Origin of the sequence: Actinoplanes sp. CA-051413, assembly GCF_050955795.1 — a bacterium.
In the GTDB taxonomy this organism is placed as follows: Bacteria; Actinomycetota; Actinomycetes; order Mycobacteriales; family Micromonosporaceae; genus Actinoplanes.
The window spans coordinates 769,305-823,022 of record NZ_CP192100.1; the positions used below are offsets into that span (position 1 = coordinate 769,305).

A 53,718-nucleotide genomic window follows, 5' to 3' on the forward strand; every position below is an offset into this window, starting at 1 on the left:
GCCGGCTTCGCTCTTGGGCTTTTTGTGGCGGATGTTTCCGCCGCCGTATGTGGTGATCTGGTTGATGATGCCGATCTCGGCTTTGCGGAGGCGTACTTCGGCGTCGAGCAGACCGCAGGTTTCGCCACGGCGGGTGCCGCGGTAGGCCATGAGGTGCAGCATCGGGTGGATGTCGGGCGCTTCGGCGGCGGCGTAGTCGAGGAAGTCGGCGAGTAGTTCGTCGGTCCAGACCATGACGGGGCTGGGGACTTCGCCGGTGGCTTGCCAGCGTTCGACGCGTTCGGGTTCCCAGACGATGGGCCTGGACCGTTTGTTGCGGGTCTTTACCAGGGCGGCGGGGTTGGCTACGCCGGCGATGATGCCTTCCCGGAGAGCGTCGTTGAACGCCTTGCGCAAGGTGGCGCGGATGCGGGAGCGGGTCGCCTCCCCGGTGGGCCGTTTACCGGCGACGCTTCTGCGTACGGCGGGGTCGGGGTCGTTTCGCTTGGCGAGGATTTCCTCGTTTCGCTCTTTGATCTTGCGGATGAGGGTGTGGATGTGGTGGGGGCGGAGTTGGTCGAGGGCGACGTCACCGAGGTGCGGGATCAGGTGGGTGGTGATGTGGTTGGCGTAGCTGCGGCGGGTGTTCTCGTCGATCTCGATGTCGTTGACCCAGCCGGTCAGGTATTGGGCGAGGGTAGGGATGCCGCCGAGGGCACTGTTCGTTTTCAGGCGAAACCGGACGGTGTCGAGGTCCGGCAGGTCGCCGGTGGCGCAGCGGGAGGCTTGAATGAGGTCGGCGACCTCGGTCAGCCGTTTCGGGTCTTTACCGGCGAGGTCGAGGAGTCGGCGGGCCTGGTCGATTTCGTCTTGTGCGGCGTCGCGGTTCTCGAAGCCGGTGCTGGGCCGTAGTTGGCGTCGTTTCCCGTCGGCGGTCGGCGGGAGTTCTAGTTGGTATGCCCACTGGCCGTGGGTGAGGCTCCAGGATCGGTTGGCGCGGCGTAGTTTCGGGCATTTGTTGCGTAGTGGTTGGCCGGTGTCAGGGTCCTTGCAGCGGCAGACTTTGAACGGGGTGTCGGTGGCCACGAGGTGGACGCTCCCAGCGTGTGAGGGTTGGTGTGCAACGGTTTTCGGTGATCGCTGGTCATTCACGCTCTGCTCCTAACGTTGATCAAGTCGTCTTGGTGGGTGGTTACGGCGCTTCGCCGCTTGGCGCGGCTGATCCGCTCGATTGCGGGTCGAGAGCGACAATCAGGGCTGCGGTGGGGACGCGGTACTGAGCGCCGACTCGGATGAGCGGTATCGGGAACTCTCCGCGGCGGGCCAGCCGGTAGGCGGTGTTGCGGGAGATGCCGAGGAACTTGCCTGCGGTGACCACGTCGGTGATGGCGCCGAGTGCTTTCAGCTCCTCGATGTCAGACGGTGAATCGGTCGGCGGTTCAGGACCGGCGGGTGTGCGGGTGCGGCGACGATCGGTCAGGATGACTCCCAGTCGTGATGGCGGGTTGGCGCACTTAATGACGTCAACGCTTTGGGGTTGATGCATTACCGTCCTGCTCATGCAGGATCGGGTCGGCGGTCGCGATGTTGGTGACGTGGATTCCTGGCCGGACACCCGTACCCTCCCGGTTCTTGGCCGTCCGGAGCGGCTGCCCGATGGGATCGACGTCGGTGGTGGTTCTCGTGCGGTGATCAGGGTGCGGGTGCTCGGTAAGCCGGGGATTTTGGATGTTCCCGCGGATCTGCATATCCGGAAGAACGCCCTGGAGTTCTTGACGTATCTGATCGCGCGCGGCGGCAGCGTGCACCAGGACTTCATCCTCGAGGACCTGATGCCTGAGCCGTCCCGGCGCAAGGCCGTGGAGCGGATGCACACCTACACGTACAACCTGCGGCAGGTCTTCATCCGGCTCGGCGGCGACGGCAGCTACTTGAAGGTGCAGCAGCACCAGTACGTGTTGGACCGGGCCGGGTTCGACGTCGACTTGTGGACGATGCTCGACGCTGTCGCGGACGCCGCGGCCGCACCCGAGCAGCAGTCGCAGGTCGCGGCGTTGCGCCGGGTGGTGGACGCCTATACCGGGCCGTTCGCCGACGGCGCCGGGTACTTGTGGCTGTCCGGCTATAGGTACCTCATACGCCGGGAGTACGTCGACGCGGTGGTCACTCTCGCCGACAACCTGGGTGGCCCCGCGCGGGCGGTGCTGGAAGAGGGCCGACGGCACCATCCGTACGACGAGCGACTTGCCGCCGTACTGAAGGGTTTCACGGTCACGCGGTGAGCGGTGGTTGCCCTCGGCCGGGACGGGGCCGTCCTGCCTGTGGCAGCGGGACAGCCCCGTTCGGCGGTTGAGGTGTGGATGGGTTACTTGGCGGTGGAGTCCGCCGACCCGGCGATGCCGGCGGTGTTGTCGTCTTCGCGGGCGAAGACGTTGAGCACCTGGACAGCCTGCCGCAGGCTGGCATAGGCGACGGTCGGCTTCTCCACGATCAGAACGTCTAGCAGCTGTTCGACGAGGGAGATCACCGGTTCGGTGCGGATGGCCTCGGCGGGGCTGGCGAGCAGCCACGCCTTGGCGAACCGCGTCGATTCCCCCGGCCGCGAGATGGCCTCGCGACCGAGGAGCCGGTTCCTTTCGGCTTTGTCCTCGAAGGCGGCACTGCCACTGTCGACCACCTGTCGGTTGACGTTGTGGTCGCCGTCGGTGAGCACGGTGAGCAGACTGACCGCGCGCCGCAGGGCAGAAAGAGCCTGCGGTGCCGGGATCTGATCGTCGCGCAGCGTTGCCGCCAGTTCGCGGACCACCGCGATCACCGGCACGGTGCGCGCGATGCGGCGGCGGGACCCGTGCAGCCACATCCGGGCGAACTGTTCGGCGTCGCGATCTACGACCGGACGTTCCGGCGGGAAGATCTCCGGGAACTTTTCTGAGAGCGTTGTCATGATGTATCACCTCCTTCCGGTCGGGGATTCACGTCAGCGTCGTGATCACGTTGCTGACGTGGGCTTTGGGGCGGCAGGCCCGGGCCGCTGTCGCGGTACTGGCGGGTCGGCGGCGGCTCCCGTTCGGACCTGAGCGTCTTGAGCAGCGCGGAGGCTTTGGAGTTGGAGACGCTGTTGCCACTGGCTCGCAGGTGGCGAGCGAGCGCGCCACGGGTTAGGGGTTCGCCGCTGGCTGCCAGGTGGTCTCTGACCGCCCGGGCGGCGGGTAGCACGGTCCGCAGGTCTTCCACCTCTGCGGACGGTCCGCGGGACCGGCGCCGGACCGGCGCGGACCGCTGATCCGGGTCTGCTGCGCCGTGGACCGCGGGTGCGTCGGCGGGCTCTGCCCGGACCGCGGGATCGTCAATTGTCGCGGCGGACGGTCCGCCGGTGTGGCTGAGCGCGACCTTGACCATGACCAGGAAACCCAGTGCCGGGATGGCGGCGGCCGTCCAGCCGATCGGCGACGGTTCTGCTTCGACGACCTGTGCCGCCAGTGACAGTACGACCGCGCAGCCCAGCACCACGGCGGGGAACCTGGGTGAGGTGTGTTCGCGTCGCCGGCGGCGTAGTTCCAGGCCGGAGGCGATCGACATCAATTCGAGGACGATGGCGTCGGCCCAGGCGAGCCAGCCCGGCTGCCCGTGGCTCGCGGCGACGTTGTGGACGTGGGTGAAGCTCGCGGCTCCGGCGGCTGTGCCGATCGCGAGCATGATCAGGATTTGGGCCAGTCCTTCGGCGCGGTTGCCGCGGACGGTCCGGTCCGGCGAACGACTCGCTCCTACGGGACCACCTCCCGCGGACCGGCCCGTGCGGCACGCGCCGGAGGGCGTTCACGACGACGGTTCTCGTCGGGGACGTGGCGGGACGCGAAGACAGGAGTGTGCAAGTTCTGGCGGGACTTCATGGTGTGGGTCCTCCGGTCGTGTGGATGAAAGCCGAGCCCGGACGGGCGCAGCCAGTTGGCGTGCCGGTAACGGTGTGACGGGGGCGCGACGATAGCGTCCACATCTGTCACCACCGCGGCCGTACGCGTGGTGACAGAAGGCGCCGTCTGTCACCCGGCGCGAAAGATCTCGGCGGTGGCTGTCACTCGGCAAAGACCGGCCGGGCGTTTACCTCACAACGGCTATCAGGTTCTGGCCGCCCAGTTCCGCCAGGCGCAGGCGCCGTCCCGGCCGGCGGTGCAGCCACCACACCGCATCGGCGGGGTTGCCCGCGCCGTGCGTCGCGGTGACGACGGGATAGCGCACACCGGCATCGGTCAGTTCCTCGTGCAGGTGGCGCTCCCGGACCGGGCCGGGCAGCCAGAACAGCACCGGCCACACCCGCCCGGCGACGCGGGCGAAATCCTCGTATCCGTCGATCTTGTCGACCAGGCGGGAGATCGGCCGTTCGGTGCCAGTGTCGTACTCCAGCAGGAACGGAATCTGGGAGTCGTCTTCGATCCAGATGCCGTGTCCGTCGGGCCGCGACTTCGGGATGTAGGTACGTTCGGCGACGTCGGCGTCCTCGCCGGCGAAGGCGCCCATCTGCTGGCACTGCCGGGCCGACCACCACCGCGCCAGTTCGCAGCCGGGCCGGATGCGGGCGTGACCGGCCAGGGCGGTGAAGAAGCCGTTGACACCGACCAGGTGCGCCAGGTTCGCGCGGTTGGTCAACTGCCAGCGTCGCCGCCGGGCCCGGTCGCGGTAGCCGCGCTCAAGGTGCTCGCCGCGCTGCGCCGCGATGACTTCCAAACCTAACTGGGCGAGGACGTAGTGGTACGGGAACGAGCCGCCGCCGACCCGGCTCGGCCGGAACCGTTCCAGCACTCGAAGGCCGACCAGGCTGCGCAGCCGTTCCTGCGCGTAGTCCAGCGACGGGAACAACGCCTGCGCGATCTGCACCGAGGTCAACACGCCGTGCTCGGCGAGCCAGTCGAGCAGGACGCAGTCCCGGTCGGTGATCTGGGACTGCACGCGCAGGACGGGATCGACGTACCGCAGCGACCTAGCCATGACGTTGTCCCCGGGGGAGAGACCCAGACTGGAGGGTCTGTCGCAGGACGGTTGCGGCAGGTGAAAGGCGCGCTGTGCTGCGCTGTAAGGCCGGTTCACGGGTCCGTTTCCCAACGGAGGTCAACAGGGAGGACAAGCACCGGATCCGCCCGGACGGCAAGCCAGGATCGTCGGTCAGGGGTGAACGGGGTGAAACGCTCGATGTGGATGTAGGTGTGGACACGATGGCTCCAGAGGGGTTCGATGGGTGCCGTGAGGGCAGGTCGCCGATCGGAGCGGCTTCGCCTGGCGCTCGCTAACGAGTGGCGTGAGCGTGGATTGGCCGCGGTAATGGCGCGCGGGCCGCGTCGCCTATAGCTGGCCGGTACGGGACGCCTCCGATCCCGACCACTTGCTTCCCCGACACCCCCAAACCAACTTTTGTCAGCTCCTACGAACAACCCCCTGCGACAATCAGCCGAACGGCCGATGCCGAAACGTTGTTCAGTACGCATTTCCGGCACTGCGCCATCATTAGGCCGGAAGCGGTTTGTCAGAGGTTCCAGGTCTGAAGGCAGTCACCCGCCTGGGCGTCTGCACGAAGCATGGAGGCGTGCTCAGTATGCTGGGGTGGGGGCGAGTTCTCCGAGGGAGTCGACACTTGGCGGGACAAGCCGATGTCCCGACCGCCGGCGGGCTACCTTCCCGTACGGAGATCGGAAGCCGTATGTCCTGGCGGACACGCTCACCGCGCTGAACGGGCCGATCCGCGGCGTGATCACGTTGCCGCGCCACCTCGACTGGTCCGGCCATGCCGAATATGACCTGAGTCGGCCCGCACGCCTGTTCAGCATGTACAAGGCGGTGCTGACTGAGGCTGGCAGTGTTGACGACTTATGCACCTGGCTCAACGGTGAATTGCTTCTCCGGCTCTGGCCCGGGCTCTGGCTGCCACAACAGCTCCGGCGGCCCTGGCAAGAACGCTTCCCGGAACTCGCCGCCACCCGCACAAACGCCGCGGCTCGGAAATTCGTCTGCACCCTGGCTGAACTGCCATCAGCTCGAAAGGCGGGTCAGGACCTCGGTGTCACGAAATAACCACCTGGGCAATCACCCGTTCCAGCGTGCGCTCAGGGCAGTCCAAACGGCTCGACTCGCGACTTCGGACGCCAGTGCTGGGTCCGCGAAGGCGATGACGTCGTCGACGGTGGCGCGGCGGGCGTCCCAGGCGGCCAGCAGCATTCCGCCCTTGAGGACGAACCGGTCCGCGTACCCACTGACCTCGAGGCGGGCGAGGAGCCGCTCGAGTATGTAGATGACCGTCAGCGTCTGGGTCGGACGGCCTTGCCTGCGGGCCAGATTCTGCCGGTCCAGATATGCACGGCCACCTGCGTCGGCGCGGGTAGGTCGGTCACAGCATCCCCTTCATGACGCGGCCAGGAAGTCAACCACGGCCCGGACCGGCCCGAGCACATCCAGTGCCTTCGCGTACGCGAAGAGGTCAGCGACCCGAGCGTCATGTCGGGCCAGATAACGGCGCAGGGCGACGTGCGCAACCGGCTCTCCGAGCTTGTTCCGCATCCGCATCAGGTCAACGGCGGTCCGGCCTGGCGAGTAAATCCTCGCCCGCTCTCCCGGCGCAACTTCGGTGGAGTCCAACCCCAGCTCGAAGCTCGCCGGGTCCCAGACGAACACCTCAACCGGCGGGTGGTCGAGCTTCGGCGGTCACGTCCCACGCGGTACGGCGATCTGCACCGCCATCGGAATCTCGTCGGTCAGGTCGTGCACCGCCGCCGCCGACAGCAGACACACCACCGCCCGCGGAGCCCGCAGCGAGACTGCCAGCAGATCCGGGTACTCCGCCGCCGGCGCATCCGCACGACGAAACACCCCCCGCGACAACTCGACGAGCTCGCCACCGTCTCGAGCCGCGTACAGATCGCGTGGGTGCACACCCGCGGCCCGCGCCTGCCCCGTTGTGAAGGTCGACGGGAGCCCTGACGGCTCTCCCATGGAGAATCCTAGATTTACCACTATTGAATGACAAGTTATCTATCCAAGGATTGTTCCGCTCGACTGCGAGCGTCCTGCTCTGTGGGGTGCAAAGCTAGCTGTCTCAATGTTGGGGCCAATGGCCACTTCCGCTGCCGACGAAACGGGCGGGTCAGCCGTACGCCACCTTGTTTTTTGACGGATTGGTTCACCTCATGCTCGTCCGCTGTAGCCAGCGGCGCAGTGAATCTCGACAGGAAGCATTCGTACCATTAGTGCGACGAACGCTCCAGTCTTCGCCGAGGTCAGCACGCCGTCGTGGCGGAAAGCCACGCGCCGGGCACCTCCGGGCTCGCGCCGGGGCGAGGCACCCGCGTGCCGGGTGGAGAGCAACCATTCACCGCGACATGCGACCGGCAGTTGCGCAGGATCGAGGCGACCACCTGGCTGAACAAGCGCCTGTCGACCTCAGCCGAGCTTCCCTGCGAGTTCCCCGTGGCCGGGTCGTAGAGAAGGCCCGATCGGCCGACCGCTGTTGTCAGCCGGACGGAATCGGCCGGTCTGCTGGTCGGCCTCGCGGCCATCATCTATCGACGACGGAGGCTATCAGCGACTGTAATGGTTTATGCCGCCGTGAATCCGAGTGTCCGGTATCCGGGCATGCGGCGTAGCAATGAGGCGGCAAGGACGGGGGTGGCAACGTCGTGGTAGTCGTGGACCTCGGCGATGTCCTTGCCTGGTGCGGCTCGGATGACGCGGCCGGCGCATTGGACGAGCAGGCCGTCGTAGGAGATCGGCCCGGCGAGGAAGAGGGTATCTAGGGCTGGGGCGTCGAAGCCTTCGCCGATGAACGGCGTGGTGCCGATGACCAGCAGAGCGTCACCGGCTTTGGCTGTGTCCAGTCGTTCGACAACCGCCCGGCGGTCGGTGGTGCTCATCGCTCCTTGGAGCACGAGCGGCTGATGTCCTCGTGTGGCGAGCATCGCGGCAAGAGCTTCGACGTGGGCGACCCGTCGGGTGAGGACCAGACAGTTGCGGCCACGCGTCAGGGCCGCGGCAATGTCATCGGCGATCAGAGTGTTGCGTGGCTCGTCGAGGGCCAATCTCCGGTGCACCTCGGCCAGCGCGCCCGGCGCGTCCAGGTCGACGTCGCCGGCCTTGAACTCGGTGTCGTGCTGGAACAGCACGCGCCGCGGTCCGGTGTCGGCGTTCATGGCGGCGGCGAGAGTGCCCTGTTCTTCGTCGGTCATGGTGTGCCGCACGGGGCCGAGTTGCCAGGTGACGAGTTGACCGAGGCCGTCACGCCGGGTGGGCGTGGCGGTGAGGCCGAGCCAGAACTGCGCGGCGATCGCTTTGACGGAGTGCTCGTACGCAGCCGCGCCGAGATGATGGCACTCGTCGACAACCACGTGCCCGTACTCGTGGGTGAGAGTGGCGATGTCGTCGCGTCTGGCCAGCGACGGCAGCAGCGCGATGTCCACGGTGCCGGTGAGCTTGCGCCGGCCGCCGCGGAGTTGGCCGGGTTTGATGCCGAGGAACTGCTCGACGCGCATGCGCCACTGGTCGGCGAGGGCTTTGCGGTCGACGAGGATCAGGGTGGAGGTGCCACGCTCGGCGATCACGGCGCAGGCCATCACGGTCTTGCCGGATCCGGGCGGGGCGATGAGCAGCCCGTCGTCGTGGGCGAGAAGGGCGCCGACCGCGGTCCCCTGCTTGGCGGTGAGTTCGCCGGTGAACGCGACGTTGATCTCCTGGCCGGGGTTTCGCGCGTCGGTGACGGAGAGCCGTGAACCTGCCTGTTCGACGATGGAGTTGATGGAGTGGCGCAGCCCGCGGGGCAGGACCAGGTGGTCGTCGAGGGTGAGGTCGTAGCCGCGGATGAATCGCGGGGTGTCCCAGGTTGATTTCCGCAGGCGTTGCAGGTCGTAGAACTTTGGATTGGCCATGGCAGCCGCGTGTTTGAACGTCGCGAGCGCGGCCGGGGTGAGTTGACTGGTGTCAAGGTTCAACCCGGCACCGAGTTCCGCATGGACCACCGCAGGCAGCGCGGGATGGACCCGTGTTGCGGCGGACCTGCTGATCGTGGCGACGTCGGTTCCGGTGGTGGAGCGTTTCGCGTTTCGGGCGAGGCGTTCCGCATCACCGGGGCTGAGTCGGTCCAGCGTGGAGATGAACGCCCACTGGTCCTCGTACGGTTCGAGCGTGCCGAGGTCGAGGAACGTGGTGAGGCCCTCCTTACGGCGGCGGCCGTACAGCGGCGCGGCGATGAGGTTCCCGAACCCGCCGTCGGGCAAGACGTCTTGATTGGGAAACAGCCGGTCGTACGACCGTAGGTCCATCGACCCGCGCAGCACCATCGCCTCGTGCAACAACGCGGTACCGACGGCTCGCGCCGTCGCCGCAGGAAGCACCTCAGTGAAGAAGATCCATACATGGGCCCCACGGCCCGACTGGGAAATCTCCAGCGCGGCCGGCACAGCACTGGCCCTCGCCGCCTTGACGTAGGCGAGCGCGTCGAGCATCGCCGTCGCACCGTCGAAGTCGGCGACGACGAACTGACATGTGTTCTTGGGTAACAGCGGGTAGAGGCCCATGAACACGTCGCCGAGGAGATGAGCGGCGACCACTTGCGGCGTACGGGGAAGATGGGCTGCGCTGCGCCGATCCATGCCCTTGCGCCAGCCGCCGGCGACGGCCGGCGACCAACCGGATGCACCCGTACGAGTGTTTTCCCAGCGGACGGCGTACACGTCAGTACGGGCCCGGAACCGGTCGGTGAACAAGGCCAGCTTGTCCGCCACCGGCGAGGCCATGGTGACCATCCCCGGCGCGGCGACCGGGGCGGATAGCTGCTCCGGGGACGGAGCAGTGTCCTGACCACGCAGTTCCAGCAGCCGCGACAGCCTGGCGTTCTCGGCCTGTAAGCGCTGTACCTCCCGGCGCAGGTCGGTGTGCTCAGCCGTCACATCCACCGGATCATTCTGGCGTATCGGGCTTCGAACCTACGACGACAGGCCGCTATCCTCCGTCGATGCCACCGAAGCGGAACGCGGCGCTCGAGGCGATGATCGAAGAAGCCACAGTCGACGCGTACAACGACGACGAACAGCTCACCGGCCTGTTCACCATGATCGAAGAACACCTGTTCGTGCCGTTCGCCACCACCGTGCTCGGCGTGGAGGTCACCGTGACGAAGGTGGACCTCATCGGCGACAGCATCGTCGCCATCTGCGCCAGAGACCGCGACCGGCAGCGGATCGACCTCTCGACCTGCCGCTGCCGACCCCGCCACCGGACGGCACGGACTGGATCGCCGCCTACCGGCACTGGGCAGGACGGTAGACGACGGTGAGTGAGTACCAGTATTACGAGTTCATCGCGGTCGACCGGCCCCTCGCCATCCGCGAACAGAGCGAGCTGCGATCGCTGTCGACCCGTGCCGATATCACCGCCACCAGCTTCGTCAACACCTATGAATGGGGGAACTTCAAAGGCGATCCCCGCAAGCTGATGGAGCGCTTCTTCGACGCGCACCTCTACCTGACCAATTGGGGCACCCGCGACCTCATGCTGCGTCTGCCCAAGCGCGTGCTCGACCCCACAGTCGTCGCCGATTACTGCGTAGGTGACAGTGCGTCCGCCTGGACCAGCGGCAAACACCTCATCATCGGCCTCAACCGTGAGGACGAGGACGGCACGGACGAGTGGGACATCGGCGGCGAGGGCCTGCTCTCCTCGATCATCGGAGTCCGGGCCAGCCTCGCCGCCGGAGACCTGCGCCTGCTCTACCTCGGCTGGCTGCGTTGCGTGCAATCGCTGGAAGTCTCCGATGACGCACCCGAGCCTCCCGTCCCGGCCGGGTTGGCCACGCTCGACGCGCCCCTCACCGCAGTCGCCGAGTTCCTGTGTATCGACCGTGACCTGATCACCGCCGCAGCGGCCGGCTCGGCCTCGGCCTCGGCCGCCCAACCCACCGCCGCGCAACTGCGCACCTGGGTCACTCGGTTGCCGGCCCGGGAGAAGGACACCATCCTGAGCGACCTGATCACCGGCGACGACACCCACCTCCGCGCCCGACTCCTGCGCCGCTACCGCGACGCTCATGCCACCGAGGCATCCACCACGACGGCCCGACGCACCGCCGGTGAACTGCTGGCCATCGCCGGCGAACTGCGCGCAGAACGGGAAGGTCGCGACGCGCAGCAACGCGAACAAGACCGGGTCCGCCAGGAGCGCTCCGCAGCCGTCGCCCGGCAACGACACCTGGACACCCTCGCGGTCGATCAGCCTGCTGTGTGGCAGCGGATCGACGAACTCATCGCCACTAAGAAGCCGCGCGAATACGACTCAGCTGTCCAACTACTCGTCGACCTGCGCGACCTCACCGAACGCGATGGCGGCGCCGCCGCGTTCGAGCATCGTCTGACTGTGCTGCGGGTGGCCCACGCGCGCAAGCCCAGCCTGCTGCAGCGCCTCGACCTGGTCGGCCTCGATGTCTGAACACGTCCGGGCGACTGCCGCACAGGCCCAGACCAACCTGCGCGCCGCTGAGCCACCGCGGACTCGTCCTCGCCGTCGGAGAGCAGATCATCAATGATCGCCGGTACGGTGTGTGCCGGAAGCCCTCCCCAGATCTCCCAGCTGCCCGGGGCGATCTGTGACCGGACGCGCAGCTTGATGTCGTTGCGTCGTGGCCGCAGCCGGGTGGTGGCGTAGAACTCGTGTTCGTACGGAATTAGATCACCTAGTCCGCGCAGGTGCGCAGCAGTGCGGTGGCTGACGACGAGGTTCGGGGCGGTGATGCGTTCGTGCCACGACTGGGCGCCGCCGAGTTGCAGCCAGGCCGCACGGAGCGGGTCGAGGTCAGGGACTTCGGGCACGCCCGTGAGCCGATATACCCGCGTGGCCTGATCGGCGATGGCCAGCGTGCGGTCATCAACAAGGCGGTTCAGGTCCTGGCGGGATACCCCGAGCCGGCGGGCTTGTCCCGCGGTGACCATGCCCCACTGCTCGCTGGCCACCGGGCTGATCGCGGCCAGCGCAGTACGTCTCGACATGGAGCGATAGTGCCAATAGTGCGACGAACGCTCCGGAAAGCACCGGCCAGGCTGACGAATCCGTACCCAGACGAGTCGGAGGTGTGAGGCCGAGTGAGAGCTCGGCGGCCGAGCCTCGCCCGCTTCCCGCAGTCGACGATTGACCAATTGTCGGTCGGGGACCATTTGAGCGACGCCGCACGGTCGCCAGCGCCGGTGGCGACTGGGAGGTGGCACGCAGGGCGGCGAGTATGTTCGGACACCGCATTCGCGGCGGCGGAGTGCAGGCCGAACAACACCGGACGGAGCCTGGCCGCGCACTCTCGCTGAGACGCCGGACTCGAGGTCGACTGCCGATTCGTACCCCTCGACGAAGCCGCACCGCTCCTGCGGACCAACCTGCACCGGCCGGACGATGAGTGACGTCCTCGGTGCTGAAGCCCTTTTGGCCGGGAGTTTCGGCGACCGATGCGATGTCGTTGTCACTGGCTCTGATCCGGTCGTACGCCCGGTTCGCTCAACCGATTCGAAGTCGAAGTCGTCACGCGGGCCTCGGAGTTCGCCGTCGGGCTGAAGCAGTACGACGCGCCGCGAGGGGCACGTCGTGCTGCTTCCGGCCTCATCGCGGGGTCAGGTCACTTCCCGGCCGAGGAAGTGAAGAAACTCCCCCTGCCGATACCCGCTGCTGGATAGAAGTTTGTCCGCCTCGGTGAACAAGACGAACCGGCAGTTGACGACCAGGCCTGTGTCCCACGCGTCGTCGTCGCCGACCATGACGTGCTTCCACTCGTCGCGGGGCTCGTCGGTGACCAGGTGAAAGTAGACGCTGATGCAGGGCTTGCCGTTGGCGTACGTGCTGTCTTGCACTCCGACGACGCCGCGAAGCTCCAGACAGCCGGCGATGCCCGTCTCCTCGACTGCTTCCCGCATTGCGGCGGCGTCGGGGCGCTCATCCGGGTCGACTCCCCCGCCGGGCAGATGCACTGCCGCTTCGGGAACAGCGGGGTACTCGAACACGAGAAGCTCGGGACCGTACGCGGTCGCGCGGGTGATGTAGGACGAAGCTCGTACTCGGGTGGCGATCATGTCGGGATCAACGCTGAGCCGCGTGGTTGGGCATGTGCCAGCTTCGGTCCGAACAGCGATTGAGAGCCTTCGCCGAGCCGATTGCGGCTGGCGTGATTATCCGCGCTGTCGTAGCGTGACGAATTCGGAACCTTGCGTAGCTAGATCTCGCGAAAGGCCCGCTGACCATGGACATCGATCCCCGGTGGTGGGAGACCGCATCGTTCGAGGGCCAACCTGTCTCGAGCCTTCTCGCCGAGCGCGACATCTCCGCAGTTCTGCGGTTCCTGCGCACGCGAGGATTCTCACGAGCGCGGTTGGCGGCGATGACCGGTCTTTCCGAGACCCGCGTGCGGCAAATTGGGCAGGGGCGGCAGCGTGTGACCTCGTACGAGGTTCTGGAGCGCGTTGCGGACGGACTTGCGATCCCACGGCCGCACTTGGGGCTTGGAGCGCAGCCAGGGGGGATCCGCACGGCGAATGATCTGGCCGATCCGGAACTGCCCGATTCGTGGACGGATCTCCTGAGCGTCTTGTCGGCCAGGAGCAACGTCGTGGGTTGCGCTGATCTCCGGGGGCCCGTGCGAGGACAACTTCAGCTTATCGGCGCCGCTCGCGCTGTGGCACGTGGACCTCACCGGTCGCGCCTGATGGCCATCGAGGCGCATTGGATCGAGTTCTTCAGTTGGATCGAGGCGAACGGGCGTCGTCCCGCGCGATCCGATCCGTTGCTGGATCGGGCACACTCGCTCGCTGCCGAAGCCGGCAATCAGCACCTGGCGGCGTACGTCCTCATGAGGCAGAGCCAGCAGGCATTGGACAACGGCGATGCTGTCCGGGCGGCGGGACTGGCTGAGCGGGCCCGCGAGACCCGGCGGCTGCCGCCCCGGGCCTTGGCGCTTTGTCACGTTCGTGAGGCCGAGGCTTACGCGCTCGCCGACGACGCTGCCGCGAGCCGTGAGAGCATCGGCAATGCTCTACGCCTCTTGTCGCGTCCGCTGGACGCCGCCGACCGCCTGGGCGGACACTGCACGGTCGACTACGCGCGGGCGAGTGAAGCGCGCTGTCGTCAGATGCTCGGCGAGAGCCTCTCGGCGACGAGGGTCTACGAGGAGGTTCTTGCGGTCTGGCCCCAAGATGGGCGTCTCGACGAGGGGATGTGGCGAGCCGACCTGGCACAGGCGTACCTGGACGAGGGTGAAGCAGAGCTTGCGGGCACCGAGGTCTTGACTGCGATGCGGATCGCGGACGCGACCTCCTCGATGAGAGCGCTACGGGTGGTCGGTCAAATGCTTCCACGGCTCCGCCGGCATCGGGAGCTGACGGTGCTTCCCGAGCTAACTGACTCCTACCGGGCGGCCCTGGCGGCCTGCGACGATTAACCCATGACCCTGTTGCCCACTGCCACCAGCGACGACGAACGAAGGCGCAGCGCGAAGGTCGCGGTGCTACCGATCGGAAGCTTCGAACAACACGGCACCTATTTGCCGTTGGTGACCGATACCGTCGTCGCCTGCTCGATCGCCGAGCGCGTCGCAGCCACGTACGACTTGTTCCTGCTTCCCCCGGTGACGATCTCCTGCTCCCACGAGCACAGTGCCTGGCCAGGCACTGTGAGCATCAGCCACGCCACGCTTACCGCGATCATCGGCGACGTGATCGGCTCGCTACGGCAGTCTGGGATAGATCGGCTGGCCTTGGTGAACGGGCACGGGGGCAACTACGTGCTCAGCAACGTCGTACAAGAGGCCAACGTTGCGGGACCGACAATGACGTTGTTCCCGGCGCGGGAGGACTGGAACTCTGCCCGCCAGTCGGCCGGTCTCGCAAGCAACGGCCACGACGACATGCACGCCGGGGAGCTTGAAGCTTCAGTGCTGCGCCACGTCGCTCCCGAACTGTTGAGACCAGGGGTCGAGGAAAGCGATCACCACGCCTCAGGACGCAAGCTTCTCCTGGTCCACGGCATGGCTGCGTACACGGAGACCGGGGTGATCGGCACGCCGTCGAATGCGTCCGCGGACAAAGGCCGGATGGTGCTCGACAGCCTTGCGGCCGCCTTCAAGGAGCACCTCGACGCGCTGACAGCGTCCCAGTAGCGCGGTTAGTTGGTCCGGCGTCAGTCGGTACGCTGCGTGCATGGCGTCTTCTCATTCCGGCCTTCGTGTCCGGTTCGCTCCCTCTCCCACGGGGATGTTCCATGTGGGTAACGCGCGCTCGCTGCTCTACAACTGGGTGCTGGCGAAGCAGTCCGGCGGCACCTTGGTGCTGCGGATCGAGGACACCGACGCGGAGCGAAGCAAACCGGAGTGGGTGCGGGGCATCCTCGACGCGATGGCCTGGCTGGGCTGCGGGCCAGAAGAGTACGAAGGGCCGCTGTTCCAGTCGGCGTATGTCCAGCACCATCGCGACGCCATCGACAAGCTTCTCGCCGCGGGCCGGGCCTACTACTGCGACTGCACCCGTGAGCAGGTGATGGTTCGTACTGGCAGCGAGCACAAGGGATACGACGGCTTCTGTCGCGATCGCGGCCTCACTGCCGCGCCGGGCAGGGCAGTACGGTTCCGCACGCCGGATGAGGGACAGACGGTCGTCAAGGATCTGGTGCGCGGCGAGCCGACATTCGACAACGCCACGATCGAAGACTTCGTGATCGCCCGCGGGGATGGCTCGCCGGTGTTCCTGCTGGCCAATGTCGTCGACGACATGGTCATGGGCATCACCCACGTCATCCGGGCCGAGGAACACCTGCCGAACGCCCCGAAGCAGCAGCTCCTGTGGGTGGCGCTCGGTCACGAGCCGCCGGTGTGGGCGCACGCGCCGATCCTCGTGAACGAGAAACGGCAGAAGTTGTCCAAGCGCCGCGACCGAGTAGCGCTCGAGGATTTCCGTGCGGAGGGCTACCTAGCCGAGACGATGCGGAACTACCTGATGCTGCTCGGTTGGGCGCCATCCGGCAACCGCGAAATCCTTCCCTGGGAGGACATCGTCGCGGAGTTCCGGCTCAGCGACGTGAACCCGTCGCCGGCCTTCTTCGACGTGAAGAAGCTTCGCTCGTTCAACGGCGACTACATCCGGGCGATGAGCGTGGAGGAATTCGCCTCCGCCTGCCAGCCGTGGTTGCGCGGAGATTCCACGCCCTGGCAGGCCGACCACTACGACGAAGCCGTGTTCGCCTCCGTCGCACCGTTCGCGCAGACCCGGGTCGCCCTGCTCGGCGAGATCGTCTCGATGGTGGACTTCCTGTTCCTCCCCGAGCCACCGTCAGACGAGGCAGCTTGGAACAAGGCGATGGCCGGCGAGGCCTCGAGCCTGTTGGCCGACGTCCTGGCTGCCTTTCACACCGTGACCTGGAATGCCGAAGCGCTGAAGCAAACGGTCGAGGAGTTGGGAAAGGTGCGAGGGTTGAAGCTCGGCAAAGCGCAGGCGCCGGTGCGAGTGGCGATCACCGGTCGAACTGTCGGCCTTCCGCTCTTCGAGTCGCTCGAGGTCCTAGGCCGCGAGCGGACAACGAGCCGGATTCGGACTGCCCTCGCGAGGCTCGGCGGATGATCGCCACCTAATCGGGTGGCTCCAACTGCCCGAAGCCTGTCCCGAGTAGTCTGTCCGCCGCTCCAAAAACCGCGATGGCGACAGACTGGTAGCTCAAAGTGGCCGGTAGGACGGTACGCCGGAGTCTTGCGGTCAGGATCGTGCCGCGAGATCCGGCACCTACCCGGAGTTCGCCCTGTGAGCGACGATCGGGTGCCGTCACCAGAGTCGTGCCGCTCCAACGGACCGCCACCTGCCCGGTCTCAGTGGCCCTGCCGGACAGTGGCGCGCGGAGTAACAGTTCGTCCACGCCGTGGAAAGCTCGATCAACGTGCTCGCCCAGCGCTTGGGCAGGCAGGTCGGCTAGTCCGGCGCGAGCCAGCACTGCGGACACGTGCACGGCGACCCTTTGCGGTGGCGGCACGTGCTCCAGCGCTGAAGTGACTCGCCCGTTGAAGTCAGTGGGACGGAACCCGCCCGACGTCAGAATGCCGTCAACGGAAAAGCCTCCCCGATACGCGAGCTGCTGACGTAGCCCGCTGCCGAGATGTCGGGTCATCGCGATGAGCTCTGCCCGCTCCGGCTCATCCACAGGGCACGCCCCGAGCGGCAGGTAAGAGCCCGACGAGACCTGATGGACGACCAGCAGTTCCAGCGGAGTGAAGGCCACCGTAGAATCACTGCTAATCAGGCCATGTAGACGACAAGGCATTCCGGCGAGCCGCGGCATGATGCGTACCCGAAAATGCCCTTTCTGGCCAGGCCGAAAGCAGGTCGATACACCGTCTCCACCGGCCGTCGGCGTGGTTCCGCGGCGCTGCCACGACGACACCGTCAATGCCGCCATGGCGGCGTGATCGATCAACGTTCCCGGCTGGTCGAGAACAACCGACTCGGCCCGTTCTACTCCCATGGCGTCCCAGAGGGTGTCAACGACGCTCTTGTGCTCGGCGAGAGCCCAACTTGGGTGTTTGGCGCCAAGCTGGGCTCGTCTTCCAAGCACCTGGGGGTCGAGCGGATCGGTCACTATAAGAACTGCTTGTTCGGCAGGATCGAAGGTGCTGACCAGTCGGGTCAGGGGAGACGCCTTGGCCAGAGTCGCGAGCAGGGCATGCCGCGCGGCAAGCAATTGCGCAGCGCTGCGGCTTGGCATCGACGTAATCATGCCGGCCAGCGGAGCGCCGTCGAACGGCAGCACGAGCGAGTCGGCCGCACCGGATGCACTCAACAACTGCCGCCACTCAGGAACATCCACCTGCTGCGAGCAGAACACTACGGCCTTCTTTCCGGCGACACATTTCCTCAGTACGCCGGAGACAGTGGTGGTGAGGTCCTCAATCATCAGGCCACCTCCGCCGGCTGAGGGCGTCTCGACCACGGAAAATCAAGTTCGCGGGCGTCCGATGCAGCAGTTCGTATCGCTCAACGCCAAGGCATTGGCGAAGTCTGTCGGTGGTTCGGCTCGGGTGTTTGTCGTCGAACTCGACGATCACGATGCAGGGGAGGTGGCGGTTGACGTCGAGCGACGACCACACGTCTATTTCGTCGCCCTCGACGTCGATGCTGAGCAGGTCGATTCGCTCGATCTCCGCCTCGAGGACCAGGTCCTCGAGGGTACGGCAGTGGACGTTCTTCGTGGTGTAGCCGGCGCCGCGCTTGCCGAGTCCGGACCACGACGGCTTCACATCGAACATGCTGAACGTTCGTAGCCCGGGGCGGCTGGCGACCGCGCACGTCTGGACTCGGCATCGGCGTCGGGCGAGGCCAGCCTCATTACGTGGTTCAGGGTCGACGCATAGACCAGTCCAGCCGCGTTCCTCGAAGTACAGGCTGTTGCTGCCACGGATTCCGTCGCCTGCGCCGACATCGACGAAGACGCCGGTCCGCGGGACGCCGAGGTGCTCAGCCAGCCAGCGATCCTCGCCCCACTGGCCGAAGTACGGGGCAGGTTCCGTGTAGGGAAGCATGCAGATCAACCCCTCTCGGCGAGGATCGTCTGCTCGCGTTCCCACGGCAGCCAATCCGAATGCCAGCGACGTGTGCTCCCGTGCCATTGCGCGAGGTCCTCGATCGTCGTGGAAGCCGTACGCGTCACGAGACCAGCACGATTCGCTCGGTCGGTCCCGGTCCGCATGTGCGCGCGGAATGGATGTCCTTCCGGCAGCCACAGCGGCACGTCTCGCCACGGCTGAACGCCCGCACCGAGTACGGTTTCTTCAGGTAGCCAATGCAGACGAGGTTCCCTTCGAGTCGCCGCTACGACCAGGCGAATGAAGTTAGCGAACGAGGTGACCGGGCCCGCGACGTTGACCACGCCCGCCAGCCCGGACCGGAGCGCATCCGCGAGAAAAGCCGCGACGTCACGAACGTCGGCAAGCTGCACCGGCTGTTCCGGCTTGACCGGCACGAGAACGTCACGGCTGCTCAGGCACCGTTCAAACCAATACGCTGTACGTCCGGACGGGTCACCCGGACCTGTGACCACGCCGAGCCGGATGATCAGGCACTCGGCAGACAGCCGGGCAGCGATTCGTTCGCAATCAAGCTTGCCGCCTGCTGAACCGCATTGGTCGACAGGTACATCCTCGTTCGCGATCTCGCCAAGGTCGGTTGCCTGGTAGACGCCGCAGGTGGACAGCAGTACGTATCGGCGTGCGGAGACGGCCCCGGCCATGTCGGCAGCCGAATAGGCGCAGGTGTCGATGACCGCGTCCCACCCGGTCGCCAGAGCAACGCGCGCAGCGGGACTGGGATGTCGGCGATCGCCGACGATAGTTGCCGCATTGGCCGGCGTGGGGTGATGCCCTCGGTTGAACACGGTTACCTCGTGTCCACGCTCAAGACAGGCGGTTGCGATATGGCCGCCGATGAAGCCAGTCCCGCCGATCACCAGAACCCGCATTCCCATCAGTGGCCACCGGCGGTGTACCCCAGTACGAGAAGGCGCCGAGGTTTGGTCGTCTGGTTCGGGCCACTGGCGTGCACCAAGGCTGAATCCCAAGCAAGCACGGTTCCGGCTTCCCCGGTCAGGGTGACCGCCGCGAAGTCCGGAAGTGACTCGTCAGGCACGACAGGCCCCTGCTCGGCTGTGGGCACGTGCTCGATGATGGCGCGGTGGCTTCCCGGCCAGACCCGCAGTGCTCCGGCTTCGGCGGGGCAGTCGTCAAGGCAGAGCGCGACGGTCAGGACCCGGCTGAAGCCGCGTGACTCGAAGTAGGCCGCGTCCGAGTGCTTGCGAACCTCCTCGCCGAGAACCGGGAGGTTTGCCCAGGGTGCCTCGATGTCCAGCGCCGTCTTGTAGGTGACTTTGTCCTCCATCAGGGTCGCTCGGCTGCCGAGAAGCATGGTCGCAAGGTCGACGAGCAGCGGGCTGGACGCCATTTCGACGAACGTTTCCGCCAGATCGGCGACCGGCTTGATTTTGAAGACGTACGGTCGGCCGTCCGGCAATCGCCACCAGGTCAGTCGCGGGTGCGTCGCCCGCTCGGCGATCGTGGTCCCCACGACTCGTTCGAACGCGAATCGCGCCGCCTCCCGTAGGCCTGCCACTGTCGCTGGATCCAGAGCGCCCGGAAGGACGATGTAGCCGCCTTCCTCGAACCTTTCTTGGAGGCTGGTGTCAGTCCGCAAGGTACGCATCAAGAATTTCCCTTCACCGCGATCGGTACGAGGAAGTCGGCCGTGGGCTTGGCCCACGCCGCCGGCAAAGCGTCGGGTGGTAATCGGTGAGGGTGGGCCACCCATCCGGGGAAGTGCTGGTCCAAGGTGCGGGCGCGTGCCTCCGGGAGCCGTGTCCCGCTGTGGAAGAAGCTGAACCGGCCACCGGGGCGCAGCATCGGCGCGGCCACGCGCTCGACGAACCTCGTGAAGTCGGCGTCCGCGTGCCCTTCAGGCGGCCAGGTGTCGTACATGATCGCGTCGACGCTCGACGCGGGCAGTTCCAACGACTGCCACGGCTGCACGAGGACGGCGACCTCGCATCTCAACGCGGATCTGATCCGCGGGGCAACAAGGCGGACCACACCAGCGTGCGGCTCCACCGCCACGTAGGCGCCGGGCTGGTAGGGCGCGAGTTGCTCGGCGAACACGCCCAGTCCAAGGCCGACTTCGAGCACTCGTGCTGAGGCACGATCAGCGATGAGGTGGCGGGCGTGCTCGGCCATGAGGCCGCTCTCGGCGAAGAACATCACGTACGTGTCGCCCAGGCGCAGTCCCTGCGCGTCTATCGCGGCATGACGAGTCCGGAGGTCCTCAAGGTGACGAACGTGTACGTCATCCAGCGGTATGGCCCTCACTTTGGCAGCCGTCCTCGGAAGCGCGAGATGGGGTCGCCGGACAGGAAACGCCGGTGATAGTCGGTTGACGTGCCAACCAGCTCACGGACGATCGCCTCTCCCGCAGCGCCGGCAGGCGCGTCGCTCCGGATCAGGACGTAGGCCGGCTCATCCAGCTTGCCTCCGTTGCGCGCCGCGATGATGACCTCGGCGTAGACACCCAGTTCGGCGAAAAGCCGCCGGGCGAGATCGTCGGCCACTGCCGTGTAGATCTTGCCGACGTGATGCAGCGGGTTCTTGCCGGCGGGTGCCTCGCCGCTCGCCGGACGCAAAGGTTCGATGACGCCGTTGTAGCGGTTCCCGCGGCCCACCGCCCCGCAGTCGCCCTTGCCGAGCGACGTGCCGAAGGGAGTCAGATAGCCCCGACCCGGGGTGTCCTTCGTGTTGAGGTGCACGCGAACCCCGCTGATTTCCACGGGCAACTCTTCGATGAAGGCCTTCAGCTGTGTTCCGAGGTCATCCCGGATTCCGTCCAGTTGCTCCCGGTAGTCCGCCCAGCCGGTGACCCGGCCCGGATGGAACGGCACGGCAGCGGTCACGTCCAGTTCGTCGCCGGCTCGCACCACCATGACCTTCACGTCCGTGCCGGTGTCGTATCGGGCGCGAAACTCGCTGCTGGTCAACAGCGATTCCAACCACACCGCGGCATCCGCCGCTACGCCTGACGGTCCGCTGCCAGCGCACAAGACCGTGTCGTTAGCGACGGACTCGTCAGCCAGGATCCGGTGAACGGCCGCGACCGTACGGGGCCGGTAGAACTGCTCGTCATGGTCGACAGCAACACCGGCAGTGTTGTTGACGTGAACGCCTAAGTAATCGAGAACCGTCTCATCGCCGAGCGTCTCGACCAATACGGTGCGAAGCACCTCGTCGAACAGTTCCGCAATCGGCAGCTCGACGCCGTCGACCTGCGTGGTGATCTTGCCGAACAGGTAGCAGTCGATCGGCTTGCGGATCTGGTAGCCGCCGAACCAGACCTCAGCCGCGGCCCCGACCAGGTTGACCTTGTCGACCCAGTGGTTCGGCACCACGCCGAACCTGTTCTGGCAGAACAGGGCGAAACGCTGCGAGAAGGTGTCAGCGACGAGATCCGCGAGGCTGTCGGGGTGCCCGATTCCCTTGCGTTCCGCCACGTCGAACGCAGTCCGGTCTGGGTGAATCGCCCCGAGGCTCCATACGAGCTTCATGCTTTGGCCTCCTGTCCGGCTGGGGCGCTCGCGTGAGTGGGCGGATCAACTAGATACGCGAGGCACTGCGAGAGCACGAGCACCCGCCGGGCGGGACAGCCGTCGGCCAACTCCGCCGGCTGGAAGGTGCCGTCGTAGAGATTTCCGTAGCCGGTCGGCACCGATGCACAGCGGCGAACGTCGCCGGTCACGGTGACCTTGAACGAGGTCATCCCGGCGGTACAGCTCTCGCCGGGGAAGGCGAGCTTTCCGTCGAGATACGGCCGGTTGAAAACGTAATCACCCGAGTTGGCCAGGATCAGCTCGCGCTCCTCGTCGGTGTACCCCTCCGGATAGCGCCGGCCGTCGTACACGCCCTTGAAGACCTTCGCGCGTAACGGCTCCACGCCGAGCGCGTCCAGCGCGGCGAGGTCCTCGCGCAGCCGAGGGAGCAGCGGCGGGTACAGCACGTAGAGCGCAACCACGTCGAAGCCCGCTGAGCGGAGAATTCGAAACGATTCGGCGTATGTCTCGAGCGGCAGGACAAGCCGCTCTCTCTCCGGCACGTGCAGAGCCGCCACGATCTTCGCCACCCGCGTCGGGTCTGCATTTGCGGCGAACTCGGCCACGAGGTCGGGCGACGCCAGATTCGTGTTGATGCTGATCCAGTTACGGCGAGTCAACCCGGCGCACAGGTCCGCGAACCCGGGGAACAGGAATGGCTCCCCGCCGGACATGTGCACTAGGCACGTCCGGCCGAGCTCTTCGAAGCGCCGCACCACCAACTCGGGCGGCGGCTCGGTCAGGTGCTTCTTGTTCAGGACATACCGGATTTGCGGATGGCAGTACTCGCAGAAAAAGTTGCACCGATTGGTCAGATGCCAGTCGAACTCCCACTCCCACGGTGCGGGATCCGAGGTCATTGCTGATACGCGCACGGCTCCACCTCCAAGAGACGGCCACCGAGTCGATTACTTCGATGACGGCCGATCTTTACCTTCGCCGCTCGACCAGGACGTTGGTCAGCTCATGGCGGGGGTTCACCGTGATCCCTAGCTTCGTGTTCCCTTGCTTCGCGACACCGGGGATCGACTTATGTAAGCGGTCTTGTCACTGGACGGCGTCAGGGGCTTCAATGTCGAGGCGCACCTTCGGTCGCCCGCGATGTCGGGTAGAGCCGGGGCGACCCGGCTTTCACCACCGTCCCCCGGAACGCCACGCGCCGGGCACCTCGTGCGCGAGATGCCCGGCGACGCTGCCGCGGGAGGCGCACCCCGCGGTACCGGTGCACGAACAGTCGCGTGACCTCTCACGGAGGTCAAGTCGACGGCGGAAGACGTTTTCCCAGCTCAAGAGACATCGCGAACGCTCTGGATATGCTCGGCGAGCGGGTAACACCCGAGATCAGCGCTGGGCACCCGAAGTCACCGCTGGGCACGCTGGCCGCATGTGCGCGAAATTTGCTCCGCATGTCCTCCGACCAGCGACGGAGCCGCTGCCGGCGTACCCAGTGGCACCGATTGGCACCCGACGGGACGCCCGGGCACTCGTGGATATCCCCAGGTCGGTACGATATGGGCCGTAGGCCCTCGTAGCTCAGGGGATAGAGCATCGGTTTCCTAAACCGTGTGTCGTAGGTTCGATTCCTACCGGGGGCACCTTCACCACCAGCGGAAACAGTCGCTGAGCAGCACAAACAGAGTTTGATCGATGACCTGCGGCCGGTCACCGTGTGCAACTATGTGCCACTGAAAGCGGCCGTTTGTCGCCAGTCCTGCAAAATACGTGCAATGGATCTTGGCTCTGTTTCCGCAGGTCATGCCATGCAAAGAGGGCCGCAGCGCAACGGCTACGACCCTCATGACCTTACCGGCTGCTTCACCCGTCCAGGGCGTCATCGATCCGGGCGTTCATCCGGCTCCGGTCGCCGTCGAGGCACTTGGCGTAGACCTTGAGCAGGACATCGACCGAGTGGCCGGCACGCTCGGCGACATCGGTCGCGGGGACCCCGGCATTGAGCCAGAGGGACACACCGGCGTGGCGCAGGTCGTAGGGCCGACCAGCAAGGGGCGAGGCGAGCCGATCGGGCGGCAGAGCGATAGCGCGTGCTGCCTCCCAGACCCGCGAGTAGGTCGATGCGCCCACGACATTGCCGCGCGGGCTGCGGAACAGCCGGCCTTGGTCGTCGACGCCGAAGCGGTCGAGATGCTCGCGCAGGATGGCGACCAGCTCGGGAGGGATCGGCACGTCGCGGGCTTCCTGCTGACCGCGATGCTTGAGACCACGATCGTCATGGACGTCGCCGCTGTCGGTGTAGCGCTTGCCCGCCGAAGGGCGGGACCGTTCCACCGTGATGAGCCCCCAGCCCGACTCGGGGAGCTTGCAATTGACTTCGCGCAGATCGACTGCCTCGCCGGGGCGGAGACTGGCGAAGTAGAGGCAGGCGAAGAAGGCCCGCAGCCGCTCACCGCGTCGGCTCTGTTTGCCCCGTGCGCCGACGTAGGTGACGGCCACGAGCAGCTCCCGCGCTTGGCGTGGATTGACCACAACGCGGCGGTCAACCTCTGCGGTGACCTTGTGCCGCACCGACCGTACGCGGAGCTTGTCGACCGGGTTGTAGTCGAGGAGTTCCAGCTCGACCGCGTATTGCAGGACGTTGTAGAAGACCGCACGTTTGCGTCTGGCTGTCGTGGCGGCAGCGGGTCGGCCGTCCAGCTGCGCGGCGAGGGCGTCGAGAGCGGGCCGGATGACGACGGGATCGTTCAGCTCGGACAGCGGAAGCGACGCTGTCTGCAACCAGCGCAGCGCTGCCGCGATGTCGGCCGGTCGTTCGACCTGCTGGGACTCGGGAAGGAGTTCGTGCCGTCGCAACGCTCGGCGCAGCAACGTCGGATCAGGCCGCCCGGCAACGTCGCGGACGAGAACAGGGGTCACGGTGGCGAGTGACTCGGTCAGGCTGTCGCGGGACTTGGCCGCAGCGTGCGGCCACTTCATGTCCAGGTAGCGCCGGACGAACGACAGCCAGCTGACACCCTCAGGGGTTGGCACGAGCGAGTCAGGCAGACCAGTGTCCGTGTCGAACGCCTCGCCGCGGTTGATGGCCTGCATCAGATCCGACCGGAAGTTGTCGGCCAGGGCGCGCGTCGAGAACGTCCGTGAGCGGGGGTCGTTCTCGACGACCCATCGCACCGTGTACGACTTCTTCCGCCGGGCAAGGGTGTTGATCTGGATGGCCCGGACCCGAACGTTGCGGGACTTCATGCTGCCGCCTCGCGGTGACGGTCGATCCATTCCTGCAGATCTCGCCGGTAGACGCGTAGTTCGCCGTTGGGCAGTCGCACGCAGGTCGGGGCGATTCCCAGCTCGCGCCAGCGGTAGAACGTCCGTCGCGAAACGTTGTGCAGGACGTCAAGCACCTCCCGCACCGTCAGTAGGTCGTTGTCCACCGTCAAATACCTTTCTCCGATCTGAGTCATGCGGCGACCGGCTGAGCGCCGGTGATGAAGCTTCCGAGTTCGTGGGCGATCTCTTCGTGTCCGGCCTGTTGTCGGGCGCGGGCCAGTGCGGCGGCGGTGTTGGCGAGCAGGGCGTCACCGTGGTTGTGCCAGCCGACTCCGGCGAAAGTGAGGGTGCCGACGAGCAGCGTCGTCTCCGGCTCAAGGTGCTCGGCGGCGGTGACCGCGTGAGGGTGAGGGTCTGCCAACGCCTGAGGCTCGTGACGGCGGTAGGCGATACGCGCGGCGCGGAGTTCACCGAAGGTGGTGGAGTAGCGGCGAGCCTTGGTGAGGAAGTGGCCGCCGAAGCCGAGCATGTGGGCCCACCGGCGGAGCCGGGCATACGGGTTGGGATTGCTCGTGCTGGCCGGTTCAGTGTCAAGGCTGGCTTGACGTTCCGCGACGCAGACGGGGCAGGCGGCATAGCGGGTGCGGGTGCGGCAGTCCTGACACGTCCAAGGAGTGTCGAAGGGGGTGAGCCGGTCCCCGGGAATGGGGTAGGCGTTGGGCCTGCCGGTCAGTAAAGCCGGTATGTGAGTGGCGCGGCCAAGGTGCCAACAGGCGTCGATGAGGCGGGCGACATGTTCCCCGGCAGGGTCGGCGTACTGGTCGACGTTGTCCGGTGTGATGCGGGTGGAGGTGTGCCCGGTTGCCTCGGTGCTCTTGGTGGCGTACTTGGCAAGGTAGCCCGCGACCATGCCGTCTGTGACGTTGCCGTCTCCTGTGAGAGAGATGGGACGGATGTCTGCGTGCCGGTCTTTGCCTTCGTCTCCCCAGGCGATTGGCCAGCCGTCGGGCCGGTCGGGATGTGGTGGCGTGGTGAAGGCGATGTCGTGGGCGGCCTGGGCAATGGCGTCGACGAGGTCGTCGAGGCCGATCCCGGCCGGTGGCGCGACGATGTCGGCTGGGTCGTGGGGGTTGACGCCGTCAAGACGGATCAGGGCGTGGAAGTGGACCGCTCCTCGGCGTTGCATCTCGGCGACCTTGCCGGGCGAGAGCCTGAGCGGGGCCTTGTAGGTGACCTTTCCGTTGGCCGACACGACGGGATGGAAGGGGATACCCCGCCGTCGGCACAGCTTCCTCAAGGACCGTTCGGCGGCTTGTTTGGTGCGGTGCCACAGCTCAGGGGCGAACAGGTTGAACACGGCCTGGTGGTCGTGGTCGTAGCAGTCGAGACACAGCGGTTGCCCGAGGATCGGATCGCCGTGCTCGTGACGGGCCCAGCAGACCGCCGGCTGTCCGTGCGTGCAGGTGCCGGTGTCACGGCGAGCGTGGCAGGGTTCGGCGCGGCAGTCGCAGCGGCGCCGGTCGGCGCAGGTGTGCCTGCGGACGATGCGATTGTGGACAGTGCCGAACGAGGGCGCGGTGAAGGTGACGAACACGGCCGGATGCGCTGCCACGGTCGCTGGGACGCCTTTGCCGCCGACGAGTCCGGCGCGTAGCAGCTGGTAGGCGTCGCGCTGGTAGGTCTGCGCGCAAGACGGGCAGACAGTGGCGCGACGGTTCCCGCAGGCCTTGTAGACCGCAGCGTCGGGCAGCGCGTCGGTGTGCCGGTCGTTCAGGAGCCGTCCGGTCATGGCCTCGACCGTGGACAGGGACCCGGACAGGCGGATCGGGCGGGTACATCCCGCTGCGGCTTTGACGTGTTCGAGCCAGGCGAAGTAGTCCGGTCGTGCGGCACGGGCAAGGGCTTGCCCGGCGGCGGTGTAGGACGGGTCGGGCTGCGCCCAGGCGGAGGTGATGGTTTCGGTGTTCGATCCCGCACCCCGGGCAGACTGCTCCCGGGATGCGAGGTCCAGCGTCGAACTCATCAGGCAGCAATTCCGGTGGTGGTCGGATGCTGCGGGCCGTGATGGCCGGTGAAGGTCGCGGTGACCGAGTGCTCGATGACGGTGACCCGGCAGGCCGGGCACTGCCGTGCAGCCGGTTCATGACGGCCGCACGCGATGGTCGCGGTGGTATTGCCGGACCGGATGGTGACCGGCTTGCGGCAGGGGCCTCCGTCGACGATGACGACGATGCGGCGCCAGGTGTCGTAGGGGTGCGGTTCCGGGTCGGCGGGACAGGTGTGGGTGCGGTGAAGGACGTCGACGTGGACGAAGGTCATCGGACACCGCCGAGGACGGGCGTGTTCCCGTTGATCGGGGCCTGGTGGCCGGGTTTGACCGTGGCGAGGAGTTGTCCGGCGATGGCCGGGGTGACGCTCATCCGAGCGGCGAGCTCGTCGACGGTGATGGGTTGCCCGGTGGTCTGTTCGTGCTGAACGACAGAGAACCGAGCGACCGAGATGAGATGAGCGGGGGGCTCCGTCCGGGGCGCGGGGTCGAGGGCGACCGGTGCCGCAACGGCCGGCGTTTCGTCGGTGATGACGGCCGTTTCGTCGGTGGTGACGGCGGGAGACGCCGGGGGGTGGGCAGGGGCCAGGACGAGTTTGACCAGGGCCATGAATGCCAGAGCGGGCACGGCAGAGAGCAGCCATCCGGACGGGCCGGGTTTGGCGACCGCGAGTTGCGCGGACAGGGAGAGGCCTGCGGCGGCGATGAGCAGGGCGAGGGGATAGCCGATCGGGCCGTTATTGCGACGGCGTCGCCGGATGGTGAGCAGAGCGGCGACGGGCACGAGTTCGGAGATGACGGCGTTGGCCCAGCCGAACCAGCCGGGTGTGCCGTCAGGGGTGTTGTCCATCGTCCAGTCGTGAACGTGGGTGAACGATGCGGCACCGGCCGCGACGGCGACCAGAAGCAGGATGGCGACGAGGACCAGGCCCTCGACCTTCTCCGTCCGGGCCTTGATGGTGCTCATCGGATGCCTCCGTTGTTGGTCAGCGGGATGACGCTGGTGATGCCGAGGCAGTTCGGGCACCAGACGGCGGCCAAGCCGAGCGAGAGCATCGCGTTGATGCGCTCGTCGAGGGGCATGAAGTCGGCCGGGAACAGGCCGTAGTCACCGCAGACGTCGCACCAGTCATCGGTGGGGCACATGCGGAAGACAGGTCCCAGGTCGGGGTGAACACCCATCGGGGTGAAGCCGTCGATGCACCAGGGGCAGGCGGCGGCGGTTTCCTGGTCGTGAGGCACAGGTGTGGTCATCGGGTTCCGCCTCCGGGTTCGCAGATCAGGCATGCGCCGGTCGAACGAGGGATGTAGTAGGGCCGGGTGATGCCGCAGTGGTGGCAGGTGCGCCGGGCGAGCAGCATCTTGGCGATCACGGCGCGCTGCGCCGGGGTGGCGACACGTTTGGGTGCGGCGAGGTCGCGGCGGTAGAGGTAGGCGACGCGGCGCTGTTGGCGATGCCGCCAAAGGATTTGTGCGACGACGGGTTGCCCGCCGGGTCGTAGACCGGCGGCGCGGAGCTGGCGTCGGGTGGCCAGGTTGTCGGGGGCGTAGTGGTAGGGGAAGGTCGGGAAGCCGTAGCGGGTCCCGAGCGGGTCGTAGAAATCAACCCGGATGCCGGTGCGTTGTCCGAGCGATTCCAAGGCGGGAGTACGCAGCTCAGTCATGGCCGGTCTCCCCAGCGCTGCTGGGCGGCCTGGCGGGAGATACCGAGCCGGTCGCCGATCTCGGCCCAGGAGTAGCCATGAGCACGCAGGCCGATGACCGCCTCGCCGATGGCGCCGTCAAGCAGAGCGGACAGCGCAACCATGTCGGTGAGGGCTTCGACGTCGCCGGTGGCGACACGTCGGGCGTAGGCGCGGATGATGCGACGGGCGAACGCGGCATATTCGTCGTTCTCGACGACGTCGCGGCGGCGGGGCCGCGGAGGCCGGCTGTTGCCGGACGGCTGGATTGTCAAGGTGTGATTGACGTCGGTCAGGCTCACCGGGCACCACCGGTGGGGTGGGCGGTGTCCCAGTCGTCGGCGGCTTCGGTGAGCGCCTGGACGACCTCGTCGACGGTCCGGTCCTTCTCGTCGTTCCAGCCGCCGATGACGTCGATGGCGCTGGTCTGGAACGGGTCGTAGTCAGGCTCGATGGACGCGGCGAAGACCCTCAGGGCGGTCAGGACGCCCCAGGCGTCGGACTCGTCGGTGTCGTCGTCGGCGGTGAGCACGCAACGGCCGTAGGCGGCGGCGTTGAGAGCGCCGATGGCGCAGGCGGGCGGGAACGCCGCTGCGGTGAGGTAGTCGAAGAGTTCGCCCTGGGTCCAGCCGTAGTGCTGCAGGTAGAGGGCGGCACCGCGTAGCAGGTCGGCCGGGGTGATCTGCGGGTCGATGACGGTGGTGGTGGACTGGTTGTGGGTAGCCTTCATGGCAGCCACGTCCTCTCGTTGAGGGGCTGTTGGTGGTGGCCGGCAGAACCCGCTGTGCTTGGCGGCTGGTGGGGTTCTGTCGGCTCTCTTGTCAGTGGTGCTGGTCAGGCGGCCATCTGCCAGTCGGCGCTGCGGCCGGTGGCCGGGACGGTGATGCCAGAGGGTCGGCGCATCCAGTCGGCGTAGTCGGCGATGCTGTAGATGTCGTCGTCGGACAGGTACGCGGCTTTGATGCGCTTGGGCGTGCCGCCTTCGGCGAGCAGGTAGGCGGCGCCCCGGTTTTCGGGGTTGATATCGGAAGCGGTGTAGCCGAGCTCGGCCCAGCCGGAGCCGAGGATGACGTCGGAGCTGCCGGTGGTGGTACAGCGGAACGCGCACCGATAGCCGAACAGGTCGCGCAGCGAGGCGGGGATGATGTCCCAGCTGGTCCGCTGTGACGCGGCGATGACGGGCATGGCGCAGGCCCGGCCGAGGGAGACGAGACCGCGGAGCAGGGTGGAGAACTCCTTCTGCTGGGCTTCGGTGCCAAGCACGGTGGAGAACATCGCGAGTTCGTCGATGATGGTGAGGATGGTCGACAGGCCGTCGTAGCGGCTGACCTTGCGGCGGCGGTGGGCCAGCAGCCACTGGTAACGGTTGATGGCGACGGTCAGCAGACGCCGCAGCACGACGATGGCCTCATCGAGGTCAGGGCCGATGAACGCATCGGAGATGTCACGCCAGGGGCCGAGTTCGACGAGTTTGGCGTCGAAGCACACCAGGCGGGTGTTGTCGCTCAGAGCACCGGTGGCGGCGGCGACGTTGACGAGGCCGGACTTGCCTCCGCCGGGTTCTCCGGCGACAAGCAGGTTGTGGTAGACGACGTCGAGGGTGACGTGTTCGCCGAATTCGTCGATCCCGATGAACATGGGGTCGAACATCGACATGCCAGGCCCGACAGGCACCCGGTCTGTGCCGAGCGGGTCGCGGGCGATCGCAGTCATGGTGGTCGCCTCCAAGGCGCGCTTGGGGTACAGGGCGTCCAAGAAGGGGCGCCCTGTACCGATCGGGGTTAAGCGGTTTGTGGTGCGGTGATGGGGTCCCAGCCGGCATTGGCGCGGCGGACCTTGCGACGCTGGGCTTCCTGTACGAAGAGGGCCGCGTTGTAGACACACGTCGAGGCCACGGTCATGACCTGGTGGCGTTCCGCCTCAGTCAACCCAGGCTGGGTGCTGTGGTCAGGGTCGTAGCCGTCCGTGAGGTACAGAAGGATCAAGGTCTGTGAGCTGATCATCAGGTCGGCGGCGACGTCGAGCAGGTGCGCGACGAGTTCGCGGTTGCCGCACAGGTAGGTCAGGACGTACAGGTCGCTGTGCAGCGCGACGTCGCGGGCCGCCAGGCAGTTCCGATGCTCGATCTGGTCGAAGGTGGAAAGGTCGATGCTCATGACGGCTCCTCAGATCCAGTCGTTAATGTCGTCGCCGGACTCGGCGCCTGCGGCAGAGGAAGCAGCCGGCTTCCTGCCGTTGGCTGACGGGGCCGTCTTCGCGGCGGTGGTCGGTTTGGACTCGGCGGGTACGTCGGGCAGGTCCAGGGCGGTCGGGACCGTCTGGGGCTGACGCGGCATCACCGTGATGTCGGGGTCGACCAGGCTGGGCAGGTGCGAGTTGACCTGACGGTTCAGGACCTCACGACGTTTGATGTCGAACCGCAGGTAGGCGGCGTTGCCCTCGGAAGCACGCTCGATGAGCGCCGAGGAGGCGTGGCAGGTGACAGCGATCTTGTCGAGGCGGCCGACGAGGTCGGCCTGAGACAGGCCAGGGCGCAGGTAGACCCAGACGCGTTCCCCGACCGGGGTTGGGCGTGCCCACAGGATCAGAGGCAGGGATCCGGACTGGTTCGCCACGATGAACTGGGAGAAGCAGACCCGCAGCCGGTGCCGCACAACGACGCACCAGACGACAGCGACGATGCGCCGGCGGATCTGGGGTACGGCGGCGGGGATGCCGACGACCAGGGCCAGGACCACGAGGGTGACCGGCGCCGGGGTGTGGTCGGCGAGCTGCATCCACCCGTAGGTGAGCAGCACAGCGGTACCGATTTCCGGTGTCCACCACCAGATGAGCCGGATAACCGGCCAGATCCGCACGATCGTCCAGACGATGCCACCGGTGATAAGGCCGATGACCGCGCCGAGCATGAACGCCAGAATTGGGTGCATGTGGTCGGAGGCCACCGTCATGGCGATCAGCCAGACGACGATCGCGGTGATGATGAACGCCATCCGCGCGTCGCGTTCAGCCGAACGGTGGACCTTGGCCTCGATGACCGTCACCGTTCCGGAGCGTTTCCCGAAGCCGCGTCGGGGGGTAGATTTGGACATGACACGTCCTCCCTTTCGGGGGTGGATGGGTTGGAAGACGTGGGGTCGGCAGGTGTAGGAGCCAGTACCGACCCCGCGTCGTTTTCCCTTACAGACAGGCGATGAGCAGCGCTGCGATCCACAGGCAGCCGTAGTGCAGCGCCTGATCGGCGAGGTACATGCCGCACAGCGGCGTCTTGAGTTCCGCGAACGCGGCGGACCCGGTGTGTTCGAGGATCCAACGGACCGGCCAGCGCCGATCCAGGACCGCGTGAGTGACTGCGGAGAATCCGAGACCCGCGATGATGCCGGTGACAGAGACCGGAACCTCGAGAACCGCCGCAGTGATGAGGAGCATCACCAAGGCGGCCAGATGGTAGGTACCAACGTGGATGAGCAGGTGACGCCAGCCGTCCCATCCGGGATTCGCCTTGCTGTTGGCGTCGGTGTCGGTCTGGATGATGTGGTCCGCAAACTGATGCGCGGCAATCAGCGTGCCCATCGAAATGGCAAACACCACAGCTGAAGACGACATGGTCAACCGTCCCTTTCAAGGGTGAAGGGTGGAACGAGGGGACCGGAACTGTTAGCCGGAGCGGTCCGGCGTCTTCAGTCAGGCGGCTTTAATCTCGGCGTAAGCGATGACCTGCCAGGCGGCGAGGACCACGGTGACGGCCTCGACTATGGAGACCAGGACCAGTTCGGGATTGGTAGGGGCGCTGGCCCAGTACCACGTGATCGCAATGGCGGCGGGAAGGACGAAGACCGTCAGGTCAACGCCGAGCTGGATACCTTTGCGCTGGCAACGACGGCTATCGCTGCGGTGCGCGGTTTCCCAACGCAGGACGTCAGCGCCGACCAGGGCGCTGAGGCGGGGTGCGAGATCGGTGCGCAGGTAGCGGCCGATCGCGGTGACTTTCTGATCGTTGACCAGATACGTCCAGCCCAAAGCGAGGGCGACGGGGGGCAGCAGCAGGGCCACCGCGGAACCGGCGAACTTGGCACCGCCGGCTACGGCGGCGATCGCCACGATCAGCGAATAGATGAGGTTGTCGCGCGCCCGGATACGGTCGCGTTGTTCGTCCTTGAGGACCTTGAGTTCGTCGCGCAGGACGTCGAGCTGTCCGCCGTCATCGGCGGCCGTGGGTTGGGTGTGTTCGGTCATGGTGAACCGCCCCTCTGCATAGGGGTTGATGGGTTGGAAGGCGGCGAGGTCGGCAGGTGTAGGAGCCGGTACCGACCCCGCGCCACACTTCAGAGCTTGCGGCCACCGTTGGTGGTCGCCGGGCCGGGAAACATAGGAGCCAGAGCTGTTTCCGGACCGTCAATCGGATGGAGTGTCAGCGGCGATAGGCCGCTCGGCGGATGAATGCCACGGACACTGTGGCGGGCAGTACGGATGTTGCGGAGTACCTACTTGGACGAGGTACCAGAGAGCGGCTTCAGCGACACCGCGCGGAACGCGACGCCGTTACGACCGTTGGTCGCCCACGGAATGGCCTCAAGCTGCTCGACAGCGACGAGCTGTCCCACCGTCACGTTCGGCTTCTCACCAGCCGTAGTGATGGCGATGACCTCACCGCCGGTCTCGTCGAGCACGATGACCTGGGTCGACCACATCAGTCGGCCCGTTCCCTTCTCGGAACGCTGGTTGCCGTTCTGGTCGTTCTTCGTCTCGGTGGGCTTCGACACCGTGACCTGCTTGCCGGTCGTGTCCACGTAGAGCTTCATCAGAGCTTCCTCCTGTCGAGAGCGCGTCCCCTGTGGACGACTGCTCACTTGCGTGGCATGAGCTTCTCTCGATGAGGGAAGACGACTTCACCATCGTGCTGGACGGCTGGGGACGTCCTGAGTAGATTGGAGACGTCCCTAGAAGTCCGGAGGTCCCCTGTGCCGAACGAGCGCCTACGTGATGCGATCTTGCGTAACGGCCTGACGCCCGCGGCTGTCGCTGATCAGATCGGCGTCGATCCCAAGACGGTGGAGCGCTGGATAACGCAAGACAGGACGCCGTATCCGAAGCATCGCCACTCCATCGCGGCTGCTGTGCGGCAAAGCGAGTCTTATCTGTGGCCAGACGCACTGTCACCGCAGAGGGCCACACGTGTCGCTGAGTCGGAGATCCTGCACATTTACCCTCGCCGCAGCACGGTGCCGCATGACCTGTGGGCGCAGCTGCTGGAACAGGCGAACAACCAGATCGGCATCCTCGCCTACGCGGGCTTGTTCCTTCCTGAGCAGAACCCGAAGTTCGTGCCGACGCTCGTTGAGAAGGCCGATGCCGGGGCCATCGTCGAGATCGCTCTAGGCGATCCCGAGTGCGCGGAAGTCGCTCAGCGCGGGGAAGACGAGGGGATCGGTGACGCGATGGCAGGCAAGATCCGCAACACGCTGGCGTTCTACCAGGATCTTCGAGGGAACGACAACGCGTCGGTCTACTTCCATCAGACGATCTTGTACAACTCGATCTATCGGTTCGACGACGAGATGCTGGTCAACACGCACCTCTACGGCATCCCAGCAGCGTATGCGCCGGTCCTTCACCTTCGTAGGCTCAGCGGTGGCGACCTGTTCGACGGCTACGCCAACAGCTTCCAGCGGGTGATCTCCAAGTCGAAGTACGTATGGCCGTGACAGGCTGAGGCCATGGCACGCATCGAGCACTTCAACGACCCCGCAGCGCCGAAGGCGAACAGCATCGTCGTCGCCGCAACCGTGTTCGTCCAGGACGCCAGCGGTCGGGTACTCCTGATCAGGCGCACTGACAACGGGTTGTGGGCATTGCCTGGAGGAGCACAGGACTTCGGTGAATACGTCGCTGAGACGGCCGTACGAGAGACGATTGAAGAGGCCGGCGTAACGGTCAGCGTCGAGGACGTGGTCGGGATCTACACAAATCCTCACCACGTGGTGGAGTACAGCGACGGCGAGGTGCGTCAACAGTTCTCGATCTGCTTCCGAGCTACGTACGTCAGCGGGGAGCCCAAAACCAGCGATGAATCCTCAGAGGTTCGGTGGATAGCAGCCGACGAGCTGGACGCGCTGTCGATCCATCCGTCGATGCGACTCCGAATCGATCACGGCTTCGAGCACCGAGCCAAGCCCTACATCGGCTGAGCGGCAATCCGTTCCTCCGCTCGCCGAACGGCTGCAACCAGCGTCGGCTCAGCTTGAGCCCAGAAGCGAGTTACCAAGTGATCAGGGCCGTACCGGTCACGGACCTCGCTGAGCCTGGCTTCTACGTCCAGGTCTTGCCCGTCAGGTCCTGTGGTCATGTCGGCGTACCAGAGCGCATCGGTCACGTCTGACTGCTCATTCTTGAACTCGCGGGCCAGGTGCGCGGACAGGCCACGTTCAGACGCCTCGAAGAGCGCACACGAGTGATGCGCGACCAAGGCGGCAACCCGCGAAGGAATGCCATCCCGTATCAGCTGACGAGCGCCGTCTAGAGCGTGTAGCCCTGTATCGACCACCTGCGGTGCGTACCCGATGTCGTGCAGCCACGCAGCCGCCGTCAGGACTTCTGCATCAGAGCTGGACATCGAACGGGACAGGCCAGCAGCCTTCGCCGCAACCGCTTGCACATGTTGCCAGCGCTGCGGAAGCGCATCGGCAAGGTAGGACTCAGCGAGTGTCGCTGCCCTATCTACAAGTTCACTCACCACTCAAGGCTTGCACGAACGCCCGGGCCAGCACTAGCGCCATCGGGACGTCTTGGGACGTGGTCTGCGTCGCTAACCCAGGGGAAGGTCCGGTGACGGGCGGTCGGCTGCAAGATGTGGTTCAAACTTTCTGTACGTCTTCAAGGCGGCCCGAAACGGGCCGCTCACGCCGCCGACCAGGGCGTCATGGCCGCCGCCTGGCAAGCCGAGCGGCGGCGGCCACGCCAACGCCCGCCGGCTGGCGTGTACAACGGGCGACTGCGGGCCGCTGGCCTGACGCGGCCATAGTCCGAGGCCGCGGCTCATCACGCGCGCCAGGATCGCGACAGGTTGCGGTTAATGCGCCTCCGGCGGGGGCGCTCCTGCTCGGGGATAGTCGCGCACCCCGCCACCCCCGACCCGGGCAAGCCGAGCAGACCCCCGCCGGCGCCCGCCAGCCCGAGTGCCTAGCGTCAAGGCTGCCTTGACGTGGCGGGCGCCGGCGGGAGCCCGCTCCCACGCGGGCGGGTCGACGGTGACGGGATGGCTGGGGCGACTGCGAGGGGACGGCCGCGGTGTGTGTTTCCCGAGGACCCGGGCCTATAGGGTTGACCTGTGACCACCTCACCAAGTGGCCGAATTCCACGTGGAACCCAGTTTCCGATCGTGGAGGCCTACGGATTTCCGTATGACAGTAGATCGCGCGATGCGCTTACGACATGGATCGATAAATCCTGCCCATTCACCGAAAGTCCATGCGAGAAGAAGAGGCAATACGGTTTTGGGTATTGCTCAGTCACTTACGCTGCGGAGTGGGACAACGGTGTACCGCATCCGTATGCTGTTTGCGACCACCGCCTTGACGGAGAGCCGATTGACTGGGCGGTAAGAGATCACTTCGGGCACTCGGAGGCGACCCTTGTGCCAGAGGTGACCGCGTCGGCGAACCCTAAACTGAATGTTGACTTCGTTGCGTACAGAGACGAACCAAATGCGGAGGCTGGCGCAAATCTCATCGCAATTGAAGCGCAGGCTATCGATCTTCGCGGAGGAGGAGTCGGACCGGCGTGGGAGGCGTGGGAAGACGGAAACCCGGCCGAGTGGCGCGCCTACTTCACGAGACATGCCCAAGCAAAGGGGCGAGCAGATAATGTTGCGTACGGAATCAACACAGGAAATGTATACAAGAGACTTGGAACGCAAGTTGCGGTAAAAGGCGAGTATCTCAAACAAATCCACGTTCCACTTTATGTTGTAACGCAGCACCGAATCTTACAGCGTCTCAGGTCGCGGGTGGATTTTCAACCGGCTATCGATGAGCCATGGGATATCACATTCGTCAGCTTTGACTACAACGGTACGATCGAGCCAAACGGTCAGCACGGCTTTGTCTTCGTAGAAGCCGTGCGGACGACGCTAGCTAAGTATCAGCGTGCCCTAACATCGAGCGCTGGGGCAGCATCCTTCCTTCGCTCAGACTTCATCGACAAGGTTCGTAAGAAGGCTGGAAAATAGCCCTACGCGCACCGCAGCAGTTCGGGTAAGCCTTTAGGCTTCCTGCTGCGGTGCGCGTAGATCTTTCCGGCAAAGCTAGAAGTGAATAGCTGACTGAACGTGACCTATATTCACCCTTGCTGAATTCGCGAAGTCTGTTCCCATCTCGAATCCTAGAGCCCGACGACCGCTCTCCAACGCGACGGTGAGAGCCCGCCCAGTTCCGCAAAATGGGTCGAGGACCAATCCTCCCGGAGGGCACGAACTCAAAATTCGGGGACGGATAATTTGAGTGGGGAAGGTCGCCGAATGGCCGTCGGAGCCAGCCCGCACATTGACGCTGACAACATCCCTTGCGCCTTCTTCAACTGCGGACATGTCGTAGTAATACTTTGGCCTCCCTTCAGTTTGTCGCTTGACAAAGTGGAAGAAGTGCTCATGCGCTAGTCGGAGTCGATCCTTCTCGGGCCGAGGTGGCACATTCTTTTTCTCCCAAATCACGTCGTTGCGAAGAATCCAACGCTGACCTTGCATCGCAATCGCGAATCGCGCCGGAATTAGAAGCAGCTGCTTCTCCTGCCGAAAGCCACCCATCGGGGTCTTGCGCCTGTTCCGAGGATTATTTCCCAGTCCCTGCCGGCCGTCCATTCGAATGCTAGACCAGCGCGCGAAATAAGTATCCCCTAGATTGATCCAGAGGCTGCCGCCCGGTTTAATTGCGGCGGCGCCTCGCTGAAAGATCTCGACGAGGTGTTCTACGAACCACTCAGGCAATGGTTCGAGACCCAACATCCCGCCGTTGAGGCGATACCAATCGTAGGAAGGGGCCACTTCCTTGCTTCCACCTTGGGACTCCCATTCGGCAAGGATGTCCTCATTGTGATCTTGTCCGTAGGTTCGGAGACCCCAGTAAGGAGGAGATGTTATGAGAAGATCGACCGAGTTTGGAGGCAACTTATCGATTAGGTCGTAGGCGTCGCCCTCGCGGACCTCGGCCACGGGGTCACCGCAGTATGACTCAACGTCACCGGAGGTAGTCATGACACGAGTGTAAGTCCGTCCGCGCCTCAAAGTCAGCTGCGACGTGCCGGTGACAGCGCGATGCGAACGCATCATGCCCGTGGATCGGCACGCTGGCGTTGGTGCCATATTTGTATGGCGACGCATACTTAGTTGTAGATCGCGAAGCGCCGAGGTGATCGGTTATGTCTGTGCTCTCCACATGTGATCGAACTGACTGACCCAATAATCGAACCATCTCGGGTCGTCAGTCCTGGTCAAATGTAGATGCATCCGATTCATTAGTGACTGATTATGGAAGGCATGGAACTCGACGTAAAGCTCGCCGGCGCTCTTGCCAGGATCGAGAATTACTAAGCTAAAACCTGGGTTGTACGCGAGAGTGGCGAATGAGAACATGCCATCGGTCTTCCAGTTGGCCATCTCGTTCAACGTCTCCAGTGCGCGTCCGAGGGACGGAACCAGTCGTTGAATAGGAAACTCCAACGCGTCGTCTAGCTGTCTCGCGGCTAACTCAATTGCGCCTGTGCTTGCCGGGTCGAGCACAATGATTCTGACAGAGCCGTCCTTTTGGCCTAGCGGGCCTCGCCTGAAAGCATCGAGATGCAGCGGCGTCAAAAAGTTGATGCAAGTCGGACCGTAGACCCATACCTCTCGGGACGCAGCGATACGGTCAGCTATAGGGACAACTACGAGGTTGCTGCGGTCGCCCATTAGTCCTTCACTCCGACTAGCCGCGGCGGATGTCAAACTTCGAAAAAGCAAAATACCTAATCCCGCGAGGACGGCCGCCCACCGAGGACCCTCTGGCAAGCTATCGCCGCCGATAGAAAGAGCGGCGAAAATTAGCGCGACAGCCGCTCCTGCGTACACGTCAATGTTCTTGAGATGTCGAACGTCCGCCAGCACTTGCCTGGACAATCTTCGCAGACGTAACAATGCAACTCCTCGAGCAACGTTTAGGCGGGTCAACGGCAATACGGAGGGGTCCTGCTCGCACCAACGTCGACTAGCGGAGCAGGCACGCCTGAGTCAAGGGAGCAACGAGCCGAGGCTCGCTACCGACTACCGTCGCAGGGCGCCTTGGGTAGGATGACCGCTGAACTAGGATCCGTGCAACATGCAGGCGACGTGACCCTTGACAGGACAATCGTGTGACGGCTCCCCGGAGGGACGAGGCCATGACGTCGAGTTCCCAACCACCTCTTGCTGGTACGCCAGGAGACAATCTCGACCAGGTGGACGGTACGCAGCAGCAAGCACTCGAGGTCTTCAGGGCCGCGGGAGTAGGTGATCCCTCCGCTCATGGAGGTCTGTCGACCGACCACGAGGTCGTCGCACTCTTGCTGACGCGAGCCCCGAAGGCCGCCCTATCGGAGCTGATCCGCAGTGCGCGTCAGAGTTGACCTCACCCCTGTTGGTCCTGTCTCCCTCATTCGAGAGTTGCCAGACCATCGAGTGAGCCTCCTCCAGGGATACAACGGCATCGGGAAGACCCTGACAGTCCGACTTCTTCAGGTTCTCGCCGGAGAGCTTCCTTACGAATCCAGTTCGCAATCATGGCGGAGCATGTGCACAGCATTGGGCGCTGGCGAGGTCATCATTGATCAACTACGAGGCGTAGGGCAGATCCAGTGGCGGTTCGACACACGATCATGGCTTGATGCCGGGCCAGTCATTAGTGACAGTTGGTTCGACGACATTGCTATTGACGGATCGGCAGCGACGCTTGCAAAAGTGAAGCAGCACTTGCAGGTGCATCGACTTGCAGGGGATGAGACGCTGCTCGACAGTTTCGCACTGTTAGTGGATCGGTACAGAGCTCAGGTCGAGAACTTATTCGCGTCAATGACCGCACGAGGGGGCCAGCTAAGCGTCGCATCCGAAGTATTGGACGAGGTGATTGCGCTCCTTGGACGGGTGCAGCCAAACCGCTTGACAGAAGATCGGCGCATATTGAGGGACGCAGCCGTTGCACTCGAAGCGATTGAACCTGAGCAAATCAGTCTTATTCAGCGGGTGACGGATCTGGAAGACACTATCAGCTTGCGTGACGCGCTTGATGATTTATTGGGCAGAGCGCCGGCGCTTGATGAGCGAATTTCTCTCCTGGACCACCAAATTGCTGAGGCGCAGCAACGTCGAGCGCAGATCGATGAAGAACTCCGGCTACAGCTACAACGAGCTGCGATTTCAGACACCGTTGCCCGAGACCTCCGAAACGCGAATAGGACTCGTGAGAGGCACCACGCCAATCTAACGGGATACCTAAGCCGGCTCAGCACGGCAGCGGCGGCATGCGGGGTCGAACCCGATAGACAAGCCGTGCTGAAGGCCCTATCTGCGGCAAAGGAGAGGCACGCAGAATTACAGCGGCAGAAGGAAGAGGCTGACGTTGTTCCAATTCTGCGTAGTGTCCTCCTCGAGGTATCTGTCCCGCTGGGGCATGCGATCGACAAAGGACTCGGCGAGCGTGAATTGCTCGAGATCCATGGGGAAGACGTCAGCGTTGACGATCTTGCGAACGCCGCGGATCAGCGGGCTGACCTACTGGCTAGAACGCCTCCACCTCCCGAGGCCGCGGCACTTGACACCGAGATCGTCACTTCAAAGCGACGAGTTTCGCGCCTCGAAGAGCTACCCGGCCTGCTCGATGAGGTCGTGAGGCTGGATCGCCTGTTCCAACAACAGGAGGAGCGTGTCCAAGGTTTGCTCGCCACTGGTGCCCTTGAGGCAGCCAAACTGGCCGGCGAACTGGAGAAGGAGCGCGCCGAACTCGACCGCCACGTCCTCCAAGCGACTGCGGATCGAGCTACCGCAGTTGAACAGCGAACGGCCGTAGGCGGAGGAAGGTCTGCCGAGGATCTCCAGCAGGAGCTGGACGCGAAGCTGCGGCTCTTTGACATCTCTCTTGGCGAGCTGGGTGACGCTCTGTCTGCCTCGCAGCGAACACTACAGTCTGTTTCTGCCCGGCAAATAGCATTGAATTCCGAAGTATCATCGAAGAGGCAGGACGTTTCGCGTCAAGAGGCGGAGCTTCGGGCGTTAGTCAAGGCATTGAAGAACGTGGAGTTGGCCTGGCTCGTGAACGCTTCTGGTACCGAGCCCGAAACAGGTGACACGGGTTGGCTCGCCGAATTGCAGAACCGAGCGGAACTCGTAAGTGAACGGCTAGGAGCGGTGCAAGTCGAGCTGCAAGGTGTGGCAGCCTCCCTCTCCGCGGTGGCGGCCGAGATCCGGGGACGAGAGCCAGCTGGCACAGTGTACGAGGATTCACTTCGCGATTGGTTTTCCGACGAATTCTCCAGGTGGTTTGATCAACCTCTGCTCCGTAGCTTCTTGTTCCCCGAAGCTTCCGACGTGCGAGTCGATCTGGGCTCGCGACAGATTATTTGGAAGAGCAATGGACGTGTCGAAAGTCGGCCGCTGAGTGCATTCAGTAGTGGTGAGCAAGCATTCGCATATACTCAAGCGAGGTTGGCTCGACTGGATCTTGGCGACGAAGCAGCAAAGCCGAACAGACTGATCGTTTTGGACGAGTTCGGCAGCTTTATTGCAGGAGACAGACTGCAGGCACTTTACAGGGTTTTGAAAGATCGAACCGCGACCCATCCTCGAGATCACGTAATCATCGTTCTGCCGCTACGCGAAGACTATCGAGAACTTGCGGAGAGTGCGCTCGGAGCCCGGCGCAGCCAGCTGGATGCCCTAGCTGATCAGTTGGACCAATCTCAGTACGTCGTCCAGGACCTAACGCTATGAAAAATTCGGCCGAATTCCTCGGGTTGCCACCTAATCTCTCCGTCGGAGAAGCGCGGTCTCTGCGTGAAGATTTGATGGCTTTATGGATGCTCACATACGGTTACCCGGGGCCCTTGGACGAGGATCTAGACAGAATGCGTCGCTGGTTTGATCCAGTTGCCCAGGGTGACCGTCTTCGCAGAGAGATCGATGGACTTCCTGAGGACCCGCCTCTAATAGGTGTTATTCCACCCACGATGACCTTAGAAGTCACCGGTGAGACTTCGCTGATTACTCCAGAGGGCCGGTGTGCGATAACGCTACTTGAAGGAGTGGGCGGCCAATCGGAATTGGCGGAGTCTTTCCAGATCGATCCCGTGAGGGCGGCGCAGATTCAAGGGCAACTGCTCCAGCTCTATCGCTCTTGGTCGCGGCATCGTATCGAAAGTGTATTGAGGCTACTTCAGGGCGTTGACAAGCCTTTGCAAATCCCTGCAGCCGGACTCATTTTGGCTCTGCTTATTAATCGGTCGACATCGTCCGAAAGGGCGACGATTCGCTTCAGGGCGGGCTTTAAGCGTCAGGAGGTAGACAATGCCTTCTTTGAACCCGTTTCAGCGTTTGTGCAGATATTGTCTCCGTCGACACGCGCAGATTCGCGGAAATGGCGTTTGATCAGTGGTTGGGTGGCAGGGGAGGCACGTCGTCGAGTCGGGAGTGCTTTCGTAATTGAACGCGAAACGTCGGAGCGAGACGGACGCATCTATATTCGGGAGGACCGACGCGGCGAGGTACTGGACGTTGTGGCCCGAGATTTGAAGCGCACCCAGGAGGGTCAGATCGATTCTCGCCTCTTGAGCGACGCGTGGGACGGCCTTGTGAAAGCCTTTCGGCAGTCGCTGCCCGCCTTGGCGGGATACGGCCTCGCCCATGAAAGAACGTCTGAAACTGCTCGCCTCAAGCAGGATTTGCTCCGACGCTTTGAGACCGATTACGGTGATACCCAATGACGTCGGCTGGCCTGTACCTGGAAGTGGCTACTCGTGTCAATTCCGATCATCAAGCTCGCCGAGGTTCCAACGAGCTCGCTGTTGTCCCTATCGTTGTTGACGACCTTGAGCAAGCTGGCGCGGTTGCGCGTTGCTTGTCAGAGTTGATCGGCGGCGGGGTGCTTCACGCTAACGTGCTCGTTGGAGCCCCTCCGCGAGCGGGCAATAGCGATTCCAGATTGCGTGCGGCAGTCGAGAAGAATCTTGTGCTCCGGACGCCCCGGGGCGATGAACGGATCGAAATATCACTGCTAAAATCTGGCGATGTTTCGGCAACATATCCGAGCGCGGGGCCGTTAAGTGGTGGCGCTACGACGATGCTCGGAATCGCCAAAGCGGTGATCGACGCCCAGCTTGTCAGCGGTGAGATCGGCGTGATTCTATACGACGAAAGCGGTATGGATAAGGTCACACTGCGCTCGTGCTGGAGCCTTTTTGTCGATGACTTGTCCGGCCTTAATTTGGGCCCATTGCGTACTCTTGTAGTCTTCGTCAAAGCCTGGCCTTCTGTGGACCCTCACGGCCAACCGAACCGGGGATGCAGCTTCGCCATCGTGGATGGCCGGCTCCAGCGCCGTAAACCGCACGACAATGCAGCGGGCGATGCCGCTGAATTTGCAAGATCTAAGTCGAGAGCACGCGTGCTTTTTTTGGGTGCCGGATTTTCGGTGAGTAGCCGCCTCCCGTTGGGGGACGGCCTCAGGGACGACGCCATTCGGCGCCTGCTCGGCGAAGTCGATCCAATCATGCCTGTATCGCCGGAAGACCTAGCCGTTCGTTTTCGCAGGTGGTTGGTAGGTCACGACGAACTTGATTTACGGTTGGGCGGTTTAACGGAAGAAGAGTTCGGTCAACAGTTGACCCTCGAGCAGGTGTTGGCTTTCGAGCGAGTCCGAGACCCAGATATGCCGACATTGCAAGACTTCAAAGAGGGCCATGACCGGGCGCTGTCAACACCGGGTAAGGCTGTTACAGCACTCGCATCCATGCTTCGATCACCGAACAATCTAGTGCTCACCACCGTAAACTTTGACGAACTAGTAGAGACCCACGCCCCAGGCTTGGTGCAAAGGTTTGCGACAGATTCCGAGTTTGACGGAGCCGCTGACTACATCCGTCGCTACCTAAAGGGCGAAGAAACCAAGGTTCCATTGCTGAAGTTGCACGGAACCATATCTGAGACGGATAGCTGCGTAGCGACCACTACGCAGACAGAACAAGGAATTAGCGATGCAAAAAAGGCGGCAATAGCCGAGCTGCGCGGGCAAGGCGAGAAAAAGACGCCATGGATATATGTTGGCGCCAGCATGCGCGATGTTGATTTGACGCCTCTATTTGCCGAGCCGAGTTTCGGCTTGTCGGTTGATGAGCATTGGGTTGCGCCGTTCATGGACCTCAACGTCGAGCGTTTTGCCGCACATAGGCGACAAGTGTGGGCTGGCGACCGTGGTCTCCAATCCCGGTTGATTACCGAGATCGCTGACGAGTTCATCCAGTTGCTAGCCGATAGATGGCCGTTATAGCGAAGTTCATTGACTCGAAGTGTGCTGCAGAGCGGAATATGAACGCAGTCCCGAGTTCTGTGGTGGTTAAGCGGGAGCAAAACGCACGGGTTATGTTAGGTTCCTCGACCTTGCCCGATACGCACACCCTGCTTCTCCTGGGCCGTCTGGCTGTGCCGGACGTCATCAGATCCGTCAGAGCCTCCTAGCCATGTCATCGGACGCCCCGCATTGCCAACTCACCGACGGACGCTGTTTCAGACGGGGCATCAGGGGCGGCTATCTGTCACCGACCTGGTGGAGGTCCGCTCACCACGAACCACCGTGGCAGTCCGCGTATGGTCCGCGCGGCACCGTCGAATTGCCGGTAACGGTGTCAGATCTTGTAAGGCGTATGTGCAGTTCGCGAGTCATTCGAGAGGCCCGACCACACCTCTGTCTTGATCTTATAATCCCCCGGTCGGGCATTTTGGCTTCAACGTCGGGCTGGTGCGCCAAGATCCGGAACCGAGCCACTTCGGACGTCCCGCGCGTAAGCCTGGGCGAGGCTGCCGCCCTGGAGCCCGATAAGGACGGCGTAGTAACGGTCAAGCTCATCCGCGCACGGCTTACAGATCCATCCGTAGGGTGGCTTCTCTGAGCGGCAGCCTCGTTGGCACCGCTCACAGGCCTTCGAGGAGGATCGCCTTGGTGGAGTCTCTGCCGAGGAGACGGAAGCCTCAGATGCCGGCCAGCCAGCTGCCCGTCGTGCCCTCCTTCGTTGCCGACGCACAGACGCCAACTCGGTCCTCCAGCTCGCGGCCCGCTTGGTAGCAGGACATCGACCATCATCGCGGTCGAGGTACACCCGGCGAAAGAAGGTTTATATGCCATCACTCGCAGCATGCAGAGGATGTGCAATGACCGCATCCCGCACGCCTAAGGAGAGCGGCGTTTCGCCAGCTAGATCGCGGTTCTGCCTCCGCGCCCGTCACTCATTCCTAAACCGTGTGTCGTAGGTTCGATTCCTACCGGGGGCACCATTGTGATGTCTCAAGACATCGGAAACCCCTGAACCCACGGTTGTGGGTTCAGGGGTTCTTCTTTTTCGGTGCGGGTCCGGGTGGTCGGCCGGTGGGCTGGTAGCGCTTGGTGGGGTCCAGGACGAGCTCGCGGAGGAGTTCGCCGGTGGCGGCGTCGATGATCCGGATGTTGAGGTCTTGGATCAGGATCAGGTCGTGGGTTCCGGTGTGGGTTCGCCCGACGCCGATGGAGTAGAGCTGGCCGCCGTGGCGCAGGGTGATCTTGCCGGCTTTGTCGATGCGGTCGTGGCGTAGCCGCTCGTGTGTCTGGCTGTTGGGTTGCTGGCCGGGGACGGCTTTCGGTCGGCTCTGGTAGGCGGTGGCCGGCGTGCAGTGTCGAGGCAGGGACCGGTGCGGTCGGCGGTGGTTGTATTCGTCGACGAACGTGTCGATCAGCGTCTGCAGGCCGGTGATGTCGGTCGGTTGGGCGGGTTGGGCCCGGAGCCATTTTTTCAATGTTTGCTGGAAGCGTTCGACTTTGCCGCAGGTGGTCGGGTGATTCGGCCGGGAGTTCTTCTGGGTGACTTTGAGGCGGTGCAGGTCTTGTTCGAGGCCGTTGCGGCCGCGGCTGCCGCGCAGGCTGCCGCCGGATAGGCGGGTGGTGAAGACCATGCCGTTGTCGGTCAGTGTCGAGGCCGGGGTCCCATGGCTGGCAACGGTTTCGCGGAAGGCTTGCCGGACGATGCTGCCGGTGACCCGGGGGTGAGCGGTGACTGAGAGGGCGTAGCGGGAGTGGTCGTCGATCCAGGACAGGATTTCGGCGTCCGGGCCGGGCCGTCCGTCGGGGTGCCGTAGCCGGTAGTGGGTGAAGTCGGCCTGCCAGCATTCGTTGGGCTGTTCGGCGGCGAAGCGGATGTAGGACGACTTCGGCCGTTTCGATGGTTCGGGGATGACCAGGTTCTGGGTGGTCAGGTGCCGGGCGATGGTGGCCCGCGAGACGGTGACGTGGTGGGTGTGGTGCAGATGCCAACGGATCGTGTCCGGTCCGGCGTCCAGGCCCCGCCCGGCGAGGTCTTTACGGACAGCCACGATCAGCTCGATCACCTCGGCGCTGACCGCGGTCGGTGACGAGCGGGGCCGGCGTGAGTGTGGCTCGAACGCGGCCTCACCCTCGGCCCCGTAGCGGGCGATCAGCTTGGACACCCAGCCTTTGGAAACCCCGTAGGCGCGGGCAGTCTCGGCCTGGCTACGACCCTCGACGACAACAGCGGTGATCACAAGACGGGCTTTGGACACCCCGCGACGATCACCGGCATCCAGAGTTTCCTATGTCCCGACACACCAGTTTCCGATGACCTGAGACATGGGTTTCCTATGTCTGAGCCAGGACACTACCGGGGGCACCACCCACACCGTCAGGCGCTGGCCGTCTCCGTCACGCCACGCTGACTCATCACGCCCAGCAGCTGCAGCTTCTCAAACCCCTCACTACCCCGAGGCGCCGTCAGCACCAGCAGGCACTGCGACTGGTCCTCCGTAAACAACGCCTGGCAGTCCAGCTCAATCTCCCCCACCACAGGATGAACCAGCACCTTGTGATCCCCGAACCGCCGGGTCACCTCATGCCGTTCCCAAAGCTCCGCAAACTCCGCACTAACCCCCTGCAAAGCCCGCAGCAGCTCCCCAGCCCGGGACCGCGCCCCCATAGCCCCATACGCAGCCCGCAGATTAGCCACCTGAGCCCGGCTCTGCCGATCCCGGTCCTCAGCCGGATACCGAAGCCGCTCAGCCGGATCCGTGAACCACCGATAGATCTCACTCCGAGCCAGCCCCGTATACCCCGACACATCCCCCAACAAAGCCGCAGCCATGGCGTTCTGGACGAGACGCTCGCCGAGACTCGACAGAATCAAAGCCGGGGTGTCGTCGAGGCGTTCCAACACCCGCATCAGCGCCGGCGCCACCTGTGTCGCCGCAGTCGCCGAGGCTGGGGCGTTGTGGCCGGCCACCCGGTACAGATAGTCCCGTTCCTCGTTGCTCAACCGCAGGGCCCGGGCCAGCGAGCCCAGCATCTGCTCGCTCGGCTGCGGTCCGCGCTGCTGCTCCAGCCGCGTGTAGTAATCAGTCGACATCGCCGCAAGCGACGCCACCTCTTCGCGTCGAAGTCCGACAGTGCGGCGGCGCAGGCCGGCGGGCAGACCGAGGTCGCTCGGCTGCAGGGATGCACGGCGGCGGCGCAGGAAGTCGGCGAGTGCGGCACGGTCCACCTGCCCAGTATCGTCGCCCTGCGCGGCACATCCAGGGACTTCTGATCCCCCGATGACGGATCTCTGCCGCCGGCCCGCCCGGCTGCCCAGACTTCACGGCATGAACATCTCCGGAAACACCATCTTCATCCCCGGCTCGACCAGCGGCATCGGCCTTGCCCTCGCCCTCGCGCTGCAGGCCCGCGGCAACACCGTCATTGTCGGCGGGCGGCGCGGTGACCTGCTGGAACAGATCGCCCGGGAACATCCCGGGCTCGACACCGTACGGATCGACACCGCCGACCCGGCCAGCATCGACGCCGCCGCGCAGCAGGTGCTCGGCCGGCACCCTGACCTCAATGTGATCGTCACGATGGCCGGGATCATGCGGGTCGAGGACTGGCACACCCCGTCCTCCTTCCTCGCTTCCGCCGAGGCGACCATCACCACCAACGTCCTCGGCCCGATCCGGCTCATCGGCGCGTTCATCGACCACCTGCAGAAGCAGCCCGACGCGACGATCGTCTCCGTCTCCTCCGGCCTGGCGTTCGTGCCGCTCCGGGTCACGCCGAGCTACAACGCCTCCAAGGCCGCGATCCACATGCTCAGCGAGTCGTTGCGGCTGCAGCTCGCCGACACGTCCGTGAAGGTCGTCGAGCTGGTGCCGCCTTCGGTGCGGACCGCGCTGCTGCCGGGCCAGGAGACCAGTGACTTCGCGATGCCGCTCGACGAGTACGTGTCGGAGGTCGTGTCCCTTCTTCAGGACCAGCCCGACGCCAAGGAGATCCAGGTCGACCGGGTCAAGTTCCTCCGGTACGCCGAGGTGCGCGGCGAGTACGACCAGGTCGTCCAGACAGTGAACGCCGCCGACCCGCACGGGAAGTGACGACATGAGCAGCCAGACTGTCCTGATCACGGGCGCGTCCAGCGGGTTCGGTGCGTTGGCCGCGCGGGCCCTGGCCCGCGCCGGGCACATCGCGTACGCGGGCATCCGCGACCCGAACGGCCGCAACGCCCCCGCCGTGGCCGACGCAGCCGAGTACGCGGCCCGGCACGGCGTGGATCTTCGCACCGTGGAGCTCGACGTCACCGCCGACGAGTCCGTCCAAGCAGCCGCCCGGACGATCGGCCGGCTCGACGTGGTCGTGCACAACGCCGGGCACATGGTCACCGGACCGGCGGAGGCCTTTACCCCCGAGCAGCTCGCGGCCCTGTACGACGTCAACGTGCTCGGCGCTCAGCGGGTGAACCGCGCGGTGCTTCCGCAACTGCGGGCGCAGGGTCGCGGCCTGCTGGTGTGGGTGGGCAGCACCAGCACCCGCGGTGGCACCCCGCCCTATCTCGGCCCGTACTTCGCGGCCAAGGCTGCCATGGATGCCCTGGCCGTCAGCTACGCCGGTGAGCTGGCCCGCTTCGGCATCGAGACCTCCATCGTGGTGCCGGGCGCCTTCACCTCCGGCACCAACCATTTCGCGCACGCCGGCAGCCCGGCCGACACCGCGACCGTGGCCGCCTATGAGGAGAAGTACGCCGGTCTCATGGACCACGTCGGCGAGGCTCTGGCCGCGCTCACCCCGCCCACCGCCGACGTCAGCCAGGTGGCCGACGCAATCACGACGATCGTGGGCACGCCGCACGGAAAGCGCCCGTTCCGGGTGCACATCGATCCGAGCGACGACGGCAGCGAGGTGGTCAGCGCGGTCGCCGACCGCATCCGCAGCGAGTTCCTGCGCCGCATCGGCCTGGCCGACCTGCTGACGCCGGCCACCGCCGGCTGATCGCGAGGCCCGCCAAGACGACGGGACCTGCTGACGCCGGCCACCGCCGGCTGACCGCGGGGCCCGACAAGAGCACGGGACCTGCTGACGCCGGCCACCGCCGGCTGACCGCGGGGCCTGCCAGGACCACAAAGCAACGGTACGCAGAAAGCAGCCGCTAGCCTCAACGACCATGAACGACTGCGAGGCCGTCGTGCCCGTCGAGTGTGCATCGTGCGACGGGCCGGCGGCCGCGCGGGTCTACGAGACGATCATCGACGGTCGCCTGCACTGGGTGCTGACCCACGACTGTGGGGACACCTTCGTCGAGGCGATGGGCTGGCACGAGACACCCGACGACTTACGCCAGGCCTTGCTGGATCAGTGCGGCATGTACCGGCTCCGGTTGTCCGGGGAGATCACCGGCAGGGTCGCCGTGATGCGCGTCCTCCGGAGGAGCGGAACCTCTCTGGCCGACGTACCGGAAGCGCTGGCCGCCCTGACCGACCCCGGGCGGTCCGGCACCGAGATGGAGTTGCAGCTCCTGGCCGGCCGGCTGCGGGCGGCGGGCGCATCGGCCACGGTGGAACGGGTTCGGGATGCCACGGACGGTTAGGGTTGTGGGCACAGGCCGCAACCCACTGCTCATGCCGTACGTTCACTGACCGTCCGTTCCCGTTCCGAGCCAGGGCGAGGGCCTCGTATGAATGTGATCGATCTGGACCGGCCGGCCGTCGTACCCCCTGCTCCCCGGCGCAAGCCGCGCCTGCTCGTCGCCTCCGCGCTGGTGATCGGCGCCGTCCTCGGCGCCTGCGCCACTTACGGCTGGTCCGTGCACCGGCAGACCGTGGCCCGGGAGCGGCAGGTCGCCGTTTTTGTCTTCGCCGAGGCCAGCCCGTTCGTCGACGGATTGCCCGCGGACACCGTCGTCTCCGGCGGCCGGGTCGCGACCGTCACGCTCACCCGGCGGGTGACGCTCGTCAACGCCGGTCCGCTGCCGATCGACATTCGTGACCTTTTCGCGTCGCGGCCCGGGGTCAGCGTGCGCGGGGTGAACAAGGAGCGCTGGGTCGAGCCCGGTGCGACGGTGCTGGCCGACGCCGACGTGCAGGTCGACTGTGCACACGGGCTGCCGCTCGGCCGGCTCCCGGTCACGCTGTCGGTGCGGACCTTCGACGACGAGGACCGCGAGGCTCGCCCCCGCGACGGCTTCGACGGCACCCCCTGGAGCGAACAGGCCGAGGTCGCCTGCGCCGGCTGACCAAGCCGGGCGACGGGAAAGCAAGCCGACGGGAAAGCAAGCCGACGGGAAAGCAGGTCGGCCGCAAAAGCTAGATCTCGAAGGCCCGCCGGCAGTGGGGGAGCAGCGCCCGCAGCACCATGCTCTCGCCGCGCCACACCAGCGCGAGCATCGCCGGCAGCTCGACGTCCTCGATCGGCACCGACCGCACCCCCTCGTGCTCGGCGGTCATCGACGCGCTGAGGATCGCCACTCCCAGGCCGCGGGCGGCCAGGTCCAGGATCGCGCCCGGTGCGGTCGCCTGCAGCGCCACGGCCGGGCGGATCCCGGCGGCCGCGCAGGCCTGGTCGAGCACGCCGCGGACCCCGGTGCCCACCGGCAGGCAGATCAACGGGTACGCCGTCAGCCGACGCAGAGGCACCGTCTCCCGCTCGGCCAGCGCATGATCCGGCGCCACGGCGGCGACCAGTCCTTCGCTGACGATGGTCATCGACTCCAGCCCGTCCGGCATGCCGCCCGCCACCGCCGCCAGCGCGATGTCTAGGCGGCCCGCGCGCACGTTCTCGAGCAGCGCGTCCGAGTTGTCCTCGCTCAGCGCGATCGTGATCCGGGGGTGCCGGCGGTGGAACGAGGCCAGCGCGTCGAACAGGGGCGTCACCGTGCAGCCGGTCACCATGCCGATCCGCAGCTGGCCGCGGACCAGGCCGTTCACCTCGTCGCAGGCGGTGCGGATGGCCTGGGCCGCCGCCAGCGCGGTGCGGGCGTGCGGGAGCGCCGCGGCCCCGGCCGGGGTGAGGCGGACCATGCGGGCGGAGCGGTCGAAGAGGTCGGCGCCGAGCTCGCGTTCGAACTGGCGGATCTGGGCGCTGACGCCGGACTGGGTGATGTGCACGCGGTCCGCTGCGCGGGTGAAGTTGGCCTCCTCGGCCACCGCCACGAAGTATTCGAGCTGCCGGAGATCCATGAGCGCAGATACTAGCTACGACAAGAACTATCTGTTGGACTTCTCACTCCCGCGTGTCAAGACTAGTCGCATGACCGACCGCGAGAAAGCCACCAGGCCCGAGGATCTCACTCGGTTGTTCGTCGAGCGCGCGAACGCCAAGGACGCCGAGGGCATCGCCCTGCTCTATGAGGAGGACGCCGTCATGGCCTACCCGCCCGGGCAGCAGACCGTCGGACGGGAGGCCATCCGCAAGCTGTGGGAGCAGGCTTTGGCTCACATGCCGGCCTTTGAGCCGGAGCCGCCGCTGCCCACACTGATCAGCGGCGAACTGGCCCTGACCTCGACCCCGCCCAAGGACGGCTCCGGCGCCCGCGCCCAGGTGGTCCGCCGGCAGAGCGACGGCACCTGGTTGCGGGTGCTGGACCAGCCCGAGTTCGTCCAGCCGGAGCGATCGGCTTAGAGCTTGGCGAGGATCGCCTGGCCCGCCGCCTCGGCGGAGGCGGGGTTCTGCGCGGTGATCAGGTTGCCGTCGACGACCACGTGCGACGCCCAGGCCGGGGCGGACTCGAAGACGGCGCCGCCGGCGCGCAGCCGGGTCTCCAGCAGCCACGGCGCGTTGTCGGCCAGGCCGGCCTGCTTCTCCTCCTCGTCGGTGAACGCGGTCAGCTTGCGGCCCTTGAAGAGCCAGTTGCCCTCCGCGTCACCGGCGGCCAGGAAGGCGGCCGGGCCGTGGCAGAGCGAGGCGACGACCTTGCTGTCGTCCGGCAGCATCGCGGCCAGGATGCGGGCCACGTCCGGGTTGACCGCCAGGTCCTGCATCGGGCCGTGCCCGCCGGGGATGAAGACCGCGTCGTAGCCGGCCGGGTCGACGTCCTCGAGCCGGGCCGGCGACTCCAGCAGGTCCTTGACGGTGTCCAGGTAGGCCCGCAGCTCCGGGCCGGACTCGTCACCCAGGCTCGCTTCGTCGGCCACCGGGACGCGGGCGCCCGGCGTCGCGATGGTGACGTCGTGCCCGGCCTCGATCAGCAGGCGGTACGGCGTGACGAACTCCTCCGCCCAGTATCCGGTCGGGTGCTGGGTGCCGTCCTTGAGACTCCACACCCGGGCACCGGAGAGCACCAGCAGGACAGATGACATCAGAACCTCCACGAGTCGACTTCTGCTGTCACCGTACGCCGGACGGTCCTCACCATCCACGCACTGATGCACCAAGAGTTAGCACCGTCTCTTTTTTGCCTCTAACGGGGCCAGCTAGGCTGGGCGCATGCAGGAGGACGTCTGCACCCCCGCGGTGTGCACCAACAGCGACCTCATCGTGGGCTTCGCCAACAGCGGCACCGAGCTGACCGCCTGGCTCACCCGGTATGCCGGCGAGCCCATGGTCGACGAGGTCGACGTCGTCGCCGCCCGTGATCTGCGGGCCGCCCTCCTGACGCTGCTGCGGGCACACTCAGGCTGCGCGGCGCAGGACGAGGTGGCGGGGGCCCAGGGCTATCTGGAGCGCATCGCCGCCCGCTATCCGCTGGTCCCGCGGATCAGTGCCGAGGGCTGCACGCTGGTGCCGGCCCAGACCGGGGTGCTCGGGGTCTTCGGCGCGGTGCTCGCGGCCGTCACCAACCTGGCCTACCAGGGCGGCTGGCCGCGGGTGAAAGTCTGCAAGAACATCGGGTGCCACGAGGCTTTTTTCGACAAGACGCGGAATTCCTCGGGGCTCTACTGCAGCCCGGCCTGCAGTTCCCAGGTCTCGATGCGGGCCTACCGGAGCCGGCGGCGCAGCGCTTGAGCACGGCGCGCAAGTGAAGCCGCCAGGTCGCCGGGGGTCGCGCGTCGCTGAGTCGTACGCCTCATGTGCGAGCAGCTGACCACCCGGTTCGCCGCTGTACTGACCGCAGAACCTGCGGTTTTCGGGCGACCGGTGAGCCCGCCTGGCGACT

The 53,718-nt window shown here is 65.3% G+C and carries 57 protein-coding genes and 1 tRNA gene (1 of these 58 cut by a window edge); 20 read left to right on the forward strand and 38 right to left on the reverse strand.

The window, feature by feature from the left end; translation table 11 throughout:
- Together ACQP2Y_RS03555 and ACQP2Y_RS03560 are read right to left on the reverse strand one after the other, a co-directional pair.
- Positions 1 to 1,065, reverse strand: partial view of a tyrosine-type recombinase/integrase gene (locus tag ACQP2Y_RS03555; protein ID WP_433724542.1) — the 5' portion only. The gene continues 405 nt to the left of window position 1, outside the view; the window shows 1,065 of its 1,470 coding nt (coding positions 1–1,065); its start codon is at positions 1,063 to 1,065; its stop codon lies off the left edge, out of view.
- Positions 1,066 to 1,171: 106 nt separating this feature from the next.
- Positions 1,172 to 1,525 (reverse strand): helix-turn-helix domain-containing protein, encoded by a 354-nt coding sequence (locus ACQP2Y_RS03560; protein WP_433724544.1) that lies wholly within the window; start codon positions 1,523 to 1,525, stop codon positions 1,172 to 1,174.
- A gap of 13 nt (positions 1,526 to 1,538) precedes the next feature.
- Here ACQP2Y_RS03560 and ACQP2Y_RS03565 point away from each other — a divergent pair, with 13 nt between their 5' ends.
- Positions 1,539 to 2,261, forward strand: coding sequence for an AfsR/SARP family transcriptional regulator (locus ACQP2Y_RS03565; RefSeq protein ID WP_433724546.1), 723 nt, complete (start codon positions 1,539 to 1,541; stop codon positions 2,259 to 2,261).
- Positions 2,262 to 2,344: 83 nt separating this feature from the next.
- Here the strand turns inward: ACQP2Y_RS03565 and ACQP2Y_RS03570 are convergent, their stop codons facing one another.
- The 3 genes from ACQP2Y_RS03570 to ACQP2Y_RS03580 all read right to left on the reverse strand — a co-directional run bounded on the left by ACQP2Y_RS03570 (position 2,345) and on the right by ACQP2Y_RS03580 (position 4,962).
- A complete protein-coding gene (locus ACQP2Y_RS03570; RefSeq protein WP_433724548.1) occupies positions 2,345 to 2,923 on the reverse strand; it encodes a hypothetical protein in 579 nt (192 codons plus the stop codon).
- Positions 2,920 to 3,675, reverse strand: coding sequence for a DUF2637 domain-containing protein (locus ACQP2Y_RS03575; protein ID WP_433724550.1), 756 nt, complete (start codon positions 3,673 to 3,675; stop codon positions 2,920 to 2,922). Before ACQP2Y_RS03575 ends, ACQP2Y_RS03570 begins: the two co-directional genes overlap by 4 nt.
- Before the next feature lie 402 nt (positions 3,676 to 4,077).
- On the reverse strand, positions 4,078 to 4,962 hold the full coding sequence (locus tag ACQP2Y_RS03580) for a replication-relaxation family protein (RefSeq protein ID WP_433724552.1): 885 nt from the start codon (positions 4,960 to 4,962) through the stop codon (positions 4,078 to 4,080).
- 753 nt (positions 4,963 to 5,715) lie between these two features.
- Between ACQP2Y_RS03580 and ACQP2Y_RS03585 the strand changes: the two genes are divergently transcribed.
- Positions 5,716 to 6,039 (forward strand): hypothetical protein, encoded by a 324-nt coding sequence (locus tag ACQP2Y_RS03585; protein WP_433724554.1) that lies wholly within the window; start codon positions 5,716 to 5,718, stop codon positions 6,037 to 6,039.
- A gap of 12 nt (positions 6,040 to 6,051) precedes the next feature.
- Here the strand turns inward: ACQP2Y_RS03585 and ACQP2Y_RS03590 are convergent, their stop codons facing one another.
- From ACQP2Y_RS03590 to ACQP2Y_RS03605, 4 genes are all read right to left on the reverse strand, one after another.
- Positions 6,052 to 6,315: a nucleotidyl transferase AbiEii/AbiGii toxin family protein gene (locus ACQP2Y_RS03590; RefSeq protein WP_433731725.1), complete on the reverse strand. Its 264-nt coding sequence runs from the start codon at positions 6,313 to 6,315 to the stop codon at positions 6,052 to 6,054.
- Positions 6,316 to 6,366: 51 nt separating this feature from the next.
- The gene (locus ACQP2Y_RS03595) at positions 6,367 to 6,522 is read right to left on the reverse strand and encodes a hypothetical protein (protein WP_433724556.1); all 156 of its coding nucleotides are present in this window, start codon (positions 6,520 to 6,522) and stop codon (positions 6,367 to 6,369) included.
- A gap of 144 nt (positions 6,523 to 6,666) precedes the next feature.
- Positions 6,667 to 6,954: a type IV toxin-antitoxin system AbiEi family antitoxin domain-containing protein gene (locus ACQP2Y_RS03600; RefSeq protein ID WP_433724558.1), complete on the reverse strand. Its 288-nt coding sequence runs from the start codon at positions 6,952 to 6,954 to the stop codon at positions 6,667 to 6,669.
- A gap of 602 nt (positions 6,955 to 7,556) precedes the next feature.
- The gene (locus ACQP2Y_RS03605; protein WP_433724560.1) at positions 7,557 to 9,905 is read right to left on the reverse strand and encodes a TOTE conflict system archaeo-eukaryotic primase domain-containing protein; all 2,349 of its coding nucleotides are present in this window, start codon (positions 9,903 to 9,905) and stop codon (positions 7,557 to 7,559) included.
- Between the two features lie 59 nt (positions 9,906 to 9,964).
- On the opposite strand from ACQP2Y_RS03605, the gene ACQP2Y_RS03610 reads away from it, so the two are divergent.
- Both ACQP2Y_RS03610 and ACQP2Y_RS03615 read left to right on the forward strand, forming a co-directional pair.
- A complete protein-coding gene (locus ACQP2Y_RS03610) occupies positions 9,965 to 10,285 on the forward strand; it encodes a hypothetical protein (protein ID WP_433724562.1) in 321 nt (106 codons plus the stop codon).
- Positions 10,282 to 11,433, forward strand: coding sequence for a hypothetical protein (locus ACQP2Y_RS03615; protein WP_433724564.1), 1,152 nt, complete (start codon positions 10,282 to 10,284; stop codon positions 11,431 to 11,433). The genes ACQP2Y_RS03610 and ACQP2Y_RS03615 overlap by 4 nt, the downstream gene beginning before the upstream one ends.
- 1,166 nt (positions 11,434 to 12,599) lie before the next feature.
- On the opposite strand, the gene ACQP2Y_RS03620 is transcribed toward ACQP2Y_RS03615, so the two are convergent.
- On the reverse strand, positions 12,600 to 13,055 hold the full coding sequence (locus ACQP2Y_RS03620; protein ID WP_433724566.1) for an NUDIX domain-containing protein: 456 nt from the start codon (positions 13,053 to 13,055) through the stop codon (positions 12,600 to 12,602).
- A 167-nt stretch (positions 13,056 to 13,222) separates the two neighbouring features.
- On the opposite strand from ACQP2Y_RS03620, the gene ACQP2Y_RS03625 reads away from it, so the two are divergent.
- From ACQP2Y_RS03625 to gltX, 3 genes are read left to right on the forward strand one after another with little or no spacing between them, the layout of a single operon-like run.
- Positions 13,223 to 14,416, forward strand: a complete 1,194-nt coding sequence (locus ACQP2Y_RS03625) for a helix-turn-helix domain-containing protein (protein ID WP_433724568.1) — start codon at positions 13,223 to 13,225, stop codon at positions 14,414 to 14,416.
- A 3-nt stretch (positions 14,417 to 14,419) separates the two neighbouring features.
- The gene (locus ACQP2Y_RS03630) at positions 14,420 to 15,133 is read left to right on the forward strand and encodes a creatininase family protein (protein ID WP_433724571.1); all 714 of its coding nucleotides are present in this window, start codon (positions 14,420 to 14,422) and stop codon (positions 15,131 to 15,133) included.
- A 40-nt stretch (positions 15,134 to 15,173) separates the two neighbouring features.
- Positions 15,174 to 16,586: a glutamate--tRNA ligase gene (gltX, locus tag ACQP2Y_RS03635; RefSeq protein ID WP_433724573.1), complete on the forward strand. Its 1,413-nt coding sequence runs from the start codon at positions 15,174 to 15,176 to the stop codon at positions 16,584 to 16,586.
- A gap of 7 nt (positions 16,587 to 16,593) precedes the next feature.
- Here gltX and ACQP2Y_RS03640 read toward each other — a convergent pair whose 3' ends face one another.
- The 7 genes from ACQP2Y_RS03640 to ACQP2Y_RS03670 all read right to left on the reverse strand — a co-directional run bounded on the left by ACQP2Y_RS03640 (position 16,594) and on the right by ACQP2Y_RS03670 (position 22,988).
- Entirely contained in the window at positions 16,594 to 17,907 is a 1,314-nt protein-coding gene (locus ACQP2Y_RS03640) for a hypothetical protein (RefSeq protein ID WP_433724575.1), read from the reverse strand.
- Positions 17,900 to 18,532, reverse strand: a complete 633-nt coding sequence (locus ACQP2Y_RS03645; RefSeq protein WP_433724577.1) for an FkbM family methyltransferase — start codon at positions 18,530 to 18,532, stop codon at positions 17,900 to 17,902. Before ACQP2Y_RS03645 ends, ACQP2Y_RS03640 begins: the two co-directional genes overlap by 8 nt.
- Before the next feature lie 5 nt (positions 18,533 to 18,537).
- On the reverse strand, positions 18,538 to 19,467 hold the full coding sequence (locus ACQP2Y_RS03650; protein ID WP_433724579.1) for an NAD-dependent epimerase/dehydratase family protein: 930 nt from the start codon (positions 19,465 to 19,467) through the stop codon (positions 18,538 to 18,540).
- Between the two features lie 5 nt (positions 19,468 to 19,472).
- Positions 19,473 to 20,204 carry a phytanoyl-CoA dioxygenase family protein gene (locus tag ACQP2Y_RS03655; RefSeq protein WP_433724581.1) on the reverse strand — a complete coding sequence of 244 codons (732 nt, stop codon included), beginning with the start codon at positions 20,202 to 20,204 and terminating at the stop codon, positions 19,473 to 19,475.
- Complete coding sequence (locus ACQP2Y_RS03660; RefSeq protein ID WP_433724583.1) at positions 20,204 to 20,752, reverse strand: class I SAM-dependent methyltransferase; 549 nt, start codon at positions 20,750 to 20,752, stop codon at positions 20,204 to 20,206. Before ACQP2Y_RS03660 ends, ACQP2Y_RS03655 begins: the two co-directional genes overlap by 1 nt.
- Positions 20,753 to 20,856: 104 nt before the next feature.
- Positions 20,857 to 22,086: a methionine adenosyltransferase gene (locus ACQP2Y_RS03665; protein WP_433724585.1), complete on the reverse strand. Its 1,230-nt coding sequence runs from the start codon at positions 22,084 to 22,086 to the stop codon at positions 20,857 to 20,859.
- Complete coding sequence (locus tag ACQP2Y_RS03670) at positions 22,083 to 22,988, reverse strand: radical SAM protein (protein WP_433731727.1); 906 nt, start codon at positions 22,986 to 22,988, stop codon at positions 22,083 to 22,085. Before ACQP2Y_RS03670 ends, ACQP2Y_RS03665 begins: the two co-directional genes overlap by 4 nt.
- A 662-nt stretch (positions 22,989 to 23,650) precedes the next feature.
- On the opposite strand from ACQP2Y_RS03670, the gene ACQP2Y_RS03675 reads away from it, so the two are divergent.
- A tRNA-Arg gene (locus ACQP2Y_RS03675) sits at positions 23,651 to 23,723 on the forward strand.
- Between the two features lie 220 nt (positions 23,724 to 23,943).
- Here ACQP2Y_RS03675 and ACQP2Y_RS03680 read toward each other — a convergent pair.
- From ACQP2Y_RS03680 to ACQP2Y_RS03750, 15 genes are all read right to left on the reverse strand, one after another.
- Positions 23,944 to 25,326: a tyrosine-type recombinase/integrase gene (locus ACQP2Y_RS03680; protein ID WP_433724587.1), complete on the reverse strand. Its 1,383-nt coding sequence runs from the start codon at positions 25,324 to 25,326 to the stop codon at positions 23,944 to 23,946.
- On the reverse strand, positions 25,323 to 25,511 hold the full coding sequence (locus ACQP2Y_RS03685) for a helix-turn-helix transcriptional regulator (protein WP_433724589.1): 189 nt from the start codon (positions 25,509 to 25,511) through the stop codon (positions 25,323 to 25,325). The genes ACQP2Y_RS03680 and ACQP2Y_RS03685 overlap by 4 nt, the downstream gene beginning before the upstream one ends.
- Before the next feature lie 26 nt (positions 25,512 to 25,537).
- On the reverse strand, positions 25,538 to 27,370 hold the full coding sequence (locus ACQP2Y_RS03690; RefSeq protein WP_433724591.1) for a replication initiator: 1,833 nt from the start codon (positions 27,368 to 27,370) through the stop codon (positions 25,538 to 25,540).
- Positions 27,370 to 27,666, reverse strand: a complete 297-nt coding sequence (locus ACQP2Y_RS03695; RefSeq protein WP_433724593.1) for a hypothetical protein — start codon at positions 27,664 to 27,666, stop codon at positions 27,370 to 27,372. The genes ACQP2Y_RS03690 and ACQP2Y_RS03695 overlap by 1 nt, the downstream gene beginning before the upstream one ends.
- The gene (locus tag ACQP2Y_RS03700; RefSeq protein ID WP_433724595.1) at positions 27,663 to 28,361 is read right to left on the reverse strand and encodes a hypothetical protein; all 699 of its coding nucleotides are present in this window, start codon (positions 28,359 to 28,361) and stop codon (positions 27,663 to 27,665) included. The genes ACQP2Y_RS03695 and ACQP2Y_RS03700 overlap by 4 nt, the downstream gene beginning before the upstream one ends.
- Positions 28,358 to 28,648 carry a hypothetical protein gene (locus ACQP2Y_RS03705; RefSeq protein ID WP_433724597.1) on the reverse strand — a complete coding sequence of 97 codons (291 nt, stop codon included), beginning with the start codon at positions 28,646 to 28,648 and terminating at the stop codon, positions 28,358 to 28,360. Before ACQP2Y_RS03705 ends, ACQP2Y_RS03700 begins: the two co-directional genes overlap by 4 nt.
- Positions 28,645 to 29,058 carry an RRQRL motif-containing zinc-binding protein gene (locus ACQP2Y_RS03710; RefSeq protein WP_433724599.1) on the reverse strand — a complete coding sequence of 138 codons (414 nt, stop codon included), beginning with the start codon at positions 29,056 to 29,058 and terminating at the stop codon, positions 28,645 to 28,647. The genes ACQP2Y_RS03705 and ACQP2Y_RS03710 overlap by 4 nt, the downstream gene beginning before the upstream one ends.
- On the reverse strand, positions 29,055 to 29,372 hold the full coding sequence (locus ACQP2Y_RS03715) for a hypothetical protein (RefSeq protein WP_433731729.1): 318 nt from the start codon (positions 29,370 to 29,372) through the stop codon (positions 29,055 to 29,057). Before ACQP2Y_RS03715 ends, ACQP2Y_RS03710 begins: the two co-directional genes overlap by 4 nt.
- A gap of 2 nt (positions 29,373 to 29,374) precedes the next feature.
- Positions 29,375 to 29,806, reverse strand: coding sequence for a DUF6197 family protein (locus ACQP2Y_RS03720; protein WP_433724601.1), 432 nt, complete (start codon positions 29,804 to 29,806; stop codon positions 29,375 to 29,377).
- A 104-nt stretch (positions 29,807 to 29,910) separates the two neighbouring features.
- Entirely contained in the window at positions 29,911 to 30,789 is an 879-nt protein-coding gene (locus ACQP2Y_RS03725) for an FtsK/SpoIIIE domain-containing protein (protein ID WP_433731731.1), read from the reverse strand.
- Positions 30,790 to 30,857: 68 nt separating this feature from the next.
- Positions 30,858 to 31,232: a hypothetical protein gene (locus tag ACQP2Y_RS03730; RefSeq protein ID WP_433724603.1), complete on the reverse strand. Its 375-nt coding sequence runs from the start codon at positions 31,230 to 31,232 to the stop codon at positions 30,858 to 30,860.
- A gap of 9 nt (positions 31,233 to 31,241) precedes the next feature.
- Positions 31,242 to 32,168: a hypothetical protein gene (locus tag ACQP2Y_RS03735; protein WP_433724605.1), complete on the reverse strand. Its 927-nt coding sequence runs from the start codon at positions 32,166 to 32,168 to the stop codon at positions 31,242 to 31,244.
- Between the two features lie 88 nt (positions 32,169 to 32,256).
- Positions 32,257 to 32,682 (reverse strand): DUF3307 domain-containing protein, encoded by a 426-nt coding sequence (locus ACQP2Y_RS03740; protein WP_433724607.1) that lies wholly within the window; start codon positions 32,680 to 32,682, stop codon positions 32,257 to 32,259.
- Positions 32,683 to 32,760: 78 nt separating this feature from the next.
- Positions 32,761 to 33,312 carry a hypothetical protein gene (locus tag ACQP2Y_RS03745; RefSeq protein ID WP_433724609.1) on the reverse strand — a complete coding sequence of 184 codons (552 nt, stop codon included), beginning with the start codon at positions 33,310 to 33,312 and terminating at the stop codon, positions 32,761 to 32,763.
- A gap of 248 nt (positions 33,313 to 33,560) precedes the next feature.
- Positions 33,561 to 33,878, reverse strand: coding sequence for a hypothetical protein (locus ACQP2Y_RS03750; protein WP_433724610.1), 318 nt, complete (start codon positions 33,876 to 33,878; stop codon positions 33,561 to 33,563).
- A gap of 159 nt (positions 33,879 to 34,037) precedes the next feature.
- Between ACQP2Y_RS03750 and ACQP2Y_RS03755 the strand changes: the two genes are divergently transcribed.
- A complete protein-coding gene (locus ACQP2Y_RS03755; RefSeq protein WP_433724612.1) occupies positions 34,038 to 34,781 on the forward strand; it encodes a helix-turn-helix domain-containing protein in 744 nt (247 codons plus the stop codon).
- A gap of 12 nt (positions 34,782 to 34,793) precedes the next feature.
- Positions 34,794 to 35,264, forward strand: a complete 471-nt coding sequence (locus ACQP2Y_RS03760) for an NUDIX domain-containing protein (RefSeq protein ID WP_433724614.1) — start codon at positions 34,794 to 34,796, stop codon at positions 35,262 to 35,264.
- Here the strand turns inward: ACQP2Y_RS03760 and ACQP2Y_RS03765 are convergent.
- The gene (locus ACQP2Y_RS03765; protein WP_433724616.1) at positions 35,252 to 35,809 is read right to left on the reverse strand and encodes an HD domain-containing protein; all 558 of its coding nucleotides are present in this window, start codon (positions 35,807 to 35,809) and stop codon (positions 35,252 to 35,254) included. The genes ACQP2Y_RS03760 and ACQP2Y_RS03765 overlap by 13 nt on opposite strands.
- Positions 35,810 to 36,403: 594 nt before the next feature.
- Between ACQP2Y_RS03765 and ACQP2Y_RS03770 the strand changes: the two genes are divergently transcribed.
- Complete coding sequence (locus ACQP2Y_RS03770; RefSeq protein ID WP_433724618.1) at positions 36,404 to 37,303, forward strand: hypothetical protein; 900 nt, start codon at positions 36,404 to 36,406, stop codon at positions 37,301 to 37,303.
- A gap of 75 nt (positions 37,304 to 37,378) precedes the next feature.
- Here ACQP2Y_RS03770 and ACQP2Y_RS03775 read toward each other — a convergent pair whose 3' ends face one another.
- Positions 37,379 to 38,323 carry a DNA-methyltransferase gene (locus tag ACQP2Y_RS03775; protein WP_433724620.1) on the reverse strand — a complete coding sequence of 315 codons (945 nt, stop codon included), beginning with the start codon at positions 38,321 to 38,323 and terminating at the stop codon, positions 37,379 to 37,381.
- 1,548 nt (positions 38,324 to 39,871) lie between these two features.
- On the opposite strand from ACQP2Y_RS03775, the gene ACQP2Y_RS03780 reads away from it, so the two are divergent.
- From ACQP2Y_RS03780 to ACQP2Y_RS03790, 3 genes are all read left to right on the forward strand, one after another.
- Entirely contained in the window at positions 39,872 to 42,064 is a 2,193-nt protein-coding gene (locus ACQP2Y_RS03780) for a hypothetical protein (protein WP_433724622.1), read from the forward strand.
- Positions 42,065 to 42,300: 236 nt separating this feature from the next.
- Positions 42,301 to 43,053, forward strand: a complete 753-nt coding sequence (locus tag ACQP2Y_RS03785; protein ID WP_433724624.1) for a hypothetical protein — start codon at positions 42,301 to 42,303, stop codon at positions 43,051 to 43,053.
- Positions 43,050 to 44,615: an SIR2 family protein gene (locus ACQP2Y_RS03790; RefSeq protein ID WP_433724626.1), complete on the forward strand. Its 1,566-nt coding sequence runs from the start codon at positions 43,050 to 43,052 to the stop codon at positions 44,613 to 44,615. Before ACQP2Y_RS03785 ends, ACQP2Y_RS03790 begins: the two co-directional genes overlap by 4 nt.
- A 1,049-nt stretch (positions 44,616 to 45,664) precedes the next feature.
- On the opposite strand, the gene ACQP2Y_RS03795 is transcribed toward ACQP2Y_RS03790, so the two are convergent.
- Positions 45,665 to 46,891: an integrase core domain-containing protein gene (locus tag ACQP2Y_RS03795; protein ID WP_433724628.1), complete on the reverse strand. Its 1,227-nt coding sequence runs from the start codon at positions 46,889 to 46,891 to the stop codon at positions 45,665 to 45,667.
- A 119-nt stretch (positions 46,892 to 47,010) separates the two neighbouring features.
- A complete protein-coding gene (locus ACQP2Y_RS03800) occupies positions 47,011 to 47,862 on the reverse strand; it encodes a helix-turn-helix transcriptional regulator (RefSeq protein ID WP_433724630.1) in 852 nt (283 codons plus the stop codon).
- Positions 47,863 to 47,962: 100 nt separating this feature from the next.
- Here ACQP2Y_RS03800 and ACQP2Y_RS03805 point away from each other — a divergent pair, with 100 nt between their 5' ends.
- The 4 genes from ACQP2Y_RS03805 (at position 47,963) to ACQP2Y_RS03820 (ending at position 50,859) form a co-directional block, all read left to right on the forward strand.
- Positions 47,963 to 48,727, forward strand: a complete 765-nt coding sequence (locus ACQP2Y_RS03805; protein ID WP_433724632.1) for an SDR family oxidoreductase — start codon at positions 47,963 to 47,965, stop codon at positions 48,725 to 48,727.
- A 4-nt stretch (positions 48,728 to 48,731) separates the two neighbouring features.
- On the forward strand, positions 48,732 to 49,619 hold the full coding sequence (locus ACQP2Y_RS03810) for an SDR family NAD(P)-dependent oxidoreductase (RefSeq protein ID WP_433724634.1): 888 nt from the start codon (positions 48,732 to 48,734) through the stop codon (positions 49,617 to 49,619).
- Between the two features lie 172 nt (positions 49,620 to 49,791).
- Positions 49,792 to 50,214 (forward strand): hypothetical protein, encoded by a 423-nt coding sequence (locus tag ACQP2Y_RS03815; protein WP_433724636.1) that lies wholly within the window; start codon positions 49,792 to 49,794, stop codon positions 50,212 to 50,214.
- Between the two features lie 87 nt (positions 50,215 to 50,301).
- On the forward strand, positions 50,302 to 50,859 hold the full coding sequence (locus tag ACQP2Y_RS03820) for a hypothetical protein (RefSeq protein ID WP_433724638.1): 558 nt from the start codon (positions 50,302 to 50,304) through the stop codon (positions 50,857 to 50,859).
- A 70-nt stretch (positions 50,860 to 50,929) separates the two neighbouring features.
- Here the strand turns inward: ACQP2Y_RS03820 and ACQP2Y_RS03825 are convergent, their stop codons facing one another.
- Positions 50,930 to 51,802 (reverse strand): LysR substrate-binding domain-containing protein, encoded by an 873-nt coding sequence (locus tag ACQP2Y_RS03825; RefSeq protein ID WP_433724640.1) that lies wholly within the window; start codon positions 51,800 to 51,802, stop codon positions 50,930 to 50,932.
- A 70-nt stretch (positions 51,803 to 51,872) separates the two neighbouring features.
- Between ACQP2Y_RS03825 and ACQP2Y_RS03830 the strand changes: the two genes are divergently transcribed.
- Entirely contained in the window at positions 51,873 to 52,244 is a 372-nt protein-coding gene (locus ACQP2Y_RS03830) for a YybH family protein (RefSeq protein WP_433724642.1), read from the forward strand.
- On the opposite strand, the gene ACQP2Y_RS03835 is transcribed toward ACQP2Y_RS03830, so the two are convergent.
- Complete coding sequence (locus ACQP2Y_RS03835) at positions 52,241 to 52,921, reverse strand: type 1 glutamine amidotransferase domain-containing protein (RefSeq protein WP_360815308.1); 681 nt, start codon at positions 52,919 to 52,921, stop codon at positions 52,241 to 52,243. The two genes, ACQP2Y_RS03830 and ACQP2Y_RS03835, sit on opposite strands and share 4 nt — an antisense overlap.
- A 127-nt stretch (positions 52,922 to 53,048) precedes the next feature.
- On the opposite strand from ACQP2Y_RS03835, the gene ACQP2Y_RS03840 reads away from it, so the two are divergent.
- On the forward strand, positions 53,049 to 53,567 hold the full coding sequence (locus ACQP2Y_RS03840) for a CGNR zinc finger domain-containing protein (RefSeq protein ID WP_433724644.1): 519 nt from the start codon (positions 53,049 to 53,051) through the stop codon (positions 53,565 to 53,567).
- Positions 53,568 to 53,718 lie beyond the last annotated feature (151 nt).

What these genes read in the sequence shown, in the direction of transcription:
- ACQP2Y_RS03595 (WP_433724556.1), bottom strand. Translation starts at nt 6,522, where the DNA reads ATGCGGAACAAGCTCGGAGAGCCGGTTGCGCACGTCGCCCTGCGCCGT.
- ACQP2Y_RS03560 (WP_433724544.1), bottom strand. Translation starts at nt 1,525, where the DNA reads ATGCATCAACCCCAAAGCGTTGACGTCATTAAGTGCGCCAACCCGCCA.
- ACQP2Y_RS03620 (WP_433724566.1), bottom strand. Translation starts at nt 13,055, where the DNA reads ATGATCGCCACCCGAGTACGAGCTTCGTCCTACATCACCCGCGCGACC.
- ACQP2Y_RS03840 (WP_433724644.1), top strand. Translation starts at nt 53,049, where the DNA reads ATGCAGGAGGACGTCTGCACCCCCGCGGTGTGCACCAACAGCGACCTC.
- ACQP2Y_RS03735 (WP_433724605.1), bottom strand. Translation starts at nt 32,168, where the DNA reads ATGTCCAAATCTACCCCCCGACGCGGCTTCGGGAAACGCTCCGGAACG.
- ACQP2Y_RS03780 (WP_433724622.1), top strand. Translation starts at nt 39,872, where the DNA reads ATGTGCACAGCATTGGGCGCTGGCGAGGTCATCATTGATCAACTACGA.
- ACQP2Y_RS03610 (WP_433724562.1), top strand. Translation starts at nt 9,965, where the DNA reads ATGCCACCGAAGCGGAACGCGGCGCTCGAGGCGATGATCGAAGAAGCC.
- ACQP2Y_RS03680 (WP_433724587.1), bottom strand. Translation starts at nt 25,326, where the DNA reads ATGAAGTCCCGCAACGTTCGGGTCCGGGCCATCCAGATCAACACCCTT.
- ACQP2Y_RS03695 (WP_433724593.1), bottom strand. Translation starts at nt 27,666, where the DNA reads ATGACCTTCGTCCACGTCGACGTCCTTCACCGCACCCACACCTGTCCC.
- ACQP2Y_RS03710 (WP_433724599.1), bottom strand. Translation starts at nt 29,058, where the DNA reads ATGACTGAGCTGCGTACTCCCGCCTTGGAATCGCTCGGACAACGCACC.
- ACQP2Y_RS03690 (WP_433724591.1), bottom strand. Translation starts at nt 27,370, where the DNA reads ATGAGTTCGACGCTGGACCTCGCATCCCGGGAGCAGTCTGCCCGGGGT.
- ACQP2Y_RS03600 (WP_433724558.1), bottom strand. Translation starts at nt 6,954, where the DNA reads ATGGGAGAGCCGTCAGGGCTCCCGTCGACCTTCACAACGGGGCAGGCG.
- ACQP2Y_RS03670 (WP_433731727.1), bottom strand. Translation starts at nt 22,988, where the DNA reads ATGACCTCGGATCCCGCACCGTGGGAGTGGGAGTTCGACTGGCATCTG.
- ACQP2Y_RS03725 (WP_433731731.1), bottom strand. Translation starts at nt 30,789, where the DNA reads ATGACTGCGATCGCCCGCGACCCGCTCGGCACAGACCGGGTGCCTGTC.
- ACQP2Y_RS03835 (WP_360815308.1), bottom strand. Translation starts at nt 52,921, where the DNA reads ATGTCATCTGTCCTGCTGGTGCTCTCCGGTGCCCGGGTGTGGAGTCTC.
- ACQP2Y_RS03655 (WP_433724581.1), bottom strand. Translation starts at nt 20,204, where the DNA reads ATGCGTACCTTGCGGACTGACACCAGCCTCCAAGAAAGGTTCGAGGAA.
- ACQP2Y_RS03665 (WP_433724585.1), bottom strand. Translation starts at nt 22,086, where the DNA reads ATGAAGCTCGTATGGAGCCTCGGGGCGATTCACCCAGACCGGACTGCG.
- ACQP2Y_RS03790 (WP_433724626.1), top strand. Translation starts at nt 43,050, where the DNA reads ATGACGTCGGCTGGCCTGTACCTGGAAGTGGCTACTCGTGTCAATTCC.
- ACQP2Y_RS03830 (WP_433724642.1), top strand. Translation starts at nt 51,873, where the DNA reads ATGACCGACCGCGAGAAAGCCACCAGGCCCGAGGATCTCACTCGGTTG.
- ACQP2Y_RS03775 (WP_433724620.1), bottom strand. Translation starts at nt 38,323, where the DNA reads ATGACTACCTCCGGTGACGTTGAGTCATACTGCGGTGACCCCGTGGCC.
- ACQP2Y_RS03570 (WP_433724548.1), bottom strand. Translation starts at nt 2,923, where the DNA reads ATGACAACGCTCTCAGAAAAGTTCCCGGAGATCTTCCCGCCGGAACGT.
- ACQP2Y_RS03815 (WP_433724636.1), top strand. Translation starts at nt 49,792, where the DNA reads ATGAACGACTGCGAGGCCGTCGTGCCCGTCGAGTGTGCATCGTGCGAC.
- ACQP2Y_RS03805 (WP_433724632.1), top strand. Translation starts at nt 47,963, where the DNA reads ATGAACATCTCCGGAAACACCATCTTCATCCCCGGCTCGACCAGCGGC.
- gltX (WP_433724573.1), top strand. Translation starts at nt 15,174, where the DNA reads ATGGCGTCTTCTCATTCCGGCCTTCGTGTCCGGTTCGCTCCCTCTCCC.
- ACQP2Y_RS03705 (WP_433724597.1), bottom strand. Translation starts at nt 28,648, where the DNA reads ATGACCACACCTGTGCCTCACGACCAGGAAACCGCCGCCGCCTGCCCC.
- ACQP2Y_RS03825 (WP_433724640.1), bottom strand. Translation starts at nt 51,802, where the DNA reads ATGGATCTCCGGCAGCTCGAATACTTCGTGGCGGTGGCCGAGGAGGCC.
- ACQP2Y_RS03630 (WP_433724571.1), top strand. Translation starts at nt 14,420, where the DNA reads ATGACCCTGTTGCCCACTGCCACCAGCGACGACGAACGAAGGCGCAGC.
- ACQP2Y_RS03745 (WP_433724609.1), bottom strand. Translation starts at nt 33,312, where the DNA reads ATGACCGAACACACCCAACCCACGGCCGCCGATGACGGCGGACAGCTC.
- ACQP2Y_RS03820 (WP_433724638.1), top strand. Translation starts at nt 50,302, where the DNA reads ATGAATGTGATCGATCTGGACCGGCCGGCCGTCGTACCCCCTGCTCCC.
- ACQP2Y_RS03650 (WP_433724579.1), bottom strand. Translation starts at nt 19,467, where the DNA reads ATGCGGGTTCTGGTGATCGGCGGGACTGGCTTCATCGGCGGCCATATC.
- ACQP2Y_RS03760 (WP_433724614.1), top strand. Translation starts at nt 34,794, where the DNA reads ATGGCACGCATCGAGCACTTCAACGACCCCGCAGCGCCGAAGGCGAAC.
- ACQP2Y_RS03700 (WP_433724595.1), bottom strand. Translation starts at nt 28,361, where the DNA reads ATGAGCACCATCAAGGCCCGGACGGAGAAGGTCGAGGGCCTGGTCCTC.
- ACQP2Y_RS03750 (WP_433724610.1), bottom strand. Translation starts at nt 33,878, where the DNA reads ATGAAGCTCTACGTGGACACGACCGGCAAGCAGGTCACGGTGTCGAAG.
- ACQP2Y_RS03645 (WP_433724577.1), bottom strand. Translation starts at nt 18,532, where the DNA reads ATGCTTCCCTACACGGAACCTGCCCCGTACTTCGGCCAGTGGGGCGAG.
- ACQP2Y_RS03625 (WP_433724568.1), top strand. Translation starts at nt 13,223, where the DNA reads ATGGACATCGATCCCCGGTGGTGGGAGACCGCATCGTTCGAGGGCCAA.
- ACQP2Y_RS03740 (WP_433724607.1), bottom strand. Translation starts at nt 32,682, where the DNA reads ATGTCGTCTTCAGCTGTGGTGTTTGCCATTTCGATGGGCACGCTGATT.
- ACQP2Y_RS03785 (WP_433724624.1), top strand. Translation starts at nt 42,301, where the DNA reads ATGACCTTAGAAGTCACCGGTGAGACTTCGCTGATTACTCCAGAGGGC.
- ACQP2Y_RS03565 (WP_433724546.1), top strand. Translation starts at nt 1,539, where the DNA reads ATGCAGGATCGGGTCGGCGGTCGCGATGTTGGTGACGTGGATTCCTGG.
- ACQP2Y_RS03575 (WP_433724550.1), bottom strand. Translation starts at nt 3,675, where the DNA reads ATGCTCGCGATCGGCACAGCCGCCGGAGCCGCGAGCTTCACCCACGTC.
- ACQP2Y_RS03730 (WP_433724603.1), bottom strand. Translation starts at nt 31,232, where the DNA reads ATGAGCATCGACCTTTCCACCTTCGACCAGATCGAGCATCGGAACTGC.
- ACQP2Y_RS03810 (WP_433724634.1), top strand. Translation starts at nt 48,732, where the DNA reads ATGAGCAGCCAGACTGTCCTGATCACGGGCGCGTCCAGCGGGTTCGGT.
- ACQP2Y_RS03660 (WP_433724583.1), bottom strand. Translation starts at nt 20,752, where the DNA reads ATGTTCTTCGCCGAGAGCGGCCTCATGGCCGAGCACGCCCGCCACCTC.
- ACQP2Y_RS03640 (WP_433724575.1), bottom strand. Translation starts at nt 17,907, where the DNA reads ATGATTGAGGACCTCACCACCACTGTCTCCGGCGTACTGAGGAAATGT.
- ACQP2Y_RS03720 (WP_433724601.1), bottom strand. Translation starts at nt 29,806, where the DNA reads ATGAAGGCTACCCACAACCAGTCCACCACCACCGTCATCGACCCGCAG.
- ACQP2Y_RS03580 (WP_433724552.1), bottom strand. Translation starts at nt 4,962, where the DNA reads ATGGCTAGGTCGCTGCGGTACGTCGATCCCGTCCTGCGCGTGCAGTCC.